Here is a 43,613-nt window from a genome sequence, read left to right as displayed (position 1 = left end):
ATTTATCTTTAAACGTAACCCCTCACACCCTCAAATACTCTAAAAAGAAATTGGATTGAAATCGTTGCCTGAGCGACATCAAAACAGAGAGCAGTATTGCTAGATTGTCCGCCGTTCTTTTAGTCAAAGAGCCGAAAGATATTTTGCGTTTTAAGATAAGATGCCGCAACGATCTCTCGGCTTGGTTGTTGGTGAGCGGAATTCTGGAATCAGAAAGACAGGTCAGATATTTAGGAATGTTTTTAACGAGTGTTGTTTTCACGCGAATCAGTTTTTGCGGATCAAGTTTTCTAAGGCGGGAAAGTTTAGTCAATCTTTCAGAAAATCCCGCATATTTTTCAATCTTTCGATTTTGTTTCAAATCCTCGTAAATCAAACACAATTTTTGGTATTCATTTTTACAATGCAGTCTAGTTTTTTCATCCAGTTCTCCGGACTTGGCTAAATCTCTGAACTTCCTGATTAAATGAGCCCAGCACAGCTGATGCTTGTTCAGTTTTCGGTAGACTCCGTAATCATCGGACACCACAACACCGTTGAAGTCTTCTCCGATTAAATGTTCCGTATTGCCTTTACCCCTTGATTTTCCAACCAGAAAAACATTCTCTTTGGAAATGCTGCCACTCATCACCCAAGAATATGGAGTGTATCCGTCTCCCATGAATATTTTCCAGCTAGTCTCGTCTAAATGAATGACCGGTTCTCCCCGGATTTTCACTTTCAACTGTTCATAGAAAGGCCTCAACTTGACTGCTTCTCGGTTTAATATTTTGGCAATTTCTCCCTCTGAGATATGAATCTGGTAGGTGTCTTGCAGTATTTCCTGGATTTGAGAAAAAGAAAGCCTGCAGATGGTGGATAGGTAACAGGTGTATTTTTGGACATTCGGTCCGAGAATTACTTTAGCAGACGGGAGCGGAATACCCGTACTCCATTTTTTGCAATTTGTGCAGTAAGCTTTTTCCACAATATGTTTCAATACAATCTTTTTAGCTGGTATTGGAATATCTTCTTCGTAAAAAATGACTGTTTTCTTTTTACTTGTCTTTGCTCCGCAGGCACATTGGTTGAGCGGATGATTCTTAATTTCCGTCACTTCTGTCGGTATTGGTCTCTTGAATGAGTCACTAGTTCTTTCCACTTTCTCTGTCGGAGGAGTTAGATCGTTGTCATCGATTTCTTTTGATTTCTTTTTCTTCCCGAAAACCATCACTCGAAGCTCTTCGATTTGGAGCTTCATATCATCGATGGTTTTCTGTTGATCAGCCACAATGACATTAAGTCTCTTGATTTCTTGCCTCAGTTCTCTATTTTCATCCCGTAGATGCCGGATCTTTAATCTTTGTTTTTCATACAGAAATTCAATGTTTCGGAGACGAATTAGACGTTTTTTAATCTCTGTTTTAGATAATTCAACTCTGGACATATCCATATTTTACCATTATTTTGCAAGAATTTCTTTTCAGTTATCCACATTTAAGTGTGAGGGGTTACCCTGGGCGGAGGCAATTACTGGAAGGAACTGCTCAACGAGATCCGCAACATTCGCAGTGGTGAAAAGGTTTTGTCCCGCACTCCTGTGTGGGCAATGGACATTAGTTGTTAATTTTGTATAATAAACTAGTTATGAATTTAAATAAGGAAAAAACATACGAGATGTGGGAAAGAGAGAAAGGCATCATTCTTAAATTTGAAGGGTTGTCGGAAGACAGGGATGTTTATAACCCGGCGGTGTTAGAGAATTCTGACGGGAGTTTGTTGTTGGCAGCACGAGTTGAATCTAGGCAAAACGCCACCGATGCCAGAATTATGTTTTTTACCGAGAGTACTTTAGGGACATTTCGGGTTGTTGATCGGTTGCCGAAATTTGATGGCGAAGACCCCGACCTTGTTCGTATAGGCGATGAGCTTATATTAAGTATGGTGCAGGCCGATTGGGATAAGACAGACCCGACAAAACTGCTTGGTCTAAGGCAAATCTTTTATCGTGGTAAGTCTCCGGAAGAACTTCAGGAATTTACAAAAGGCCCCGAAGGAATGAAAAACATACATCTTGTTGGACTTTCAGATGGAAAAATTGGTGTTTATACGCGGCCACAAAATGGCGAGTATGGTCGCGGAAAGATCTGTTATAAAATACTAGACTCTCTGGACGAACTTAACCCAGAGAATATAGTAGGAGGGTGTTTGCTTGAGGATCGGTTTGAAGAAGATGAATGGGAGGGCGTGAACGCTGTGTATGCGAATATTTCTGAAAACTGTGAATGCCACGGGGTACTTGCACATAAGGCAAGCCGAGATGAAGATGGAGCACATTATGTTGCGACAGCATTCATCTATAATCCGCTGACCCAAAAAAGATCAGCTGTTGAGCAGATCGCGTCCCGAGGAGATTTCCCCCCGGGAAAATCAAAGCGAGCCGACTTAAAAAATGTTGTTTATCCAGGCGGTCTTGTTCGCCTAGGTGATGGCACGGCAATGATTTACGTGGGGCTAAATGATGTAGATGTTGCGCGACGTCCTATTAAAGACCCTTTTTCTGCACATGTGTGTCCATAAATTTTGTTCGCTAACGTTCATAAAATTAGTAATTTACCTGCGCCAAGGTTTTAGTAGGCAGGCAAAGGTAACCCGACGCTTGCTACCATTTTAAAAAATAGCCCAAGCGTTGGGAGTATTAAGCGATGAGTTTTTAAAATAACTATCCTATGACCAGTAAAAAACTTTTTGCGGGAAGAAAAATTGTTATCGCCACAATGCACAAAAAAGATCGTGTTATTGCCCCATTGCTTGAAGAACAACTCGGCGTCACGGCCGTTATTGCTGATGATCTAAACACCGATAAATTCGGGACTTTTTCTGGAGAAATAAAAAGAGCTGGAAATCAGCTTGAGGTAGCAAAAAAGAAAGCATATGCGGCAATGAAATTAACAAATACCGACATGGCAATAGCAAGTGAGGGAAGTTTTGGTGCACACCCTTCCATTCCGTTTATTCAATCAAATCTCGAACTCATTTTGTTTATTGATAAGAAAAATACGCTTGAAATTAGAGGACATCATCGAACATCTGAAACAAATATGGACGGGGCATATGTAACAAGTGTCGATGAAGCTGTTAATTTTGCTATAAAACATAATTTTCCTGAATTTGGAATTATTTTGAAATCTGGGAAGAAAAGTAAATTTGAAATATATAAAAACATTTCTACATTAGACGAGCTTTCCTATCGGGCAAAGAAAATGCTTTCCAGACCTTTTGTAAAAAAGATTTTCATTGAAACAGACATGCGAGCACATAAAAATCCAATTCGAATGAAAGCTATAGAAAAAGCGACAATAGATTTACTTAAAAATATTCAATCAGTTTGCCCAGAATGTAAAACGCCAGGATTTGTTGCTGTTGATTTTGAAAAAGGTTTGCCGTGCTCTTTATGTAAGATTCCCACCGATTTGCCAATTTATGACATATATCATTGTGAAAAGTGTGGTTTCTCAACCCAAAAACCTGTCACAAAATACGGTGACCTCGCAGATCCAAAATATTGCGGGCACTGCAATCCGTAAAATCTGAATTTATATAATTGTTAAAAGAGTTCTTACCTTTTATAATATTTCTTTAAAACAGTTGGAATGGTCGTGTGTGGACTAGGTGGGTGGGCCAAGCACATATTGATTTGTCTGCCCCCTAGTACAGGCCACATTGCATTTATACCTCGGGCCGACACAAACGGACGCAGATATGGTGGGCGTAAAACTGAAAAAAATGCTAGACTATACTTATAAGCCTTTTAGGAGGAGTTGGGTCTTTCACATAGAGATTTGCTATATTTTCAGGCGGGGATGCTTTTTGAACATAAGGCAAGGAGGTTATGGAATTTAGATGAAGGGAATGAATTTTCTTATCGATATTATTTAGCTCGATGAGAACTTAATAGTTGTTCACATAGAGAAAGATGTTTCTCCCAATGCTTGTCCTTAATCTTTTTTTCCAGCAAAGACGGTTCTTTATGTCTTGGAAATAAATGCCAGACTTTCTGATAAATATGATATAAAGGTAAGAGATAGAGCATTATCTAAATATTAAAAAAGAATGTCTAAATATTATAATCCACAAAGATCCAATATATATATTCCTGGATCCCAAAAACCCTTTAGATTAAGTCGAAGCAAAATCGATCTTTTTTTGAACTGCCCAAGGTGCTTTTATTTAGATCGAAGACTAGGAGTTAGTCAGCCTCCAGGGTATCCATTTTCGTTAAATTCAGCAGTAGATATTCTTTTAAAGAAAGAGTTTGATATTCATAGAACTAACAATACAGCGCACCCCCTAATGAAGACCTATGGAATAGATGCGGTTCCTTTTTGGCATGAAAAAATGGAGGTATGGAGAGATGCCCTAAGAGCTGGAATAACATATTTACATAAGCCAACCAACTTAATGATTACTGGAGGAGTTGATGATGTTTGGGTTGATCCCGAAGGTAAATTGATTATTGTTGATTACAAGGCCACCTCAAAGACTGGAGAAGTCGGAATAGATGCTGATTGGCAAATAGCCTATAAAAGACAAATGGAGATATACCAATGGCTTTTTATTAAGAATGATTTTAAAGTTTCTGAAACTGGATACTTTGTTTATTGCAATGGTGAAACGGACAGGGAAGCCTTTGATGGCAAGTTGGAGTTTGATATTAAGATCATTCCTTATACAGGCGACATATCTTGGATTGAGCAAACTATTTTTTCTCTTTACGAATGTCTTAATTCAGATGAAATCCCCTCATCAGGAGAGGATTGTGATTTTTGTAAATACCGAGAAGCAGTGAAAAACTTTGAATAAGGTTAATATATTTCATTTTTTATATTATAAAAAAAGGTTATAATTCAGCTATGACAAAAAAACAGCAACTACTTTTAAAATATTCCCTTCTCTTTATCGTCTTTGGCCTTTTTTTAGTGACTTGTTTTAGCTTTTTGCATTCCTTTATTTTAGTTTTCGGTATGGCCCTGGTTGTTATATCAACCTTTCTTTTTGGTTTTTTTGGAGGCTTCTTATCTATAGCTATAGTAGGGGCTACAGTTTTTTTTACTACTAATAAAATTGCATCAATAATACTAATAGAGATATTTTTTGGCTCTTTGATATATATTTTAGCGGTATTTTTGACCCAGCGTATGAGAATGATAATTAGGGGACTTAAAGAGAGCGAGGAAAAGTATCGTAATCTTGTAGAAAGGGCCAATGATGGAATAGTGATTAATCAGGACGGTATTATAAAGTATGCTAATCCTAGAATTCAAAGGATTATTGGCTATAAAGCTATTGAAGTAATTGGAACAAAGCTTAGTGATTATATGGCCGATAAGAGTGCATTACCTATTATCGATCGATATAAAATAAGGATGACGGGAAAAAGTGTCCCTTCAATTTATGAGACTCTTTTAAAACATAAGATTGGTGGAAGAATAAATGTTGAATTAAATGCAGGAACAATCGAGTATGAAGGCAAGGGAGCAGATTTAATTATTATAAGAGATATAACTCAAAGAAAACAGGTTGAAGATATATTTCATCAAAGAGAGCAAGAATTTAGAATATTAGTAGAACGATCTCCAGACATAATTTCTCGTTTCGATAGGGAACTTCGCTATATTTATATTAATCCCGCAGTAGAAAAAGAATTAGGCTTTCCAGCTAGAAGTTTTTTTTGGAAAGGAATTGGCGAAGTTGGTTTAAGTGAAGAAAATGTTGGAATATGGAAGGAATCTTTGGAATCAGTTTTTAGCAGTGGAAAGGAAAAGACAATTTATATGGAACAGTCAGCTTTGTATGGAAGAAAGTATTATAATATTCGCTTAATACCAGAGCTAAACAAGAAGGGGGAGGTTAGAACTGTTCTCGCTGTAAGTCGTGACATAACTCCAGCCAAGGAGATTGATAAGATAAAATCTGAGTTTATCTCTGTCTCTTCCCATCAATTACGAACGCCTTTATCAGTAATTAGATGGTGCTCAATTATGCTTCTTGAGGGGGGTGTTGGTGAAATGAATGAGGAGCAAAACAAGTACGTATCTAGGATATACGAATCAAGTAAGAAAATAATTAAAATGATTAATGCATTCTTTAATGTTACAACCTTGGACTTAGGAATCTTAAGTATATCTCCTCAAAGGATGGATTTCTTAAAATCGGTAGAATCAATCTTGGAAGAAGCTAGTGAGGAGATGAAAGATAAAGGAGTCACTATAGATAAAAAATATCCAGCTAATATGCCAGAGATTAAGGCGGATAAAAAGCTTATTAGTGTTATCTTGAGAGGGCTAATGTCAAATGCTATAAAATATAATGACCCAGGTGGTAAAATTTGGATAGAAGTTGGTATTAAAGATCAAGCTCTTCATTTTAAAATTGCTGATAATGGGTACGGAATACCAGGAGAAGATCAAAATAAGATATTTTCTAAATTCTTTAGAGCCAGCAATATAAAGAACAAAGAAATATATGGAGCAGGATTAGATCTTTATATTATTAAGTCAATAATCAATAATTGTGATGGTGAGATTTGGTTTGAATCTCCTAACCCTCAAATAGAGGATGAGAAAAAAGGCTCAGTCTTTTATTTCACCATACCCCTGGCAGAGATGAAGGAAGTTGAAGGTAAAAATGAATTAATAGTTTAATATGAAAAAAGAAATAGACAGTGGAACAATTATAGAAGGAGTCATAACTATAACATCACTTGGATCCGGTTATGTTGCTACGGATTTTTTAGAAGAAGATATTTTTATACCTTTTCAATTTTTAAATACTGCATTAAATGGCGATCGAGTGGAGATTGTTTTATCACCTGCAGTTACCGGTGAAAGACAAAAGGGTGAAGTAATAGCTATCACAAAGAGGAAGAAGGAAAAGTTTGTGGGAACAATTGAAAGAAAGAAAAAAGAGAAATTCTCTTTCCTTATCGCCGATGACCCGAAGATGTATGTAGATATTTTTATACCTAATACTCCAAAGGGAGTTAAAGATAATATAAAATGTTTAGTTAGAATTATAGAATGGAAAGACTCAAAGAAAAATCCAGTCGGTGAAATTATTAAGATAATTGGAGAAAAGGGAGATAATGATGTTGAGATGGAGTCGATTGTAATAGAAAAAGGTTTTGAAATATCTTTTTCTGAAGAAGTTGACAAAGAAGCAGCTGAAATTAAAAGAATGCATCCTACCGAAATGGAAAGAGGGTTTCGAAAAAGAAGGGATACTCGAGACGCGTTGACTATTACCATTGACCCAGTTGATGCAAAAGACTTCGACGACGCTATATCGTACAAAAAACTATCAGATGATCTTTATGAAGTTGGAATACATATTGCTGACGTTTCTCATTGGGTAAAAGAAAAAAGCCCCATTGACGAAGAAGCAAGAAAGCGTGGATTTTCTATTTATCTTCCTGATCGAACCATACCTATGCTTCCCGAGGTTCTTTCCAATGATGTTTGTAGCTTGAATCCAAATGAAGACAAACTAACTTTTTCAGTAATAGTTAAAATAACTCCTGAAGGCGAAATAAAAGATACTTGGATTGGTAAAACCGTCATAAATTCAGATAAAAGATTCAATTATGAAGAGGCTCAAGAATCAATAGATCAAAGAAAAGGAGATTATTTCAATGAATTGATTGAGTTACTTCAGTTGACTCAAAAGCTTCATAAGAAAAGAACGGAGAGTGGTTCGCTAGAAATTGGTCAAGAAGAAATAAAGATAGAGTTTGATAGTTTGGGACTACCATCAAAAATTTATACAAAGAAGGGAATTCCAACTCAAAATTTGATTGAGGAATTAATGGTTCTTGCTAATAATCAAGTGGCCAACGTGTTAAGTGATAGGGCGAAGGGGCGCGTCTGTATTTACAGAATACATGATAAGCCTGACAAGGACGCACTAGATAATCTCTTTTTGTTTCTGCGAAAGCTTGGACATAACCTAAAAATTCAAGGAACAAGCGCTACTTCAAAGGATCTTAATGATTTATTAGCCGATATTAAAGATACAGATGAAGAATTTTTAGCAAAATCAGTTCTTGTTAGATCATTGCCGAAGGCAATATACTCTATTGATAACAAGGGACATTTTGCTTTAGCTATCAAGAATTACGCGCATTTTACTTCTCCCATAAGACGGTATGCAGACCTTCTTGTGCATAGGTCATTGATGAAGAAGTTAGAGGGTAAGCCCTCCACTAAGAGTGAGACAATTTTTTACAAAGAAACAGCCGAATCACTTTCTCAGATAGAGATAGAAATATCATCTGCCGAGCGAGAATCGGTTGCTTTCAAACAAGCTCAGTATATGTTGCAACGAATTGGAGAGTCCAGAAAGGGTATAATCTCCGGGGTTACTGATTGGGGAGTATATATTCAAGATATTGAGACTAGATCTGAGGGGATGGTTAGGTTAAAAGAGATGAAAAATGATTTTTATGTCTTTGATAAAGAGAACTTTGCTATTATTGGGTCAAGAACGAAAAAGAAATATGCACTAGGAGATAAGGTTAACTTCAAAGTTAAGGGAGGAGATGTAGAGCAGAAAAGGTTAGATTATGTTTTTGCTAAATAATCAATAAGATAATTTAAAAATAATATGCAAATATCTGAAAAATTACCACAATTCACAAAAAAATCGCTCATTATTGTTACAGGAGGTCAGTCTGCTGAAATATATTTTGTTCACAAAGGGATGATTGATAAACTCGACTCTTTTAAATTCGAAAATTTAAAATATTCCGACAACGAAGGATTTTTTGCTAGAGGAGGAAAGGGAATGAATTTTGGTTATGGTGGCACGCTTGAAGAGAACAAGCAAGAATTTATTCATAAATTTTTAAAAGAATTAAGGGTTTTAATTGATAAAAATTTTAAAGAAAAAGAGCCCGAAAATATTTATGTTTTCTCTCCTGACTATATGAAGAATGATCTTCGAGATTCATTATCAAAAGAAATGCAATCGAAAATAGTTCTTTCTTTGAATGGTAATTTTACAGAAGTCCATCCTTTTGATCTTTTAAAAAAGATAAAAAGAGAGATAGATAAGAAGAGACCTAGTATTATTAGTGAGACCGTAAAAAAGATATTGAAAAAAAATAGATAAAAGAGTATACTGCTCTGGTGTAAATGTGATTAAGTAAAAAAATGTCTCTTTCTATCGGAATTGTTGGCTTTCCGAATGTCGGAAAGTCAACTTTATTTCAAACCATTACAAAGAAGCAAGTGGATTGTGCTAATTATCCATTTTGTACTATCGACCCCAATGTTGGGGTTGTTTCTGTTCCCGATGATCGTTTAGAGGAAATAGCCAAAGTTATAGAGCCTAAAAAGAAAACCTATTCTACAGTGGAATTTATAGATATTGCTGGAATAGTTGAAGGGGCTAGTAAAGGCGAGGGACTAGGCAATAAGTTTTTAGCTAATATCAGAGAAACAGATGTAATAGTTTACGTTTTAAGGTTATTCAAGGATGATAATATCATTAGCGTTAGAAATGAAATTGACCCTTTAAGAGAGCAGAATCTCTTAGACACAGAACTTGGACTAAAAGATATTGAGACGCTTGAGAAAAGAATACATGGCCTGGAAAAGGAAGTTAGGGCTCAAAAGAAAGAAGCAATTGTTGAAGTAGCGGTTCTTAAAAAAGCCAAGGAAATGCTAGAGGAAGGAAAATTTCTTTATCAAGGAGAGTTTGAAAAAGACGAAAAGAAAATTCTTTTACCTTATCAACTTTTAACCTTAAAACCAAGACTATATCTTCTAAATGGAAAAGACTCAGATCTTTCTCCTGATTTGGTGGAAAAATTCAATAAAAAAGGAGTTCTTTTTTTAGTCATTGATCTCTTAGAGGAGCATGAAACGGCGGGTTTTACACATGATGAACGTATTGCACTTGGTCTTCCAGAGTTATCTAAGATAGATGAATTAATTAGAAGGTCATATGAACTTTTAGGACTTGTAACATTTTTTACTGCAGGACCAGAAGAAGTTCGGGCATGGAAGATAAAAGAAGGCTCTAGAGCACCTGAAGCTGGAGGAAAAATTCATAGTGAATTTGAAAAACACTTCATTAAAGCGGAAGTTATAAAATGGACAGAATTAATAGAGGTAGGGGGCTTTCAAGAGGCTAAGAAGAAGGGTCTGATAAGAATTGAGGGGAAAGACTATATAGTTTGTGACGGAGACGTTATAGAAATCAAGCACAACGCTTAAAATTATTAGTTGACACAAATCCCCTTTTTTAAATTACAAAGATTTATGGAAAATAAAATGAAACTGATAGAAGTAGAAGAGATTAACCTTTGGGACAAGGAAGAGTTGAGCATAATAAGAGCATATTATTTTAAACGGGTTGATATTGGAGGCAAACTAGAGGACCGGATAAGGTCATTGTTTTTGCATTTGCTGTTCTGAATTGACAATTATTTGTTTTAGAATATACTGAAGTTAGTTCAATTTATTGAACTTAGCCCAGAGAACCATTCTCGTAAGCTTTCAAGGCTGTTTTTACGACCTAGAGCAAAGAGAGGGTTAGGGGAAAGGTCGTTATTAAAATTCAAAATAAAAACAATGGCCAAGAAGTTATACATCGGCAACCTATCTTACTCTACCACAGACGAAGAGCTTAAAAGCATTTTTTCTGAAGCAGGTAATGTAGAGTCTGCTAATGTTATTAAAGACAAGTTTTCAGGAAGATCAAGAGGTTTTGGTTTCGTTGAAATGTCAACAGACCAAGAAGCTACTAAAGCTATCGAAATGTTCAACGAAAAAGAAGTTGACGGAAGAAATCTTATCGTTAGTGAAGCAAAACCAATGACTCCAAGAGACAACGGAGGAAGCCGAGAAAGAGATTTCGGAGGAAAGAGAGATTTCTAATCACGGATTAATTCTAAAAACAAAAGAACCCTTTTTAGGGTTCTTTTGTTATCTAGTAGGTATTTTTACTTGCTCATTTATACTTAAGATATTAGCCCTCCAATCGGGATAGGGGTTACCGTCAAGGTCGGTTATTTCAACCCATCTAAATCCTGAACCAAGATATCTTTTTGCAAGTATCCAAAGATTGTCACCAGGCACTATTGTGTGGATGATAAAGTTCTTATCATCGATAATCGGGTCTTCCTTCTCTATTTCACTTTCTTCAATGTCTTTATCGGGAGAATCTATCCTCTCTTCAAAGGGGTTAGTATATATTTTTTGTGCTATTTTAATCCTTTTTGTGTTATTTGTTTCCCATATCCGTACAGTTTCTTGATAATTAGCTTTATGGAATAAGATTACTGGTTCTATTTGAGAAATTAATCTATCATTTGAGATAACACTTCTGTGAAAAAATATATATCCTAATATCACGCCTATAATTACCGTTATCATAACACTATGGAAAACATGCGCACCTATCCACCAGGCTATTTTTTTAGTCTTTTTTAAACTCTTTACTATTGAATTAATATTAATTTCCTTCTTCATTCTATTGGGTCAATAATTTTAGCGATAAGGTCATTCTTATAACTTCCTCATCTAAATCCAGTGCCATTATTAGATTTTCTGATTGAACTAAATAGTCACTAAGTTCCACCTTTTCTAGAAATTTCATTACATCGTTAAAAGAGCCATCTAGAATAATATTAAATGTTAACGGTATCCAATTATTGGTTTCAGTTGTTGGAGTGATAATTGATGAAATTTCAAGCTCGGTATTTGTTTCTAGAGAAGTTGTTTCTAGGAATTGAATAAATGTAAGGGGTGAATGACTGTCAATAAAAAGTGAGTCAATTCTATCTAGATCGGGTTGATATTGATCCAGTGATTCTTCAAATTTTGTTAGCTCCATTGTTTGCGTTACTAATCGTAATGATTCTCTTTGAGTTTCAATGATTCTCCTAGATCCTTTTTCAATTTTTTCTACTGTGGGAAATATAAACATCCTTATTAATATAATAGCGGTAAGTAAGAATAATCCTATTAATATATAAGGTTTTTTTATTTTGTTCATCGCTTCAATTCAAAGGCTAGTTGAAAATCAATATCATTTGGTCGAACCCAGCTTAACGGTGAGAAATTAACGTCAGATATTTTTTCAGCTTCTTCTAAATTATCTCTAAAGTTGATTAAATTAGCTCTTGTTCTGCTAAAACCTGAAATAGAAAAAAATATTCCAGCATCACTTTTCTTTAGGGAAATATTTCTAAAAAAAACACCTCCTGGCTTAAGTGAAGTAATTTGTTCAATGCCATTTGTGAAAAAAGTTTGATTTTCGTAGGACATTCTTGCCTGTGAAAATTTCTTATTATATTTATCAATTGATTCTTGTAATTGGTATGAATCCGAGCTTAAATGATCTTTTTGTAATTGCTCCAGCGATATCAATTCTGATTCTAGAATAGTTTCTACATACATATTTATGGATAACAATAAAAAGAGATAAAAAATCAAGAAGAATAAAGTTATACTGCCTATAATAGTAATCAGCTTCTCAATTTTTTTATCTAAAAGATTCTTCTTTTCTTTTGGTGGCAGTAAATTAATCATTTTAAAAATCTCTTAATGCTAATCCTATCGCCGTGCTAAGGCCTAACGATTTCTCTAAACTTAAAGAGTCTTTTTTTGTGACAACATTAGAGGCATTTGTCCATGGATTTCCAATCTCGGTGATTACTCCAACTCTTTCCTCAACAAACTTATCTATTCCTCTAAGGTTTGATCCACCTCCACAAAGAATTATTTTGCCCACTTCTCCAGTTGAATTTGGTAAATGTTCATGAGTTGTACGGGTTTTATAAAATTCCAGATGTTTTTTCATTTCTTGAGTTAAGTCAATAAGATTTTCCCTAATTGCTTCAAATACATCTTTTAATTCAGGATCACGTCCGCCTTCTTGTAAATTATATTTCCTTTTAATGTCTTCTGCTGTCTCCATATCAACAGCTGATTTTTCTGCTATAGACTGAGTTATTTTACTTGATGAGAAGGGGAAGGAGAACGTAAATCTTAAGCTAGTTCCAGAGAATATGATGAAAATAGTTTTATTTTCACCAATATCAACTATGAGAGTTGGGATATCACTCCTATTTTTATTTATTAAAGCACGAGTTATGGCCTGAGACTCTATTTCAAGTGCTCCCGGAATTAAGCCAGCTCTTTTAATGCATCTTACATATGGATCTATTATTTCTCTGGGGATTGCATTAATTAAAACATCTACGTGGTTAATGTTATGCCCCGCTGGTCTTATCAATTGAAAATCAAAATAAACATTATCTATTGATAAAGGGATATAGTTTTCTACTTCGTAATGAATTGAGCTTACCATTTCTTCTTCAGAAAGTTTAGGCATTTGGATAACTTGAAGAAATGATCTTTCTTCTGGAAGAGAAGCTACCACATGCTTTGTCTTTATTTTTTCACCATAAATGTTTGAAACCGCGTTTTTAATGGCCTGAACTAAAGCATCTTCATTTTTTATTTCCCCAGCCTCTATTATTCCGCGCTCAAGCTTCATTTCACCCCAAGCTGAACAATATGGCCCCCCCTTCCTTTTTTCAAGATTGATTATCTTAATTGAAGAATCGGAAAGATCAAGGCCAAATGATGACGGATTTAATGTTAATCGTTCTAGCATATTATTTACTATAACATACGATAGCTTATCTTTCTATTTAATTTCTCTCCAGCTAGCTACATTAGATATTGAATATATTACTTCTAATTTTCTTATGCGTCTTGAAACATTTCCTGTTGATAAAACCCTTCTTGATGTTCCAATAGGATTTATTTCCACTTGGGATTTTTTATCGCCAACAGTTAGTTCATAAGAACCTAGAAAAGAGGGGTCTTTTAATAGTCTTAGGAGAGCATCTTCAATTCCAGCTTCGGCTACATAATAACTTTGACTGGATCTGACATTGTTATTAGCGATTACTTGCTGACTTAAGGTCGTTATGAAAAGGCTCATACTTATAATTATAAATATGGATAGTGCCATTATAACAACAAGTATTGTAGCAAATCCTTTTTGTCTTTTCATATTAATATATTCTTAATGAAGTCGTTGACCTCATATTAATTACTGATTGATATTCAGGACGATTGATTGGTCCCTTATGTTCCGCTGTCATTTCTATTTGAATCGAATTTCTTTCCTTATTGGTGATTTTTCTGAAAATTAAATTAGTTATCGTAATATAGTCTGGAAATAACGGCGTTTTATCCAGTTCTTTCTCTATATAAAGAAGACCGTCGTAAAGAAAGAAATCTGTAATAGATCCGTCAGAACTTTTAATAGATATTTTTCCTGGATGATTATTGAAATTACTATTATCATCGATTATCATAGTAGAGAACTTTATTTCGTTATTCATAATTCTCATCGCTCTTTCGGTATAGTGCTGTGTCTCTCTTAAGGTTTTCATATTGATATTGAACCGTATCATCCAGATAAGGAAAGATGAAATTGCCAAAGTAGCAATTATCAAGATGCTTATATAGGTTAGCACCTCTATTAGGGTAAATCCTCTTTTTCTTATATTTTTCATTGTCTCCAGTTAGTTAAGTAGCTGATGATTTTAACCTCCTGATCTTTCCAGGAAACTATAACAGTTATTTTTCTGCTATCTTGATCTACTGATCCGCCAGATTCAATAATATTTCCCGAAATATTTCTTCTTACTTCATTGATTATTATTTTTCGATTAAAACCATCTATTTCCTGGTCACCGGGCGCTAGAGCCCAAGAGTCATTAATTATTTCCGGATGATATTCCTGAGGGGCTAGCGTTAGTGAGGCTAAACCATTAATATTCCAATCAGTTCCATCTCTAAATGACCTAACAGCCTCCATTGCTTCTGTGGCTAAATGGTTTGCTTGAGAGGTTTCTTTGGCTAAATTTGTGATTCGTAGAGAGAATATGGATAGCCCAGACATAATTCCAAAGATTATTACAATAACCCCAATAGCTACTAAAACCTCCACGATCGTCATTCCTTTATTGTTTTTTATTTTATTCATATCCTTGGCAAAGTCCAATTATATATGGCCCTATACAGATTAATCTTTCTTTTCTGGGGTCATTAATTATTCGTATGGCTATGTGGCCAACCTGAATAGCCTTTCCGGTTATCCTTTCAAATATCACCTCGGACCCTATATTTTGAAAATCAATTTCAAACATTTCAACTGATAGGGGAAGTAATGCTCTCTTGTCCTCGCCACTTTCTCGGGTGGCGTAACTTTTTCCCTTGAAGAGGGTTATGCTTTCTGGAGATGTCGTCCTGTTAAAATATACTCCCCAGCTATTTGCTTGCTTTGAGGATATGGTTCTATTTTGCGCAATTCTTAGAATACTTATTATCTCTTCAGAAGCACTATTTAATTCAGATTCTTTTCGAAAAAAAGAAAACATAGGAAATGATATTGCTACCAATATCATTACAACACTAATGACGATAAGAAGTTCAATTAATGTAAATCCTTTTTTCATTTTATTAATCTTAAAATGCTCCCAACATTGAATACATTGGCTGAAGCATAGAAATTGCAAAGAATCCTATAGCCACACCGATAAGAATCATTAAAATCGGCTCAATTATTGATGTTAAGTTTTTAGTTGTGGCTTCAACTTCTTCTTCCAAGAATTCAGCTGCTTTCAATAAAAGGCTTGATGTTTCTCCAGTCTCTTCTCCGACTTCCACCATTTGAATAATGAGTGGTGAGAGAATGTCATCATATTGGCTTAGCGCCTTAGAGAGCTTTTCCCCTTTTTTCACTTTTTCCGAAGTTGCCGCTATTGCATCTTGGAAATATAGGTTACCTAAAGTGTTTGTAACAATCTCTAGGCTTCTTGTAATAGAGGTACCTGAATTAAGAAGAGAACTAAGTGTACGACTAATATGTGCTGAACTCGTGTTTCTTGTAAAAGTAGCTATGAGAGGTATTTTAAGTGATATCCAGCTAAAAACTCTTTTTCCGGTTTTTGTTCGAAGGAATAGGGTCGTAGAAAAGGCTATTCCAATAATAGCAACGGGGATAAGAATTAAGTTATTAGCAAGAAAGCCACCGATACTTATTATCGCCTGAGTTGAGTTGGGCAGCTCAAGTTCCATTTCTTTAAAGGTCTGAGCCAATTGAGGAATAACAAAGACTAACATGATTACTCCGACCCCAAGCATGGCTGAAATGATTACTGCAGGATAAATTAGCGCTCCTTTTACTTTTGATTTTAGAGAATACTCCTTTTCTATATGATCAGAAAGAATTCCTAATACTTCTTCGGTTGTTCCAGATTCTTCTGAAGCCCTAATCATGTTATAGAAAAATTCAGAAAAGATTGCAGGATGTTTTAAAAGTGCTTCTGAAAATCTTTTACCACTTTTTACATCATCTTTTATTGTAATGACGGCTTCTTTTAGGAAATTATTTTTAGTTTGTTTTTCAAGAGCATCAAGGGCCTTAGAGAGGGAAAGTCCTGCTGATATCATTACTTTTAGATGTCTAATAAAAAACATCTTCTCGGAAAGAGAAACCTTTTTAAAAAAACTAATAGATGCTTTTTTAGAAGATTTGACTGGTTCTGCAGAAACAAGGAAGAGACCTTTAGAGTGAAGGTATTTTGAAAGTTCAGTTTCATTTTCAAAATTCGCCACTTCTTTGGTTCGCTCTCCATTATTATCTATGGCAACGTATTTATATTTCATTTTATTCGATTATTACCCTTAGTACTTCTTCGATTGAAGTAATTCCCTGAGCAGCTTTTATAAATCCCGATTCCATCAATGATACCATTCCTTCTTCTTGGGCAGCCTTATGAATCTCCATTGAGTCAGGTTTTTTTGTAATAATTTTCCTAATATTATCACTAACTTTTAGTACTTCAAAGATACCGACTCTTCCCTGATATCCATCAGGACAATCCTTTGTCTTTCCGGGCTTAAAAAATGGCACATCTTGAATGCTTTGCCCCTTACTAATAATCCCTTCTTTTATTAACAGATCAGTCAGTCTGTTTATATCAAAATATTTTTTCAAACTTTCTATGTCGCTTTTTTCTAATCGATATTCTTTTTTACTTTTATGCAGACGTCTTACAAGTCTTTGAGCGATAATTATGTTTAATGTGGAGGATATTAAGAATGATTCAATTTCCATATCCATTAATCTAGATACAGCTCCGGCAGCGCTTGTAGTATGGAGAGTTGATAGCACCAAGTGACCAGTTAGTGCAGCATTAACTGCTAGGCTAGCTGTTTCCTCATCTCTTATCTCTCCAACCATGATAATATCAGGATCTTGTCTGACTAATGATCTTAATCCGGTAGCAAAGGTCAGTCCAATTTTCGGATTAACTTGGGTTTGGGCCACTCTTTTTATTTGATACTCAATCGGGTCTTCTACGGTAGAAATGTTAACTCGAGGAGTGTTAAGCATATCTATTACTGTATAGAGGGTACTAGTTTTGCCTGATCCGGTTGGACCGGTAACAAGAATCATTCCAGTTGTTTTTTTAAGTGCTTCTTTTACATTTTCTAATGAATCTCCTTTCAGTCCAATTTCTTCGAGTGTTAGTATTTCTGTAGTTTCTGGAAGGAGACGCATAACAACCTTTTCTCCATAAGAGACAGGCAGGATAGATACTCTTAATGAATAATGGGAATCTTCATAATTAACTTTAAATCTTCCATCTTGGGGAAGTCTATGCTCATCAAGTTTTAAATTAGAGAGAACCTTTATTCTAGCTACAACGCCAAGAGCAATGTTTATAGGCAATACCATCGCATCTCTTAATATTCCGTCTATTCTGTATCGCACAATTAATTCTTTTTCTTGTGGCTCAATATGGATATCTGAAGCCCCTTGAAGGGTAGCGTGCTTTATTAAGGTGTCAACTATTCTTACAACCGATACTTCTTCGGCTACTTTTTCAAGCACTTCAGCTTCTTTCTCTTCTTTTTTAATTATATCTCCGAATTCAGTTTCAAGTGATTGATGATATTGCCTGAGAGATTTTTTAATACTCTCCATGGTGGTTAGTCGGGGGAGAATTGTTAGACCAGATTTCTTTCTAATGAAATCAATCGTTCCTAAATCTTCAGGGTCAGTCATGGCTACCTCTAGTTTTTTGTTTTCTTGTTTAAAGGCAATAATATTATGTGAGCGTGCTATTGGTTCGGGTATGATTTTTAATATGTTTGCATCAATTTTCTTTTCTTCTAAATTAATAAAAGGAATGCCCAAGATATAGGCCTTCATTTTTATTAGATTCTCTTCAGAGATAAACTTTTCAGCTACAAGAATATCTGATATTTTTTTATTCTCCTTTACAGCCCTTTGACTAATTTGATTAAACTGTTCTTCAGTTATTATATCAGCACCAATTAGGAAAGATCTTAATTGTTGATTCTCAATTTTCATTCTTGCTAAGTATTTTTCCGATCTTTTCTATTACGTCTTCAAGACTATAATTAATTTTTACCAAATAAGTGGTTGCGCCAAATTCAAGTGCTTTTTCAACCTCTTTAGTTCCATCTAGATTGGTTAAGATAATTACGGGAATGTTTTTAGTTTTCTCAAAAGATCTTATTTCTTTTAGTACATCAAAACCATTTTTTTTAGGCAGAATAAGGTCAAGCAAGATAAGGTCTGGCTTTTCGGACTTTGCTAATTCAATTCCTTTTTCTCCGTCCATAGCTTCTATTATTGTATAGCCAGCCAATTCTAATTTTTTACCTAGAGTCCTTTGAAGCGCTGATTCATCTTCAATGAATAGTATCTTTTGCATTTTTTTATCTGACATTGATTTTATATCAAGGTCAGTTATTATTTTTTATTTATTAAGGGTAGGGTAAACCAAAAAGTTGTTCCCTTACCAACAGCACTCTTGAAATTTATATCTCCGCCCATACTTTTTATTATTGACTTACAAATGAAAAGTCCTAGTCCCGTTCCTTCCGTATTTGTTTTCATTACATTTTTTGCTTTAAAGAATTTCTGAAAAATATATTTATGATCTTCTTCTGGTATACCAATGCCATTATCTGATATTTCAAGCAAAGCTGATTTTCCTTTTCGTGCCAAAGAAACATTTATTGTTGTATTTTCAGGACTATGTTTCAAAGCGTTGTTTAGAAGGTTTTCAAAAACCGTTTTTATTTGAAATGGGTCGCCCATGATTTTAGGCAAATTATCATTAGCGACAAAGTTAACATTAATTTTGCGACCGTCAGAGTGGAACTTACTTTCTGCAATTATTTGACGTGCCATCTCTTCTAAAGAAAAGAGTTCATCATTTCGAGTTAGTCTTTTTTGTTCGATTCGTGAAACCATTAACAGGCCTGATATCAGCTTTGCCATTCGCTCTATATTTATTTGAATTATTTTCAAGCTATCAGCTTGGTCTTTATTAAGGTTTTCGTTAATTATTGCATCAGACCCCCACTTTATATTGGTTAGCGGAGTTCGCAGTTGATGTGAGGCAATATTAATAAATTCAGTTTTCATTCTGTTTGCCTCAGCCATTTTTTCAAAACTTTGAACTATGATAAAAGCGATGATAAAAAGGAAGATAGTAATGCTAATTGTGGCAAGCACTATTATTTCAGGACCCATAAGATATTTTGTTCCTATAAACGAACTAAGCATGATGGCTCCTATCATAACCAAGCCCATAATAATAAATAAGAACTGAGGGCATTGCCATAAAGGGATGTCATAGTTACGACAATTTTGTATTACATTAAATTGAGATGTCGTTCGTTCTTTTCCCATTAGTATTATTTTAGTATAAGAAACAATCTTTATCAAGATTACGTTTGTTTTTTAACAAATAAAATGTTATTATTTTATCAAGAAATAATAATATTCTTATGAAAAAAATACTTATTGTAGAAGATGATCCTTTTCTAATAGATATATATGTCACAAAGTTTGAGAAACGTGGTTACAATGTAACTTCAGCAAAAGATGGAGAAGAAGCTCTTGAGTGTGCTCTAAGAGAACCTTTTGATATTATAATGCTTGATATTATTTTGCCTAAAATGGATGGATGGGATGTATTAAGGGAAATAAGAAATAGCAAAGAAAGAAAAGATGCAAGGGTTGTAGTTCTTTCAAATTCAGAAGACGATAGCAAAAGAATTCAGCAACAACTACGGGTTGAGAAGCATTTAATTAAAGCCCATTATACTCCAGAAGAGACAGTGAAGGAAGTAGAGGAATTATTATAAATTATTAAGGAGTTGCGACTAGCTGGTTGTAGTTTTTTGTTTTTATAAAAAAAAGATATAATGACTTTATGGATCTTAAAATAATTTAAGTTTTTACCAAATTTACCGGAAATAGCATTAAGGACAAGAGTTAATCTTATTGATGTTGCCATTACACTTGCCACTGGTAGTACTGGGGTTATTTTTCTAATCACATTAGTTTAAATGTTTGAATTCAAGATTTCTTCAAAAGATAATAAGAGTCGAGCTAGGCGTGGAACTTTAAAGACTCCGAGCGGAAAGATAGATACACCCTGCTTTGTTCCGGTAGCTACCAAAGGGGCCCTAAAAGGCCCTGCTTTTAAGAAGGTGGCTTCTTTTGGCGCGCAGATATTTATGGTCAATACTTTCCATTTTTTTTGCAATGATCGATACAAGGAAGTATCTCGGGCTGGTGGCCTTCATAGTTTTATGTCTGAAGGTTATCCTTTAATGACTGACAGTGGAGGGTTTCAGGTTTTTAGTCTTGGATCAGGATGGGAATATGGAGTGGGGAAATTAGCATCAGGCGGTAATACGGGGAAGAAGAAAAAGAATAATATGGTTTCAATTGATGATGACGGAGTTTCTTTTTTTTCTCCATACAACGGTAACCTTTTAAGAATGAATCCTGAAATATCTATTAAAGTTCAAGAAAAACTGGGTGCTGATATCATTTTTGCTTTCGATGAGTGTACTTCTCCTTTAGATTCTTATGAATATACTAAAGAGTCTTTATATCGAACTAATAAGTGGGCCATAAGATGCATAAATTCTTTTAAGGGAAAGAATCAAGCTATGCTCGGTATTATTCAGGGTGGGCCTTATAAAGATTTGAGAAAAGAATCGGCTAAATTTATTGGTAGTCTTCCTTTTTTTGGATTTGGAATTGGCGGCTCATTTGGCGGCTCATTTGGTGATAGTAAGCCGAGTATGCATTCGGTCTTAGATGAAGTCATTCCTTTATTGCCCGAATCAAAACCACGCCACCTGCTTGGCATTGGGGAGCCTGATGATATCCTAGAATCAGTAGAAAGAGGAATTGATCTTTTTGATTGTGTTATACCTACTCGTTGGGCTCGTCATGGAGCAGCGATTACTTCAAAAGGGAGAGTTAATTTAAGAGCTGCAAAATTTTTAAAGAAAAAAAGCCCTATTGATAAGGACTGTGGCTGTCCTGTATGTCAGAGTTATTCCTTGAGCTATATCCATCATCTTCTAAGAGAGAAGGAGATATATGGAATGATTCTTTTGGCTGAACATAATTTATTTTGGATTCAGAATCTAATGAAAGAAATTAGAATCTCAATAAAAGAAGGTAGCTTCCAAGAATTTAAAAAGAAAATCCTTAAGAAGTATTCATCTTAAGAGCATTCTTTGTTTGAGCACTTTGTTTCTTTTTTATCTAATACTAAGAGTGAACTACATTTAGAGCAGATTTCCCCAGTGGGTTTTTGATTTAATATGAAGTCACAGTCGGGATAACTTGAACATCCGTAGAAATGGCGTCCTCTTTTTGATTTTTTTTGAACAATCTCGCCTTTTTTGCATTTTGGACAATTAACTCCAGTAGATATTTCTATTTTCCTAATATTTTTACATTCTGGATAATTGGAGCATCCCCAAAAAACACCAAACCGACTTCTTTTTAATTTCATCTCCGATCCGCACTTTTCACAAGGTTCGGTCTTTTCTTTTTCTTCGGGAGTTTCTTCTATGGGCTTTGTAGTTTTACAATCCGGATAATTATTGCAGGCAAAGAATTCTCCGAAGCGTCCCAACTTTATTATCATCTCCGATCCACACTTTTCACAAATTTCATCACTTTTTCGTTCAGTAATATCTTTTTTATTTATCTCTAACTCTTTTTCTTTTATCAATTTTTCAAGAGGTTCATAGAATTCAGCTATTAATGATGTCCAGCTAATTTTTCCCTCAGATATTTTATCTAAATCTGTTTCCATCCCGGCCGTAAATTCAGGATCAACGATTTTAGAGAAATGCTTTACTAATAAATCATTTACAAGAGTTCCAATTTGTGTCGGATAGAATCGCTTATTATCATCTTTTTGGACATAATTTCTTTCTTGAATAACTGAAAGGGTTGGGGCATATGTAGATGGCCTTCCGATTCCTTTTTCCTCCAGTATTTTAATTAGAGAAGCTTCTGTATATCTAGCTGGTGGTTGAGTGAAATGTTGAGAAGGAATAACTTCAATTAATTCTAAAATTTCATCAATTGATAGACTAGGCAATTCTTTTTCCTCAAGCTTTCCTCCATATACTTTTAGGAATCCATCAAATTTAATGATTTGTCCCGACGCTCTTAGAGAGAAACTTTCTGATTTTATATCAATACTTGTTTGGTCAAGAATAGTTGAGGCCATTTGGGAAGCCATAAACCTTTTCCAAATTAAAGAGTAGAGAGCTAGTTGGCGTTTATCTAGATCTTTTGAGTTTTCCGGGGACCTGCTTGGATAGGAGGGCCGAATTGCTTCATGAGCTTCTTGTGCTCCCTTTGACTTAGTTTTATACCTTCTTGATTCCCAGTACTGTTCGCCATATTTTTCAATAATAAAAGCCTTGGCTTCGGAAATTGCTTGAGCGGAAATATTAAGGGAATCAGTTCTATGGTAGGTGCTATATCCTTTTTCATAAAGTTGTTGAGCAGTTCTCATAGTCATCTTAGAAGAAAACCCCAATTTTTTGTATGCTTCTTGTTGAAGAGTGCTTGTTGTAAATGGGGGAAGCGGATTTTTCTTGGTTTCCTTTTTTTTGATATCAGCGATGCTATAAGACTCCTTCTTCATTTCTTCAGAAATTTGATTAGCTTCTTCTTTGTTTTTAATGTCTAGTTTTTTTAGCTTTTCGCCCCTTATCTCAACTAATTTTGCAGTAATCTCTTTTTCTTGAGCTTTAAAATTTGCATCAATTGTCCAAAATTCATCTTCTTTAAATTTCTCAATTTCTCTTTCGCGTTCAACAACAAATCTTAGCGCTACAGACTGAACTCTTCCAGCTGAAAGTCCGCGAACAACTTTCTTCCAAAGGAAAGGGGATAGCTTGTATCCTACAATACGATCTAGAGCTCTTCTTGCTTGTTGAGCATTTACCAAGTCAATATCTATTTCTCTTGGGTGGTTTAAAGATTCTTTAATTGCACTTTCAGTTATTTCGTGAAAAACAATTCTTTTAAACTTATCTTCTGATAAGTCTAATGCTTGGGCGATATGCCAAGATATTGCCTCTCCTTCACGATCCGGATCGGTTGCTAGAAGTATGAGGTCAGCTTTCTTTGATAGTTCTTTTAATTCTTTAACAACTTTCTTAGCTTTAGTCGGTACAACATATTTCATTTCAAAATCTTTTTCCGGATCTATTCCTAATTTAGATTTTGGTAAATCTCGGACATGACCATATGAAGATACGATTTTGTATCCGCTCTTTAAGAATTTTTGGATAGTTTTTGATTTTGTTGGACTTTCAACGATAATTAATTTCATAAGGTATAGGATTACAGCATACTAAGAAAAAAAGCAACAGCAAGAGATTGATAATGTAGCTGTTTATAAAAACCATAAAGCCGAGATTTAATTCTCAGCTTCTTTTTTTATAATCTCATCAACTATTTCAATTGTTTTCTTAAGCACTTCTTCTACTATTAGCTTTTCTTCTTCTGAAAATTTCTGGATTACAAATCTTTCTACGGCGATTGTTTTTTTATCATCAGAAAGTATGCCAATTCTTATTCGGGTAAAGTCCTTGGTTCCAATTTCGCTTATAATTGAATTAATTCCCTTATGTCCCGCAGATCCTCTATTCTTAGATACTTTAACTTCTCCGAGATTAATATCAATATCGTCTTGTATTACTATGAGGTCCAAAGGAGATAGGTAATATTTTTTAAGTATTTTCCTAACAGCTTGACCCGAGAGGTTCATAAAAGTTAATGGCTTGGCTAGTATTATCTTTCCTTTTGATATTTCAGCATCAAGTTTTTTAAAAAAAGAAAAAGGGGGGAGCTCATAGTGTTTCCTTATTCTTTCCAGTGCCTCAAATCCTATGTTGTGGCGGGTATTTTTATATTTTGGACCTGGATTGCCAAGGCCTATAATTATCATATTTCCTCTATTATAGCGTTCTATTGTAAAAAAACAAAATTCTGTTAAAATATACTCAATATGAAAGATATTCTCAACTTTATTATAGAAACTGCGAAAGTAGTTGTTATTGCTCTATTGATAGTTATTCCTATCCGCTTTTTTCTGTTTCAGCCATTTATTGTTAGTGGTCAATCAATGGAGCCTAATCTTGCGCACGGTGACTATCTAATAGTTGATCAAATATCATTTCGTTTTAGGGAGCCAGAACGAGGAGAAATAGTTGTTTTTAGATATCCAGAAAATCCTAGTTTTCGTCACATCAAGAGGATTATTGGTCTTCCTGGCGAGACTATAATAACAAGAGGAGAAGGGATAGCCATTAAAGACTACAAAGGAGAATTAATATCACTAAATGAATCATCTTACTTGAATTTAGATAGGGTATATGGAGACGTTGAAATATTGTTAGCAGAAGATGAATATTTTGTTATGGGAGATAATCGGCCCGTTTCTTTTGACTCTAGGAAATGGGGTCCATTGTCTCGAGAAAACATAATAGGCAGGTTTGCTATAAGGCTTTTGCCAATAAATAGGTTTCAAAAAGCCGAGATCCCAAACTATTGATAAAAATATGAAAAAAATAAAATTTCAAAGAGCAACTGGTACACATGACATACTCCCTTTTGATCAAAAATACTTTAAAAAGGTAAGTGATATATTAGATGATGTGGCCGAGTTCTATGGGTTTGGTAAATTAGACACGCCTATCATAGAAGAGGCTGAGCTTTTTGTAAAAGGTGTGGGAGCAGATACTGATATTGCTCAAAAAGAAATGTATGCCCTAAAAACTAAGGGTGGAGATCATTTGGTATTAAGACCTGAGGGCACTGCGCCTATTGTCAGGGCATATATTGAGCATGGCATGATGAATCGACCTCAACCAATACGGTTATATTATTTTGGCCCATTCTTTCGCTATGAACGCCCACAGGCCGGACGATATCGACAGTTTTGGCAATATGGACTAGAAGTCTTTGGAGAAGACAATCCCATTGCTGATGCTCAGTTAATACAAATATTTTATGGAATTTTAGCAGATTTAAAAATTGAAAATGTTTCTATTGAAATAAACAGTATTGGAGATAAGGAATGCAGGCCAGCCTATAGGAAAGTATTAGTTAAATACTTGAAGTCTAAAGCTTCTTCTCTTTGTGTCGATTGCAAGAAGAGAGTGAAAGAAAATCCGCTAAGAGTTCTTGATTGCAAACAAGAGAAATGTCAAAAAATTAAAGAAGAGGCTCCTCAGATGATAGATCATCTCTGTCTTCAATGTCATCAGCATTTTAAGAAAGTTTTAGAGTATTTGGACGAAATAGAACTTCCCTATCACCTCAGTCCGCATTTAGTTCGAGGACTTGATTATTATAACAGAACGGTTTTTGAATTTTTTACCACTGGCCCTGAGGGAAAGAGTCTAGCGCTTGGTGGTGGTGGAAGATATGACGGATTAGTCAAACTTATCGGCGGTAAAGATGTTCCTGCAATCGGCGGAGCATTTGGCGTAGAGAGGATCATTCAAATAATTAAAGGGGGAAATTTTAAAGAACAAAAAAAGCCAAAAGAACGAATATTTTTAGCTCAATTAGGAGATATGGGAAGAAAAAAGACTCTAGGAATGGTTGAAGAGTTTAGAAAAGCAAAAATATCAGTAAGTGAGTCATTTGGAAAGGATTCGTTAAAAATACAAATGGCACGAGCTGCAAAAGTCGGAGCTAAATACACCCTAATAGTCGGCCAAAAAGAAGCATTAGATGAATCAGTTATCATAAGAGATATGGATACTGGCAAACAAGATACAGTTAAGATTGTTGATGCAACCGCTGAGGTTAAAAAAAGATTAAAAGATCAATAAGATATGTCAGATTGTATATTTTGTAAAATAGTCCGAAATGAAGCTCTGGCTGACATTCTTTATGAAGATGAGTATTCAGTAGTGTTTAAAAGTATTAATCCGGTGGCACCGGTTCATCTTTTAGTAGTTCCCAAGAAACATATCATATCTGTTGATCATATTGTTGAAAATGATAAGAAGTTAATTGGACATCTTTTTTTAGTGGCTCAAAAAGTAGCTGCTGAACAAGGAATAGATTCGGGGTATAAGCTTGCGGTTAATGTTGGTCGAGCAGGAGGCCAGGAAGTCTTTCATCTTCATATACACTTGCTAGGAGGCTGGAAAAATGCTAGAGATAGAGATATTCCAAACATGCCTTAGGAATATATAAATAAATAATTATCAAATATGCCTTTAGAAATTCTAAAACAAGAAAGAGAAAGCACTCAAGGATTGATTCGCCGATTTTCAAAAGCAATCAAAAAGAGTGGTATTTTGAAGGAAGCTCGAAGAAGAAGGTTTTTTCAAAGACCTTTAAGTCAGAGATCTAAAAAAGATGCCGCCTTAAGGAAAGAGAGGTTAAGAGAGGAGTTCAAGAAGAAAGAAAAACTCGGCCTTAATAAATAGATAATGCTTCAGGAAAAAATAAAAAAAGACCTAGATGGTGCTTTAAAATCAGGAGACAAAGAAAAGGTCTCGGTTTTAAGAATGCTTTGGGCGTCTCTTCAAGACAAGGAAAAGAAGAAGAAATATGAGCTCTCTTTAAACAACGAAGAGGTTTTTTTATCTGAAGAAGAAGTAATTGATATAATAACTTCTGAGGCAAAAAAAAGAAGAGAGTCAATCAAAGAATTTCGTGCAGGACAAAGAGAAGACTTAGTTGTGAAAGAAGAAGCAGAATTAAAGATATTGGCTGATTATCTTCCAGAGCCAGTAAGTGAGGATGATCTCATAGATATTATAAAAGAGGTCATAAAGGAGATGGGCGTAAAAGATCAAAAAGAATTAGGAAAGGTGATGTCTGCAGTTATGTCAAAGGTCAAAGGCCGGGCTGACGGAGGAGATGTTATAAGAATTGCCAAAGGACTTCTTTCTTAATCTTATCTTTGTTACTATGTACCTTTTTAGGTGTTTTTTTTATGGAAATATCAATAACTAATTTAAGTGGTATTCATATTAACAGGGATTTTGTAAAAGAAGTTTCTTTTTTGGTTTTGGATGGGATAGATAAAGACGATGTTTCTATTGTTTTTTCTGACTCGGAATTTATAAAAGAGATTAATAAAAAATATAGGAATAAGGATAAGGTAACTGATGTTCTCTCTTTTCCAGAAAGTGTTAAAGGGTTTAAAGGAGTATCATCTTCGCTTGGTGAAATTATTATTTGTCCATTACAATTAAAACAACAGGCCAAAGAGCAGGGGGTTTCTTTCAAAGAAGAATTGGCACGGATTTTAATTCATGGATTATTACATCTTCTAGGTTATGATCACGAAATTTCTAAAAAAGAAGAAATAAAAATGAAGGAAAGAGAAGAATATTTTCTTTCATTAGTCCTTAGAAATTAGAATTTTGCAATTTTATCTCGGTGGTAGTATAATGGGTTAAATAATTATTTTCCATATGGCAAAAAATATCATAACTGGTATTGATATTGGGACAAGTTCAATAAAGATGCTTTCTATAAGAAAAAAGTTTAATGATGAGGGTTTTGAAATTTTGGCTCGTTCTCAACGATCAGTAGCAGGGGTTAGAAAGGGAGTAATAGATAGTGTTGAAAAAGTTTCTCAAACCATAGCAGAATGTGTAAAAGACATTGAGCTTCAAGTAAATAATAAAGTTGAAGGAGCCTATGTTAACATTAATGGCAGTCATATTTTTTCAACTACTTCAAGGGGACTGGTGTCTGTGTCACGGGCAGATCAGAAAATATCAACAGAAGATGTTGATCGCGTGATTCAGGCAGCGAAGACCTTCTCGCTTTCTAAAAATTATGAAATACTCGAAGTCTTTCCCAAAGAATACATCATTGATGGGAGCAAGGGAGTCAAAGATCCGATTGATATGCATGGGATAAGATTTGAAGCCGAAGTATTGATAGTAGAGGGTTTCTCTCCTTACCTTAAGGGGGTCACACAAGCTGTGCTTGATGCAGGACTGCAAGTCAACGATGTTATTGTTGGGCCCTTAGCAGCTGCAAGATCAGTATTAACTGGGAGAGAAAGAGAGAGAGGGTCTGTAATTTTAGATATTGGAGCCAGTACTAGTTCGCTAGCTGTCTTTGAGGAAGGTAGCCTAATACATATCGCAGTTTTTCCAATTGGATCAGATGATATTACTAATGATATCGCCATTGGATTAAGGACCGATATTGATACCGCTGAAAAGGTAAAGCTTGAATTTGGGTCATGTCTTCCCGGAAAAGGAGATACTAAAAAAGAAAAAATAGAATCCATTGAGTCCGGAAGAACAGTAATCTTTTCGCGTGTTTTTTTGAGAAAAATAATTGAGCCTCGCGTATCTGAAATCTTTGATTTAGTAAAAGAAGAATTAAAGAAAGTTTCTAAAAACGGACTATTGCCAGCCGGAGTAGTGTTGACGGGAGGAGGATCAATGTTACCTCAAATATCTGACTTGGCTAAGAAAAACTTAAAACTACCTTGCCGTATTGGTGTTCCTAACGATATGGATCCAATAATTGAGGATCCAAAATTCGCAGTAGCGGCTGGATTGGCTTTCTATGGAAGTGAAATTGAAGAAGATCAAGGAAGCTCGGTTTTTGGAAAGGAATTAATGAAAAAGATTAAAAAGATTATTAAAATATTGATACCTTAAATTATCCATGGAAAAAACCATAAGAATTAAAGTAATAGGAGTCGGTGGATCAGGATCAAACGCTGTTTCGAGAATGGCTAAATGCTCAATTGAAGGAGTTGAATTGATTGCGGTAAATACTGACGTTCAGGATCTTAAAACCGCCAAGGCAGATCAAAAAATAAGTATTGGTAAAGCTATTACAAATGGATTAGGTACTGGTATGAATCCAGCAAGAGCCGAGAGCGCCGCAGAAGAAGATAGGGAGAATCTGAAAAATATCTTAAAGGGTGCAGACTTGGCGTTTATCACTTGCGGAATGGGAGGAGGAACTGGAACTGGGGCTGCGCCAGTTATTGCTGAAATATTAAAAGAATTAGGAATATTAACTGTAGCAGTGGTAACGACTCCATTTTCTTTTGAAGGAAGGGAAAGGTCTTTAATTGCTAGCAAGGGAGTAGATAAATTAAGAGATAGAGTTGATACTTTAATAACAGTATCAAATGATAAAATTTTTAAGCTCATTGACTCTAAGACATCAGTTGATTCCGCTTTCTGGATGTGTGATGAGGTTTTAAGACAGGCAGTTCAAGGAATTTCAGACCTTATTGTTCTTCCAGGAATTGTGAACATAGACTTCGCTGACGTTAAGGCAATTTTAAAGAATTCTGGATCGGCATTATTTGGAATTGGAAGAGCTCAAGGTGATAACAGGGCAAAAGAAGCAGCTTTAGCCGCGCTTAACTCTCCATTGATTGATGTCTCTTCAAATAAGGCAAAAGGAGTTCTTTTTAGTGTTAGTGGAGGTGAAGATATAAGCTTGGCTGAGATAGATGAAATAGCTAAAGTTATCAAAGATCGTGTATCATCAGATGCTAAAATAATATTTGGAGCAGTCCAAGATGAGAAGTTGAAAAATGGTGAAATAAAGGTTACTATTGTAGCGACAGGGTTTCAGACTTAAAAAACATAGTCATAACAAGGTAATAGTTTTTCGCCTTGTTTTTTGTTCAAAATATCTTTATTAAAATAATGATGTGTACTTACACTAAACTAAAAATGAAAAAAACAGAGATTATCAAAGTCCAAAAAAGAAACAGAGAGATAGTTGATTTTAATAAAGATAAAATCTTTTCGGCGATCTTTAAAGCTCTTACAGCAACAAAGCAGGGCGGAGAGGATTTAGCTCAAAAAATTACTGACAAAGTAGTTGAGACTATGTCTCGAAGATTCAAGGAAAAAGAAGTGCCAAGCGTTGAACAAATTCAAGACATTATTGAAGAAATTTTTATACTTGAAGGTCTGGTAGAAACTGCCAAGTCGTTCATTCTTTATAGAGAGAAAAGAAGAGAAGTTAGAGAAACAGTCATTAATTTTGATGAATCTCTTGAGATGATTGATAAATATATCCAGGAACTTGATTGGCAGGTCAATGAGAATGCTAATATGACTTATTCTCTTCAAGGATTAAATCAATACACAATATCAAGAATTGCTAAAAAATATTGGTTAAATAAAATTTACCCTGAAGCTATAAGAAAAGCAGCTTGGGATCAAGATTTCCATATTCATGATCTTGATACTTTGGCCTCCTATTGTTGTGGTTGGGATCTTTATGATCTCCTCTTGAAGGGGTTTGGCGGAGTGCCTTCTAAAATAGAATCTACTCCCCCAAAACACTTAAGAACTGCTCTTGGTCAGATAGTAAATTTCTTTTTTACTCTTCAGGGAGAATCAGCTGGAGCTCAGGCAATGAGTAACTTTGACACTCTTCTCGCTCCGTTTATTAGATACGATAACTTAAGCTACAAGCAAGTTAAGCAGTCAATGCAAGAGTTTCTTTTTAACTGCATGGTTCCAACTAGGGTTGGTTTTCAAACACCATTTATAAATGTTTCACTAGATATTAAGGTTCCCGGATTTCTAAAAGAACAAGCAGTTGTTATAGGAGGAAAGTCCCAAGATGAAACTTACGCTGATTTTCAACCAGAAATGGATATACTAAATAAGGCCTTCTATGAGGTCATTATGGAAGGTGACTCAAAGGGAAGACCTTTTACTTTCCCTATTCCTACAATATCAATCGGTAAGGACTTTGATTGGGATAATCCAGCTCTTGATACAATGTGGGAGGCTACTGCTAAATATGGAATAAATCAATTTTCCAACTTCATTCTATCTGATATGAATCCGGAAGATTTCCGTTCTATGTGCTGTCGCTTAAGACTGGATAATACCGAATTAATTAAGAGAGGAGGAGGTCTTTTCGGATCTCAACCGCTTACTGGATCAATCGGAGTTGTTACAATTAACCTTCCAAGAATCGGATACTTATCTAAGACCAAGAGCGAATATTTTAACCGATTGAGTGAGCTTATGGATCTTGCCAAAGAAAGTCTTGAGATAAAGAGAAAGACCTTAGATGATTTCATTGAAAAAGGTCTTTATCCTTATTCACGTCACTACCTTTCTTTAGTTAAAACCATTAGGGGAAGTTATTTTGGCAATCATTTTTCAACTATTGGTATAATTGGAATGAACGAATCAATTCTTAATTTTATGGGGGAAGGTATTGGAACCAAGAAGGGTAAAAAGTTTGCAATGGAAGTTCTAGAATTTATGAGAGAAAAATTAGTTGATTATCAAAAAATAACAGGAAATCTTTATAACCTAGAGGCGACTCCAGCAGAAGGGACATCTTTTCGTCAAGCTAAGGCTGATCGTGAAAAATACCCTGATATTATTACAGCTGGAACTAAAGAGGTGCCTTATTATACAAATTCAACCCATCTTCCAGTTGATTATACTACCGATTTATTTGAGGCGCTTGATCATCAAGATGAATTACAATGTGCGTATACCGGAGGAACCATTGTTCATCTTTTCCTTGGAGAAAGACTTTCCGATGTGAAGGCAGTTAAGGGTTTAATTAAAAAGATATTTGAAAATTATCATTTGCCCTATGTAACCCTTACCCCTACTTTTTCAATCTGCCCTTCCCATGGTTATATTTCAGGAGAACACTTTACCTGTCCACAATGTGCCATTCAACAGCCCTGTGAGGTTTATACCAGAATTGTTGGGTATCATAGGCCTGTGAATCAGTTCAATATTGGGAAACAACAAGAATACAAAGAGAGGAAGGAATATAAAATAAAATAAAAAATTTATGGAAAACAAATGCCATGATTGTCAAAAAGAAATATTAGTTGAGGGGGACGAAATAAAAGGCGGATTCTTATTAGAATACGACGGAGGAATAAAAGTATTCAAATGTGAATCTTGCTACGAAAAAAGCCCGGCCCTAACTAATTTCCAAAAATGTGAGGTTTATACCAGAATTGTTGGGTATCATAGGCCTGTGAATCAGTTCAATGTTGGGAAGCAACAAGAATACAAAGATAAAACAGAGTATCGCTTGAAAGATTAATAGATGGACATTGGAGGATTACAAAAATCAACCTTGATTGATTATCCGGGTAAGGTTGCTTGCACGGTTTTTTTGGTTGGCTGTAATTTTCGTTGCCCATGGTGTTATTCACCCGAACTAGTTCTTCCCGATAAAATAACTCGTCAGTCATTTCTTGAAGAGTCATTGTTTTTTGAATTTATTAATAAAAGAAAGCATCTTTTGGATGGAGTCGTTATTTGCGGAGGAGAGCCTACGCTTTATCCAGAGCTTTCTGAATTTATTGCCAAGATCAAGGAAACGGGGCTGTTGGTAAAACTTGATACTAACGGATCTAATCCTGATATGTTAAGCTTTTTAATTAAAGATTCTTTAATTGATTATGTTGCAATGGACATTAAAGCACCTCTTGAAAGGAGTCGCTATAATGAGTCAACCGGAACTCTTGTTGATATTGATAGAATAAAAGAAAGTATTGATTTATTAAAAAGTTCAGATATAGACCATGAATTTAGAACAACTGTTGTTCCTGGCTTTCATACAGAAGAAGATATTATAAGTATTGCAAAGAGCATTGGTCCAGCAAAAAAATATTATCTTCAAGGATTTCGTGCCGAGAAGAATATGGATCCCTCAATGATTAAAACAAAGCCTTACCCAGAAGCTATTTTGAAAGAAATGGCTGACAAAGTTACTCATCTTTTTGATGATTGTAAGATTAGATAATAAATGACCAATTCACGCGCAATATATCTTTGCTTAATATCATTTATAGCAGGCATTTTTATAAATTCATATTTCCCTCTGGGCTGGATCATTATGCCGGCTCTTTTTATTTTTGGAGCCGGATTATTGGTTGTTTTTGGAAGCAGTACTAAACCTAGAAGAGCCTTAGTTTATGGGCTAATTTTAATATCATTATTTTTTGGCATTTTTTGGCATTCTTATTTTAATTTACGAGATGTTTCTACTCTTGCTGTTGGGTATAATGAATTAGATGCGTTAATTATTGAAGAGCCAGAAGTTAAAACAAATACTGCTCATTTAAAAGTAAGATCATCGGATGGCGAGAAGTTCCTTTTGATAACTGATAAGTATTTTGATGGAGGCTATTATGATTTAATCTCAATAAAGGGGGACTTCCATAAGCCTGAACCATTTGAAGGGTTTGATTATCCCGGATATTTAGCTAAGGATGGAATATATCTTCTTTCTTTTTATCCAGAAATAGAAGTTGTAGGTAAAGAAAATGCTTTTTTATTCGATAAAATATTAAGCTTTAAAGAAGAATCACGAAAAAAAATTTATAGATACTTTACAGAACCCCATGCTTCAATATTATCTGCACTGATTTTGGGGGACAATAATTCAATTCCCGACTCATGGCAAAATAGGTTAAGTGTTTCTGGTGTTCAACACATTACATCTGTATCTGGTCTTCATATAACAGTTTTGCTAATGGTGATAGTAAGTCTAGGAGTAGGCGTTGGTGTTAATCGAAAATGGTCATCGGTAGCATCAATATTTATAATATTTCTTTTTATTGCAATGATTGGTGGTCAACCTGCGGCGATGAGGGCCGGCATTATGGGAATAGCTTTAGTTATTGCTCAACTTTTGGGGAGAATGAGTGATAGTAACAGAATTGTTGTTTTTGTTGCTTCAATAATGCTCTTGATGAACCCATTTCTCCTAAAACATGATATTGGTTTTCAACTTTCTTTTATGGCAGTAATTGGAATAATTAATTATTCAGACTTCTTTAAATCATTACTAAAACCTTTGCCTGGATTGATGAAGGAAACGTTAGCAACATCTTTTTCGGCCTATCTTTTTACTTTTCCGTTAATCAGTTATTATTTTGGCGAAGTGTCTCTAATTTTTCCATTAACTAATTTATTAATACTACCTTTTGTTTATTGGATAATGATATTTGGAATAGGATTAATATCCCTTGGGTCACTAGGCCTTATTTTCGTGCCGTTAATTTGGATTCCGCTTATTTATTTAGTTAATGTCGTTTATTTCTTATCAAATTTTCCCGGAGCATCAATTGGGGTTAATTTTTTCAGTTCATTATTTATTTTTATTTTCATCTTTCTTTTAATACGTAATTTTGATAAAATAAGGGAAACATTTATGTTTAGTAAATTTACTAAAATATAACCATGAAAATATTAGTAGCATTTCATTCAAGAGGAGGGGCAACCAAAAGAGTCGCTGAAGAAATTAAAAGAACTCTAGAAGAAGATCGTCATCATGTAGATATTGAAGAGATAAAACCTATAAAAAATCACAGCTTTTTATCTTAGTATTATCTTAGTATTATTCAATCTGATGTTGAGATTCAGGAGCCGAAAATAAAAGATGTTTCAAAATATAATGTTGTTGTTCTTGGAAGTCCGAAATGGACAAGAGTTTCTCTTTCGATGGGAAGATATATTAGAGAATTAGAAAGATTAAAAGGTAAGCGTGTTGGTCTTTTCCACAACTGTGCTATATCCTAGCTTTGAGTGGTATCTTCTTTCTGCACATTCTCTTTTTTCTACTTTTTCTAAAGCTGTTTGGGATAAAGGAGGGCGAGTGATTGACTCAATCCTTCTCTCGGGTGTTATAAAAAAGTATAACGTTGACTCTAAATGGGGGAAAGAAGTGATAGCCAAGTTTTGCAAAAAAATAGTTTCACAAGATGAACGTTTTAAAGATAGTGTCCTCTTAAGGAGAGAGATTGATGATGTTCGTTTCTTGACAGTTTTCTTCTCAACACTTGCTTTTATTTTTATCTTTATCCAAGCCATACTTCCCGTTTTTGGTGAAGAGAGGTTGAGATGGGACCATTTTGGGATTATATTTTTGATTCTATCATTGGTTTCTTTTTTTATGGCAGGGGCAATTGAAAGGAAGAAAAAACCTTTTCTGGGTAAGTTTTTAGCAGCTTTCGTTCTTATTGCCTTATGGCACATTATTTTAGTTATTGCTCCTCAAGACGTACGCGGTGCACATATGGTTGGGTATGTAACAATAATTGCTTTTCTGGGGATATTTAGAAATATAGCCACAGTCCTTATAGCAGGAATATCGAGTTTGATAAGTTATCTAATATTATTTTATTTTTATTACCCTCATATAGTCCGCCTGCATCCAATGCCGGATATGGTATTTTTAGCAGTAATAATAGTTATTGTTATATTTGTAACTAGTAGCATTCAGGAATATTTTCTAGGTCTTACTGACGTTCAAGATGAGCTTGAAACATCAAGAATGAGCCTAGAGATTCAGGTTCGCGCAAGAACTAGAGAGCTAGAAGAATTGAGGGATGGATTAGAAAAGAGTATTGAAGAGAGGACAAGTGAGCTCAATAAAAAGGTAGAGGAATTTGAGAAATTTAATAAGTTAATCGTGGGAAGAGAAATGAAGATGGTAGATCTTAAGAAAAAGATAGAGGAATTAGAAAAAGAAAAGAAATCATAAAGACTGGAAAAAAAGATAGATTTAGGCTAAAATAACCTCATTATGCAAGAGAAGATTACTTTTCCTAAAGAATTTTTGTGGGGGACAGCCACTTCCTCTTATCAGATAGAAGGAGGTATTGATAATTCCGATTGGTCGGTTGATTTTCCTGCAGGAAAAGCATCTGATCACTATAATAAATATCGGGAAGATATTGAACTAATGGAAAAGATAGGCCAGAATGCCTATCGTTTTTCATTGGAATGGTCCAGGATAGAGCCAAGAGAAGGTGAATTTGATTTAAAAGAAATAGCTTATTACCGTGATATTTTACAATTATTGAAAAGCAAAAACATTAAGGCTATGGTTACGCTTCACCACTTCACTGTTCCTTTATGGTTTTCTAAAAAGGGTGGCTGGTCTGAGTCAAAAAATGTTGTTTATTTCGTTCGTTTTGCTCAAGCCATGATAAAGGAGTATAGAGAATTGATTGATTTCTGGATAACCATTAATGAACCGATGATATATTCATCAAAAGGATTTCTTAGCGGCAATTGGCCGCCGAAGAAGAAAAATATCTTTACTTTTAGAAGAGTTACACAAAATCAAATAAGGGCTCATAAAAAAATCTTTAGTCTTTTTCATAAAACTGATCCTAATGTTAAAGTTGGAATTGCAAATAATAATTGTTCTTTTGAGCCCAATAACAAGAAATCATTTTTGGATAGATTCTCAGTCTTTTTAGCCGAATCAATTAATAATGAGTATTTTTTAAATAAAATAGATAAGCACTTGGACTTTATAGGATTAAATTATTATTTCCATCGCAAAATAAAGTTTCCCTTTAGGGATATTTCTGAAGAGGGCCCTGTTTCTGATTTAGGATGGAAGATTTATCCAAAAGGGATATATGATGTTTTACTAGAGCTAGGAGAATACGGTCTCCCGATTTATATTACTGAAAATGGATTAGCCGATAAGAGTGATGAATTAAGAAAAGATTTTATTAAAGACCATCTTGTCTGGACACATCAAGCAATTGAAGAGGGGGTGGATGTCAGAGGTTATTTTCATTGGTCTTTAATGGATAATTTTGAATGGGACAAAGGAATTGAACCACGTTTCGGGCTAGTTGAAATTGATTATAAAACTCTTGAGCGAAAAATACGTCCAAGCGCTGACTATTATTCTGAGATTTGTAAAACGAATAAAATACTGAAATAAATGTCTTGGTTAGCTATTGTAATATTTGATTTTTACGGGGGTCTCATTGGCTGATAAGTATTTATTGACCGTACGAAATTAACCAGAGATATGGGATTCACTAAAAATTATTGAAAAAGAATGGAAAATTATTATCTTAAAGTGTCAAGATATACGGACCTAGAGGATCCAAAAGAAAGAATAATTTATAGATTCTTTGAAATGCTCCCTGGGTTATTATCTTGGACAGTATTAATATCAGCGGCGTTTTTTTCTTATATGGTGCCCTTGTGGGCGGCGCTTTTTATTATTGTTTTTGCCATATTTTGGTTTTTAAGATCCATATATTTCTCATTTCACTTAAGGAGTGGGTATAAAATGATGAGAAAAAATGAAAAAGAGGACTGGGTAAATAAATTAAACTTATTACCCAAAGAAGAGTATTCATTACCAGTTTCTGATTGGAGAGATATTTATCAATTGATAATTATACCAACTTATGAAGAGTCAATAGATATTATAAGAAATACTGTCTCATCAATTATAGAAAATGATTATCCTTTAGACCGAATGATTATAATTTTAGCCATTGAAGAGCGAGCGGGTAAGGATGCTCGTGATATGGCTAACCTTGTTAAGGAGGAATTCAGCAGCAAATTATTTAAATTTTTAATAACGGTTCATCCTAAAGATATTCCTGGTGAAATTGCCGGCAAAAGCTCTAATGAAGCTTGGGGCACAAAAGTAGCCAAAGATGAAATCATTGACCCATTAAAGATTCCTTATAAAAATATTATCTTAACATCTCTTGATTCAGACACTTTTGTTTATCCAAAATATTTTAGTTGTTTAGCTTATTACTATCTTAAATCAGATAATCCAATTAGGACTAGTTTTCAGCCAATACCATTGTATATTAATAATATTTGGGAAGCCTCAGCTATATCTCGTATCTTTGCTTTCTCGTCTACTTTTTGGCACACCTCAAATCAAGAGCGTCCAGAAAAATTAATTACTTTCTCTTCTCATTCTATGAGCTTTCAGGCATTAGTAGATATTGGTTTTAAGCAGACTAATGTTGTTTCTGAAGATTCGCGTGTTTTTTGGCAATGCCTTCTCAAGTTCAACGGCGACTACAAAGTAGATCCGATTTATTATCCGGTTTCAATGGATGCCAATACTGCGCCAACATTTATCAAGACCATGATAAATATTTATAAGCAAAAAAGACGCTGGGCCTATGGAGCAGAAAATATACCATATTTTCTTTTTGGATTTTGGAAGAATAAAGAAATACCTTTTTCTAAAAAATTTATATTTGGCTTTGAGGTAATTGAAGGTCAATTAATATGGGCTACAGCACCAATTCTTATATATGTCCTCGGTTGGCTGCCGATAATATTCGGTAGAGGAGAATTTACTCAAATGGTAATTTCTTATAACCTGCCTATAATGTTGAATCGTGTTTTGACTTTGGCTATGTTTGGTTTAATTGGATCGGCATATTTAAGTATGACTCTTCTGCCTCCAAGGCCACCCAGTTATGGTAAGCATAAGGCGGTGATATTTTTTCTTCAGTGGTTTGTAATTCCATTTACAATGATATTCTTTAGTGCGTTACCTGCTCTTGAAGCTCAAACCAGGTTAATGCTTGGTAAATATATGGGTTTTTGGCCAACGCCAAAATTTAGAAAATAATTTTTAACTATATGTTAAGACTTTTAGAAAGTTTCAAATATGCTTTCCGAGGAATGAAATATGTTCTTAGAGAACAAACCATTAAAATACTTTTAGTCATTGCTTCACTAGTGATTATTTCAATGATTTATCTAGGAGTTTCTTCTATTGAAAAAACGGTTCTTCTTTTGACTATAACAGTAGTTCTAAGTCTTGAAATGATTAATTCTCAAATTGAAGATGTTTTGGATATTCTTCAGCCAACTCTTAGTCAAAAAGTCCGAGCCATAAAAGATGTTTCAGCCGGAGCAGTTTTATTGGCCAGTCTGGGAGCTTTGCTAATAGGATTATTAATATTTCTTCCTTACGTTATTCCATTATTGGGCTTTTAATGTTTAATAAAATAATAGATATCTTTTTTCCATCTTTTTGCATTGGATGCAGGAAAGAGGGAAAGTATGTTTGTGATAGATGTAGTCTCTTTTTGTCTGAGGCCAGGTTATCTTGTCCTGAATGTCATAAGTTTAATTATAATGGCAAGACTCATAATAAGTGCCGAAAAGATTCATCTTTAGATGGATTAGTTTCTTTTTGGGACCATGAATTTTTAATAAAATCATTAATATCTAAAGCCAAAGATGACGGGTGCTTTGATATTTTAAAAAAACTTGTCCAAGAATCGTTTCAGATAATGACCAATGACAAGAGATATTATCCTTTTCTTGAATTTCTAATTTCCAGTGATTTAATTACTTACATTCCAGCGAGTAAAAGGGAGAGAAGAAAGAAGGGATTTGATACAAATGAGGTAATTGCCAGGGAAGTCGGAAGGATATCAAATATTAATGTTATTCCCTTGATATCAAGAAATGGAGAACATTTTATCTATAATAATTCTCCCTTTTCCAAGATAGTGTTAGTGGATGATTGTTGGTTTAGTGAGTCTGAAATAATTAATTGTGCTCCATCTTTAAAGAAAATGGGTGTTAAAAGGATCTATGGATACACTCTTTCAAAGGGTTCATAATAATTATTGGTCTTTTTGTAAAATTAAGATAGAATAAGTCCAATGGAAAAACTAAAGATTAATAACAAAAAAATATCCGCCTCATCGTTATTGATAATAGTTTTGTTCTTTATATTTTTAACTGAATTCTTGATTATGATGTTTGTCTTGAAACTATATCCTTTTCTTGGGCCCATTGAGCATGCATTGATTAATGGCGCCCTTTTAATTATTATAACCACCCCCTTTTTTTATTTTCTAATATTTAAAGTTATAACAAAGAAGGAAAGAGAAGAAGTCCCAAAAGCTTTGAATAGGATAATTGATGGTGTTGTTTATTCTAATAAGGAAGCAGAATCAAAAGTAGAGGAGCAAACTAAGAATTTAATTTATCAAAAAAATGTCATTTTACAAGAACTTAAAGAAGAGAAGAAAAGAACAGATAGAATCACTAAAGATCTTCAAAAATTCAAATTAGCAGTAGATGGAGCATCAGATCATATTGTTATAACTAATCCAGGGGGGATTATTATATATGCCAATAGGGGGGCAGAAAGAATTACCGGATATTCTCCCGAAGAAGTAATGGGCACAAAAGCTGGTCATCTTTGGCAATATCCGATGGATAAAGAATTTTATCAAGAATTATGGGAAACCATTAAGGTCAAAAAGAATGTTTTTCACGGAGAATTAAAAAATAGGAGAAAGAATGGTGAAGTTTACGATGCTTTAGTGACTATTTCCCCGGTTCTAGATGATTCGGGTGAAATATTGTTTTTTGTGGGGATAGAAAGAGATATTACTACTATAAAAGAAATTGATAGAGCTAAAACTGAGTTTGTGTCTTTAGCCTCTCATCAACTAAGAACACCTCTTTCAAGCATAAATTGGTATACTGAAATTCTTCAAACGGATAAATCTGAAAATCTTAATGATAACCAGAAAAAATTTATACAAGAAATTTGCGATGCTAATAAAAGAATGATAGAATTGGTCAATGCTCTGCTTAACGTTTCTCGTATTGAAATGGGAATTTTAGCTGTTGAGCCAAAGGAGGTTGATTTCAAAGAAATTGCTAAAAGCGTAATTAAAGAATTAAAAGTTCAGTCTAAAGAAAGAAAGATAAAAATTGAGACTGAATATGATAAAAATTTGCCATTAGTTAATGCTGACCCTAAGTTAGTTAGAATAATATTTCAAAATCTTTTATCAAATTCCATAAAATATACCCCAGAGAATGGAAAGGTGTCGTTAAGATTAGGTCTTGAAGAAAAATTTTCAGACCATATATTGATTAAAGTATCTGACGATGGATACGGAATTCCAGAACATCAAAAAGAAAAAATATTTACTAAATTATTTAGAGCTGATAATGTAAAGGAAAGAGATACTGAAGGTACTGGCCTTGGACTCTATATTGTAAAATCAATTGTAGATAGTTTTCAAGGCAAAATATGGTTTGATTCAGAAGAGGGCAAGGGAACTACCTTTTATGTCTTAATTCCGACAAGTGGAATGAAAAGAAGAGAAGGAAGTAAGGAGTTAATATAAAAATATGAAAAAAATTCTTATAGTCGAAGACGAAAAATCATTGCTTGAAGCACTGAACCTTAAGTTTAGTGGTGAGGGGTTTGAAGTAATACAAGCAAAAGATGGCATAGAGGGTCTAGAGTCAGCCCTAGCCAAAAGACCCGATCTTATTCTTTTAGATATTATTATGCCAAGGATGGATGGCATAACGATGCTAAAGAGACTTCGAGAGTATGATTGGGGAAAAGATGTACCGGTAATTCTTCTTACTAATCTTGGTGATTCAGAAAAGATTGCAGAGGTTATGGAATATGGAGTCTATGACTACTTAGTAAAAGCTGAGTGGAAAATGGAAGAATTAGTGGAAAGAGTAAAAGGCAGGCTCAATATTTAATAATTTTATTTTTGAAATAATTAATTCCTCTTTTTAGGATTTTCCCTTAGATTATGAATAAAAGAATAACATCTTTTTTTATATTATTATCTATTTTCTTATTATCCCTTACTTTAGGGGTTCTTTTAAGTGATAATGTTAAAAAAATATTTGATACAGAGGCTGAATTATTGCTCATAGAGGATAATGATGAAAAATACCAACCTTTCCTATCTCATGAAGAAACAGTAATAAGTGTAGTTGAAAACGTTTCCCCTGCTGTAGTTAGCATTGTGGTAAAAACAGATATAGCTAGTAACTTGTCAGAATTTGATAGATTTTTTGGTTTGAGATCGCCGCGACAAAGACAAGAAATTAGTGGAGGAACCGGATTTATCATCTCTGATGATGGAACTATTCTTACGAATCGGCACGTTGTAGAAAATGAAAATGCGAAATACTTAGTATTTACAAATGACGGTAGCAAATTTGAAGCAAAGGTATTAGCTCGGGATCCAATTAATGATCTTGCGATAATCAAAATTGAAAGCGATAAGCCATTTGCTACAGTAAAATTAGGAGATTCAGATAAGATAAGAATTGGGCAATCCGTTGTTGCCATTGGTAATTCTTTGGGGGAATTTAGAAATACGGTTTCAGTTGGAGTTGTTTCTGGTCTTGGAAGATCAATATCAGCAACTGACGGCCGTACGGTTCAGGTATTAGAAGATGTTATCCAAACTGATGCGGCTATTAATCGAGGTAATTCCGGAGGGCCCCTTCTTAATTTAAGGGGAGAGGTTATTGGGATAAACACAGCAATGGCATTAGATGCTCAGAATATAGGTTTTAGTATTCCGATAAATAAGGCCAAAAGAATGATGAAAAGTATTGAGACTTACGGGGAAATAGTTTATCCTTTTTTAGGCGTTAGATATATTATTTTAAATGAATCAATTCAGCAAGAAAATAATCTGTCTGTTAATTACGGAGCTTGGGTTAAAAGAGGAAATCAGGGAGAGAGAGGTGTTGAATTAAATTCAGCGGCTGAAGATGCCGGCCTCCAAGAAGGCGATATTATACTAGAATTTAATTCACAAAGGATTGATAAATTTAATTCTTTAGCTAAAATAATAATGAAGTACTATCCGGGAGATGAAATTGTCCTTACAGTTTTAAGGAATGGCAATAAATTGACTTTAAATGCGGTTTTGGGCGAGAGGCGGTTTTAGTTCTTTTCAAATTAAATATTGAAAGGAGGGAATCGTAAATGAATACCAACAAGTATATTCGTGGGTTTCGCATTAAAGCAAATATTTTTAATTAAATCTGGGACATATTTTACATCTATCTCTGTAATTCTCCTTGTTTCAGTGGAATCTTAATATATTTATGCTTCAATTTTCTAATACGATATTTTCTAACTAACCCCTCTTTTTTAATGATTTTTTGAATTGTATTTTTATTAACCACTATATTCTTTTTTTCTAGCTTCCAAAACAATTTTTTAGCACAAAGATTAGTTTCACTTAATTCAATAATTCTTTCTTTTATTCGGATGGGTGTTTCACTTGGATTGGTCTTAGGTCTAGTTGATTTTGGTTCAACTCCTATCTCACATACTTCCTATAATTAGAAATCCATCTTTCTAACGTTCTCTTCCCATTAGGGCATGCCTTGATTATATCTTTTAATTTGACCTCTCTATTGAAGATAGATAATATAACCCATCTTAATCTTTCTTTTTTAATTGTTTTTGGCATATTTATACACATATACCCCTACCTCTACCTTAATGGTTTGAAGTAAAAACCGCCATATGTGTATGGATATTACCAATAATAAATTATCGTTTGAATCGCCAGATAGACTCCTTGA

47 protein-coding genes are annotated in these 43,613 nt (G+C 34.4%); 31 read left to right on the top strand and 16 right to left on the bottom strand.

Annotation, left to right across the window (positions count from 1 at the left end; translation table 11 throughout):
- Positions 1 to 22: 22 nt before the first annotated feature.
- On the bottom strand, positions 23 to 1,432 hold the full coding sequence (locus KY054_00985) for an IS66 family transposase (GenBank protein MBZ1356334.1): 1,410 nt from the start codon (positions 1,430 to 1,432) through the stop codon (positions 23 to 25).
- A 194-nt stretch (positions 1,433 to 1,626) separates the two neighbouring features.
- Here KY054_00985 and KY054_00980 point away from each other — a divergent pair, with 194 nt between their 5' ends.
- The 8 genes from KY054_00980 (at position 1,627) to KY054_00945 (ending at position 10,919) form a co-directional block, all read left to right on the top strand.
- On the top strand, positions 1,627 to 2,559 hold the full coding sequence (locus tag KY054_00980) for a DUF1861 family protein (GenBank protein MBZ1356333.1): 933 nt from the start codon (positions 1,627 to 1,629) through the stop codon (positions 2,557 to 2,559).
- 149 nt (positions 2,560 to 2,708) lie between these two features.
- A complete protein-coding gene (locus KY054_00975; GenBank protein ID MBZ1356332.1) occupies positions 2,709 to 3,566 on the top strand; it encodes a hypothetical protein in 858 nt (285 codons plus the stop codon).
- A gap of 526 nt (positions 3,567 to 4,092) precedes the next feature.
- Positions 4,093 to 4,842 carry a PD-(D/E)XK nuclease family protein gene (locus tag KY054_00970; GenBank protein MBZ1356331.1) on the top strand — a complete coding sequence of 250 codons (750 nt, stop codon included), beginning with the start codon at positions 4,093 to 4,095 and terminating at the stop codon, positions 4,840 to 4,842.
- Positions 4,843 to 4,892: 50 nt separating this feature from the next.
- Positions 4,893 to 6,683, top strand: a complete 1,791-nt coding sequence (locus KY054_00965; GenBank protein MBZ1356330.1) for a PAS domain S-box protein — start codon at positions 4,893 to 4,895, stop codon at positions 6,681 to 6,683.
- Between the two features lies 1 nt (position 6,684).
- Positions 6,685 to 8,616, top strand: coding sequence for a ribonuclease R (gene rnr, locus KY054_00960; GenBank protein ID MBZ1356329.1), 1,932 nt, complete (start codon positions 6,685 to 6,687; stop codon positions 8,614 to 8,616).
- 24 nt (positions 8,617 to 8,640) lie between these two features.
- Positions 8,641 to 9,147, top strand: coding sequence for a host attachment protein (locus tag KY054_00955; protein MBZ1356328.1), 507 nt, complete (start codon positions 8,641 to 8,643; stop codon positions 9,145 to 9,147).
- Between the two features lie 41 nt (positions 9,148 to 9,188).
- Positions 9,189 to 10,256 carry a redox-regulated ATPase YchF gene (ychF, locus tag KY054_00950; GenBank protein MBZ1356327.1) on the top strand — a complete coding sequence of 356 codons (1,068 nt, stop codon included), beginning with the start codon at positions 9,189 to 9,191 and terminating at the stop codon, positions 10,254 to 10,256.
- A gap of 357 nt (positions 10,257 to 10,613) precedes the next feature.
- A complete protein-coding gene (locus KY054_00945; GenBank protein MBZ1356326.1) occupies positions 10,614 to 10,919 on the top strand; it encodes an RNA-binding protein in 306 nt (101 codons plus the stop codon).
- 48 nt (positions 10,920 to 10,967) lie between these two features.
- On the opposite strand, the gene KY054_00940 is transcribed toward KY054_00945, so the two are convergent.
- The 12 genes from KY054_00940 to KY054_00885 form a co-directional block, all read right to left on the bottom strand.
- Positions 10,968 to 11,513, bottom strand: coding sequence for a hypothetical protein (locus KY054_00940; GenBank protein MBZ1356325.1), 546 nt, complete (start codon positions 11,511 to 11,513; stop codon positions 10,968 to 10,970).
- A gap of 1 nt (position 11,514) precedes the next feature.
- Complete coding sequence (locus KY054_00935; protein MBZ1356324.1) at positions 11,515 to 11,970, bottom strand: hypothetical protein; 456 nt, start codon at positions 11,968 to 11,970, stop codon at positions 11,515 to 11,517.
- Between the two features lie 65 nt (positions 11,971 to 12,035).
- Positions 12,036 to 12,575 carry a hypothetical protein gene (locus KY054_00930; GenBank protein ID MBZ1356323.1) on the bottom strand — a complete coding sequence of 180 codons (540 nt, stop codon included), beginning with the start codon at positions 12,573 to 12,575 and terminating at the stop codon, positions 12,036 to 12,038.
- A 1-nt stretch (position 12,576) separates the two neighbouring features.
- A complete protein-coding gene (gene pilM, locus KY054_00925) occupies positions 12,577 to 13,665 on the bottom strand; it encodes a type IV pilus assembly protein PilM (protein ID MBZ1356322.1) in 1,089 nt (362 codons plus the stop codon).
- 33 nt (positions 13,666 to 13,698) lie between these two features.
- Positions 13,699 to 14,070, bottom strand: coding sequence for a hypothetical protein (locus KY054_00920; protein ID MBZ1356321.1), 372 nt, complete (start codon positions 14,068 to 14,070; stop codon positions 13,699 to 13,701).
- 1 nt (position 14,071) lies between these two features.
- Positions 14,072 to 14,578 (bottom strand): type II secretion system GspH family protein, encoded by a 507-nt coding sequence (locus KY054_00915; protein ID MBZ1356320.1) that lies wholly within the window; start codon positions 14,576 to 14,578, stop codon positions 14,072 to 14,074.
- Entirely contained in the window at positions 14,575 to 15,051 is a 477-nt protein-coding gene (locus KY054_00910; protein MBZ1356319.1) for a prepilin-type N-terminal cleavage/methylation domain-containing protein, read from the bottom strand. The genes KY054_00915 and KY054_00910 overlap by 4 nt, the downstream gene beginning before the upstream one ends.
- A complete protein-coding gene (locus tag KY054_00905; GenBank protein ID MBZ1356318.1) occupies positions 15,044 to 15,523 on the bottom strand; it encodes a prepilin-type N-terminal cleavage/methylation domain-containing protein in 480 nt (159 codons plus the stop codon). Before KY054_00905 ends, KY054_00910 begins: the two co-directional genes overlap by 8 nt.
- A 10-nt stretch (positions 15,524 to 15,533) precedes the next feature.
- A complete protein-coding gene (locus KY054_00900; GenBank protein ID MBZ1356317.1) occupies positions 15,534 to 16,736 on the bottom strand; it encodes a type II secretion system F family protein in 1,203 nt (400 codons plus the stop codon).
- Between the two features lies 1 nt (position 16,737).
- On the bottom strand, positions 16,738 to 18,450 hold the full coding sequence (locus KY054_00895; GenBank protein ID MBZ1356316.1) for a GspE/PulE family protein: 1,713 nt from the start codon (positions 18,448 to 18,450) through the stop codon (positions 16,738 to 16,740).
- Positions 18,440 to 18,817, bottom strand: coding sequence for a response regulator (locus tag KY054_00890; GenBank protein ID MBZ1356315.1), 378 nt, complete (start codon positions 18,815 to 18,817; stop codon positions 18,440 to 18,442). The genes KY054_00895 and KY054_00890 overlap by 11 nt, the downstream gene beginning before the upstream one ends.
- 38 nt (positions 18,818 to 18,855) lie before the next feature.
- A complete protein-coding gene (locus KY054_00885) occupies positions 18,856 to 19,803 on the bottom strand; it encodes a HAMP domain-containing histidine kinase (GenBank protein ID MBZ1356314.1) in 948 nt (315 codons plus the stop codon).
- A 98-nt stretch (positions 19,804 to 19,901) separates the two neighbouring features.
- On the opposite strand from KY054_00885, the gene KY054_00880 reads away from it, so the two are divergent.
- Positions 19,902 to 20,261 (top strand): response regulator, encoded by a 360-nt coding sequence (locus tag KY054_00880; protein ID MBZ1356313.1) that lies wholly within the window; start codon positions 19,902 to 19,904, stop codon positions 20,259 to 20,261.
- A 204-nt stretch (positions 20,262 to 20,465) separates the two neighbouring features.
- A complete protein-coding gene (gene tgt, locus KY054_00875; protein MBZ1356312.1) occupies positions 20,466 to 21,647 on the top strand; it encodes a tRNA guanosine(34) transglycosylase Tgt in 1,182 nt (393 codons plus the stop codon).
- Here the strand turns inward: tgt and topA are convergent.
- A complete protein-coding gene (gene topA, locus KY054_00870) occupies positions 21,644 to 23,782 on the bottom strand; it encodes a type I DNA topoisomerase (protein ID MBZ1356311.1) in 2,139 nt (712 codons plus the stop codon). The two genes, tgt and topA, sit on opposite strands and share 4 nt — an antisense overlap.
- Positions 23,783 to 23,869: 87 nt before the next feature.
- Positions 23,870 to 24,400 carry an aminoacyl-tRNA hydrolase gene (gene pth / locus KY054_00865; protein MBZ1356310.1) on the bottom strand — a complete coding sequence of 177 codons (531 nt, stop codon included), beginning with the start codon at positions 24,398 to 24,400 and terminating at the stop codon, positions 23,870 to 23,872.
- A 60-nt stretch (positions 24,401 to 24,460) separates the two neighbouring features.
- Between pth and lepB the strand changes: the two genes are divergently transcribed.
- From lepB to KY054_00760, 21 genes are all read left to right on the top strand, one after another.
- A complete protein-coding gene (lepB, locus tag KY054_00860) occupies positions 24,461 to 25,006 on the top strand; it encodes a signal peptidase I (protein MBZ1356309.1) in 546 nt (181 codons plus the stop codon).
- A 7-nt stretch (positions 25,007 to 25,013) separates the two neighbouring features.
- Positions 25,014 to 26,294 (top strand): histidine--tRNA ligase, encoded by a 1,281-nt coding sequence (gene hisS / locus KY054_00855; GenBank protein MBZ1356308.1) that lies wholly within the window; start codon positions 25,014 to 25,016, stop codon positions 26,292 to 26,294.
- A gap of 3 nt (positions 26,295 to 26,297) precedes the next feature.
- On the top strand, positions 26,298 to 26,654 hold the full coding sequence (locus tag KY054_00850) for a histidine triad nucleotide-binding protein (protein MBZ1356307.1): 357 nt from the start codon (positions 26,298 to 26,300) through the stop codon (positions 26,652 to 26,654).
- 27 nt (positions 26,655 to 26,681) lie between these two features.
- Complete coding sequence (gene rpsU / locus KY054_00845) at positions 26,682 to 26,900, top strand: 30S ribosomal protein S21 (GenBank protein MBZ1356306.1); 219 nt, start codon at positions 26,682 to 26,684, stop codon at positions 26,898 to 26,900.
- Between the two features lie 3 nt (positions 26,901 to 26,903).
- A complete protein-coding gene (locus tag KY054_00840) occupies positions 26,904 to 27,371 on the top strand; it encodes a GatB/YqeY domain-containing protein (GenBank protein MBZ1356305.1) in 468 nt (155 codons plus the stop codon).
- A 41-nt stretch (positions 27,372 to 27,412) separates the two neighbouring features.
- Complete coding sequence (gene ybeY, locus KY054_00835; protein MBZ1356304.1) at positions 27,413 to 27,841, top strand: rRNA maturation RNase YbeY; 429 nt, start codon at positions 27,413 to 27,415, stop codon at positions 27,839 to 27,841.
- A gap of 55 nt (positions 27,842 to 27,896) precedes the next feature.
- Positions 27,897 to 29,108 carry a cell division protein FtsA gene (gene ftsA, locus KY054_00830; GenBank protein MBZ1356303.1) on the top strand — a complete coding sequence of 404 codons (1,212 nt, stop codon included), beginning with the start codon at positions 27,897 to 27,899 and terminating at the stop codon, positions 29,106 to 29,108.
- Positions 29,109 to 29,115: 7 nt separating this feature from the next.
- Positions 29,116 to 30,051 (top strand): cell division protein FtsZ, encoded by a 936-nt coding sequence (ftsZ, locus tag KY054_00825; GenBank protein ID MBZ1356302.1) that lies wholly within the window; start codon positions 29,116 to 29,118, stop codon positions 30,049 to 30,051.
- Between the two features lie 95 nt (positions 30,052 to 30,146).
- Complete coding sequence (locus KY054_00820; protein ID MBZ1356301.1) at positions 30,147 to 32,249, top strand: ribonucleoside triphosphate reductase; 2,103 nt, start codon at positions 30,147 to 30,149, stop codon at positions 32,247 to 32,249.
- A 7-nt stretch (positions 32,250 to 32,256) separates the two neighbouring features.
- A complete protein-coding gene (locus tag KY054_00815) occupies positions 32,257 to 32,517 on the top strand; it encodes an anaerobic ribonucleoside-triphosphate reductase (GenBank protein ID MBZ1356300.1) in 261 nt (86 codons plus the stop codon).
- 3 nt (positions 32,518 to 32,520) lie between these two features.
- On the top strand, positions 32,521 to 33,222 hold the full coding sequence (locus KY054_00810; GenBank protein MBZ1356299.1) for an anaerobic ribonucleoside-triphosphate reductase activating protein: 702 nt from the start codon (positions 32,521 to 32,523) through the stop codon (positions 33,220 to 33,222).
- Positions 33,223 to 33,225: 3 nt separating this feature from the next.
- A complete protein-coding gene (locus KY054_00805) occupies positions 33,226 to 34,662 on the top strand; it encodes a ComEC family competence protein (GenBank protein ID MBZ1356298.1) in 1,437 nt (478 codons plus the stop codon).
- A gap of 2 nt (positions 34,663 to 34,664) precedes the next feature.
- A complete protein-coding gene (locus KY054_00800) occupies positions 34,665 to 34,808 on the top strand; it encodes a hypothetical protein (protein MBZ1356297.1) in 144 nt (47 codons plus the stop codon).
- Positions 34,809 to 34,989: 181 nt separating this feature from the next.
- A complete protein-coding gene (locus tag KY054_00795; GenBank protein ID MBZ1356296.1) occupies positions 34,990 to 35,967 on the top strand; it encodes a hypothetical protein in 978 nt (325 codons plus the stop codon).
- Positions 35,968 to 36,009: 42 nt separating this feature from the next.
- Positions 36,010 to 37,170, top strand: a complete 1,161-nt coding sequence (locus tag KY054_00790) for a glycoside hydrolase family 1 protein (GenBank protein MBZ1356295.1) — start codon at positions 36,010 to 36,012, stop codon at positions 37,168 to 37,170.
- A gap of 120 nt (positions 37,171 to 37,290) precedes the next feature.
- On the top strand, positions 37,291 to 38,847 hold the full coding sequence (locus KY054_00785; GenBank protein MBZ1356294.1) for a glycosyltransferase family 2 protein: 1,557 nt from the start codon (positions 37,291 to 37,293) through the stop codon (positions 38,845 to 38,847).
- A gap of 11 nt (positions 38,848 to 38,858) precedes the next feature.
- A complete protein-coding gene (locus tag KY054_00780; protein MBZ1356293.1) occupies positions 38,859 to 39,218 on the top strand; it encodes a diacylglycerol kinase family protein in 360 nt (119 codons plus the stop codon).
- On the top strand, positions 39,218 to 39,853 hold the full coding sequence (locus KY054_00775; protein ID MBZ1356292.1) for a hypothetical protein: 636 nt from the start codon (positions 39,218 to 39,220) through the stop codon (positions 39,851 to 39,853). Before KY054_00780 ends, KY054_00775 begins: the two co-directional genes overlap by 1 nt.
- Before the next feature lie 42 nt (positions 39,854 to 39,895).
- Positions 39,896 to 41,383: a PAS domain S-box protein gene (locus tag KY054_00770; GenBank protein ID MBZ1356291.1), complete on the top strand. Its 1,488-nt coding sequence runs from the start codon at positions 39,896 to 39,898 to the stop codon at positions 41,381 to 41,383.
- Positions 41,384 to 41,387: 4 nt separating this feature from the next.
- On the top strand, positions 41,388 to 41,756 hold the full coding sequence (locus KY054_00765) for a response regulator (GenBank protein MBZ1356290.1): 369 nt from the start codon (positions 41,388 to 41,390) through the stop codon (positions 41,754 to 41,756).
- A gap of 53 nt (positions 41,757 to 41,809) precedes the next feature.
- Entirely contained in the window at positions 41,810 to 42,967 is a 1,158-nt protein-coding gene (locus KY054_00760) for a trypsin-like peptidase domain-containing protein (protein ID MBZ1356289.1), read from the top strand.
- A gap of 378 nt (positions 42,968 to 43,345) precedes the next feature.
- On the opposite strand, the gene KY054_00755 is transcribed toward KY054_00760, so the two are convergent.
- A complete protein-coding gene (locus KY054_00755) occupies positions 43,346 to 43,498 on the bottom strand; it encodes a hypothetical protein (GenBank protein MBZ1356288.1) in 153 nt (50 codons plus the stop codon).
- Positions 43,499 to 43,613: the final 115 nt, after the last annotated feature.

The organism is Candidatus Nealsonbacteria bacterium (assembly GCA_019923605.1).
In the GTDB taxonomy this organism is placed as follows: Bacteria; Patescibacteriota; Minisyncoccia; order Minisyncoccales; family CSSED10-335; genus JAHXGM01.
Note: the sequence above shows the minus strand (reverse complement) of the source record. Positions and strands in the feature narration are given on the sequence as shown.

Bases quoted from the DNA above. Each gene is read 5' to 3' on its own strand.
- KY054_00840 (MBZ1356305.1), top strand. From the start codon at position 26,904: ATGCTTCAGGAAAAAATAAAAAAAGACCTAGATGGTGCTTTAAAATCA.
- KY054_00890 (MBZ1356315.1), bottom strand. From the start codon at position 18,817: ATGCAAAAGATACTATTCATTGAAGATGAATCAGCGCTTCAAAGGACT.
- rnr (MBZ1356329.1), top strand. From the start codon at position 6,685: ATGAAAAAAGAAATAGACAGTGGAACAATTATAGAAGGAGTCATAACT.
- ybeY (MBZ1356304.1), top strand. From the start codon at position 27,413: ATGGAAATATCAATAACTAATTTAAGTGGTATTCATATTAACAGGGAT.
- KY054_00935 (MBZ1356324.1), bottom strand. From the start codon at position 11,970: ATGTTTATATTTCCCACAGTAGAAAAAATTGAAAAAGGATCTAGGAGA.
- KY054_00760 (MBZ1356289.1), top strand. From the start codon at position 41,810: ATGAATAAAAGAATAACATCTTTTTTTATATTATTATCTATTTTCTTA.
- KY054_00810 (MBZ1356299.1), top strand. From the start codon at position 32,521: ATGGACATTGGAGGATTACAAAAATCAACCTTGATTGATTATCCGGGT.
- KY054_00755 (MBZ1356288.1), bottom strand. From the start codon at position 43,498: ATGCCAAAAACAATTAAAAAAGAAAGATTAAGATGGGTTATATTATCT.
- KY054_00930 (MBZ1356323.1), bottom strand. From the start codon at position 12,575: ATGATTAATTTACTGCCACCAAAAGAAAAGAAGAATCTTTTAGATAAA.
- KY054_00900 (MBZ1356317.1), bottom strand. From the start codon at position 16,736: ATGAAATATAAATACGTTGCCATAGATAATAATGGAGAGCGAACCAAA.
- tgt (MBZ1356312.1), top strand. From the start codon at position 20,466: ATGTTTGAATTCAAGATTTCTTCAAAAGATAATAAGAGTCGAGCTAGG.
- KY054_00765 (MBZ1356290.1), top strand. From the start codon at position 41,388: ATGAAAAAAATTCTTATAGTCGAAGACGAAAAATCATTGCTTGAAGCA.
- KY054_00770 (MBZ1356291.1), top strand. From the start codon at position 39,896: ATGGAAAAACTAAAGATTAATAACAAAAAAATATCCGCCTCATCGTTA.
- KY054_00800 (MBZ1356297.1), top strand. From the start codon at position 34,665: ATGAAAATATTAGTAGCATTTCATTCAAGAGGAGGGGCAACCAAAAGA.
- pth (MBZ1356310.1), bottom strand. From the start codon at position 24,400: ATGATAATTATAGGCCTTGGCAATCCAGGTCCAAAATATAAAAATACC.
- KY054_00850 (MBZ1356307.1), top strand. From the start codon at position 26,298: ATGTCAGATTGTATATTTTGTAAAATAGTCCGAAATGAAGCTCTGGCT.
- KY054_00820 (MBZ1356301.1), top strand. From the start codon at position 30,147: ATGAAAAAAACAGAGATTATCAAAGTCCAAAAAAGAAACAGAGAGATA.
- KY054_00940 (MBZ1356325.1), bottom strand. From the start codon at position 11,513: ATGAAGAAGGAAATTAATATTAATTCAATAGTAAAGAGTTTAAAAAAG.
- KY054_00985 (MBZ1356334.1), bottom strand. From the start codon at position 1,432: ATGGATATGTCCAGAGTTGAATTATCTAAAACAGAGATTAAAAAACGT.
- KY054_00790 (MBZ1356295.1), top strand. From the start codon at position 36,010: ATGCAAGAGAAGATTACTTTTCCTAAAGAATTTTTGTGGGGGACAGCC.
- KY054_00945 (MBZ1356326.1), top strand. From the start codon at position 10,614: ATGGCCAAGAAGTTATACATCGGCAACCTATCTTACTCTACCACAGAC.
- KY054_00895 (MBZ1356316.1), bottom strand. From the start codon at position 18,450: ATGAAAATTGAGAATCAACAATTAAGATCTTTCCTAATTGGTGCTGAT.
- KY054_00920 (MBZ1356321.1), bottom strand. From the start codon at position 14,070: ATGAAAAGACAAAAAGGATTTGCTACAATACTTGTTGTTATAATGGCA.
- rpsU (MBZ1356306.1), top strand. From the start codon at position 26,682: ATGCCTTTAGAAATTCTAAAACAAGAAAGAGAAAGCACTCAAGGATTG.
- ychF (MBZ1356327.1), top strand. From the start codon at position 9,189: ATGTCTCTTTCTATCGGAATTGTTGGCTTTCCGAATGTCGGAAAGTCA.
- KY054_00980 (MBZ1356333.1), top strand. From the start codon at position 1,627: ATGAATTTAAATAAGGAAAAAACATACGAGATGTGGGAAAGAGAGAAA.
- ftsA (MBZ1356303.1), top strand. From the start codon at position 27,897: ATGGCAAAAAATATCATAACTGGTATTGATATTGGGACAAGTTCAATA.
- hisS (MBZ1356308.1), top strand. From the start codon at position 25,014: ATGAAAAAAATAAAATTTCAAAGAGCAACTGGTACACATGACATACTC.
- KY054_00975 (MBZ1356332.1), top strand. From the start codon at position 2,709: ATGACCAGTAAAAAACTTTTTGCGGGAAGAAAAATTGTTATCGCCACA.
- ftsZ (MBZ1356302.1), top strand. From the start codon at position 29,116: ATGGAAAAAACCATAAGAATTAAAGTAATAGGAGTCGGTGGATCAGGA.
- KY054_00965 (MBZ1356330.1), top strand. From the start codon at position 4,893: ATGACAAAAAAACAGCAACTACTTTTAAAATATTCCCTTCTCTTTATC.
- KY054_00885 (MBZ1356314.1), bottom strand. From the start codon at position 19,803: ATGGGAAAAGAACGAACGACATCTCAATTTAATGTAATACAAAATTGT.
- KY054_00780 (MBZ1356293.1), top strand. From the start codon at position 38,859: ATGTTAAGACTTTTAGAAAGTTTCAAATATGCTTTCCGAGGAATGAAA.
- KY054_00805 (MBZ1356298.1), top strand. From the start codon at position 33,226: ATGACCAATTCACGCGCAATATATCTTTGCTTAATATCATTTATAGCA.
- topA (MBZ1356311.1), bottom strand. From the start codon at position 23,782: ATGAAATTAATTATCGTTGAAAGTCCAACAAAATCAAAAACTATCCAA.
- KY054_00915 (MBZ1356320.1), bottom strand. From the start codon at position 14,578: ATGAAAAATATAAGAAAAAGAGGATTTACCCTAATAGAGGTGCTAACC.
- KY054_00955 (MBZ1356328.1), top strand. From the start codon at position 8,641: ATGCAAATATCTGAAAAATTACCACAATTCACAAAAAAATCGCTCATT.
- pilM (MBZ1356322.1), bottom strand. From the start codon at position 13,665: ATGCTAGAACGATTAACATTAAATCCGTCATCATTTGGCCTTGATCTT.
- lepB (MBZ1356309.1), top strand. From the start codon at position 24,461: ATGAAAGATATTCTCAACTTTATTATAGAAACTGCGAAAGTAGTTGTT.
- KY054_00910 (MBZ1356319.1), bottom strand. From the start codon at position 15,051: ATGAATAAAATAAAAAACAATAAAGGAATGACGATCGTGGAGGTTTTA.
- KY054_00880 (MBZ1356313.1), top strand. From the start codon at position 19,902: ATGAAAAAAATACTTATTGTAGAAGATGATCCTTTTCTAATAGATATA.
- KY054_00815 (MBZ1356300.1), top strand. From the start codon at position 32,257: ATGGAAAACAAATGCCATGATTGTCAAAAAGAAATATTAGTTGAGGGG.
- KY054_00775 (MBZ1356292.1), top strand. From the start codon at position 39,218: ATGTTTAATAAAATAATAGATATCTTTTTTCCATCTTTTTGCATTGGA.
- KY054_00905 (MBZ1356318.1), bottom strand. From the start codon at position 15,523: ATGAAAAAAGGATTTACATTAATTGAACTTCTTATCGTCATTAGTGTT.
- KY054_00970 (MBZ1356331.1), top strand. From the start codon at position 4,093: ATGTCTAAATATTATAATCCACAAAGATCCAATATATATATTCCTGGA.
- KY054_00785 (MBZ1356294.1), top strand. From the start codon at position 37,291: ATGGAAAATTATTATCTTAAAGTGTCAAGATATACGGACCTAGAGGAT.